General features: G+C 64.7%; 49 protein-coding genes (2 of these 49 cut by a window edge). 30 read left to right on the forward strand and 19 right to left on the reverse strand.

The window, feature by feature from the left end; all coding sequences use genetic code 11:
• The 5 genes from C8J98_RS02505 to C8J98_RS02525 all read left to right on the forward strand — a co-directional run.
• Window positions 1–148, forward strand: partial view of an ABC transporter permease subunit gene (locus tag C8J98_RS02505; protein WP_107910573.1) — the end only. Its footprint begins 608 nt before the window's first position; the window shows 148 of its 756 coding nt (coding positions 609–756); its start codon lies beyond the left edge, outside the window; its stop codon occupies window positions 146–148.
• Window positions 148–1,494, forward strand: a complete 1,347-nt coding sequence (locus tag C8J98_RS02510; protein ID WP_107910574.1) for a GldG family protein — start codon at window positions 148–150, stop codon at window positions 1,492–1,494. The genes C8J98_RS02505 and C8J98_RS02510 overlap by 1 nt, the downstream gene beginning before the upstream one ends.
• A 4-nt stretch (window positions 1,495–1,498) precedes the next feature.
• The gene (locus C8J98_RS02515; RefSeq protein ID WP_107911127.1) at window positions 1,499–1,987 is read left to right on the forward strand and encodes a hypothetical protein; all 489 of its coding nucleotides are present in this window, start codon (window positions 1,499–1,501) and stop codon (window positions 1,985–1,987) included.
• Window positions 1,988–2,038: 51 nt separating this feature from the next.
• Window positions 2,039–2,851 (forward strand): bifunctional DNA-formamidopyrimidine glycosylase/DNA-(apurinic or apyrimidinic site) lyase, encoded by an 813-nt coding sequence (mutM, locus tag C8J98_RS02520; RefSeq protein WP_107910575.1) that lies wholly within the window; start codon window positions 2,039–2,041, stop codon window positions 2,849–2,851.
• A gap of 95 nt (window positions 2,852–2,946) precedes the next feature.
• A complete protein-coding gene (locus tag C8J98_RS02525; protein ID WP_107910577.1) occupies window positions 2,947–3,864 on the forward strand; it encodes a hypothetical protein in 918 nt (305 codons plus the stop codon).
• 9 nt (window positions 3,865–3,873) lie between these two features.
• Here C8J98_RS02525 and C8J98_RS02530 read toward each other — a convergent pair whose 3' ends face one another.
• Window positions 3,874–4,647 carry a hypothetical protein gene (locus C8J98_RS02530; protein WP_107910579.1) on the reverse strand — a complete coding sequence of 258 codons (774 nt, stop codon included), beginning with the start codon at window positions 4,645–4,647 and terminating at the stop codon, window positions 3,874–3,876.
• Window positions 4,644–5,297, reverse strand: coding sequence for a thymidine kinase (locus C8J98_RS02535; RefSeq protein WP_107910581.1), 654 nt, complete (start codon window positions 5,295–5,297; stop codon window positions 4,644–4,646). The genes C8J98_RS02530 and C8J98_RS02535 overlap by 4 nt, the downstream gene beginning before the upstream one ends.
• Before the next feature lie 166 nt (window positions 5,298–5,463).
• Here C8J98_RS02535 and C8J98_RS02540 point away from each other — a divergent pair, with 166 nt between their 5' ends.
• The gene (locus C8J98_RS02540) at window positions 5,464–7,458 is read left to right on the forward strand and encodes a UvrD-helicase domain-containing protein (RefSeq protein WP_107910583.1); all 1,995 of its coding nucleotides are present in this window, start codon (window positions 5,464–5,466) and stop codon (window positions 7,456–7,458) included.
• Window positions 7,459–7,519: 61 nt separating this feature from the next.
• On the opposite strand, the gene C8J98_RS02545 is transcribed toward C8J98_RS02540, so the two are convergent.
• Window positions 7,520–8,539: an AI-2E family transporter gene (locus C8J98_RS02545; RefSeq protein ID WP_107910585.1), complete on the reverse strand. Its 1,020-nt coding sequence runs from the start codon at window positions 8,537–8,539 to the stop codon at window positions 7,520–7,522.
• Between the two features lie 50 nt (window positions 8,540–8,589).
• The gene (locus C8J98_RS02550; protein ID WP_107910586.1) at window positions 8,590–9,609 is read right to left on the reverse strand and encodes an AI-2E family transporter; all 1,020 of its coding nucleotides are present in this window, start codon (window positions 9,607–9,609) and stop codon (window positions 8,590–8,592) included.
• Between the two features lie 146 nt (window positions 9,610–9,755).
• Here C8J98_RS02550 and C8J98_RS02555 point away from each other — a divergent pair, with 146 nt between their 5' ends.
• The 11 genes from C8J98_RS02555 to C8J98_RS02605 all read left to right on the forward strand — a co-directional run bounded on the left by C8J98_RS02555 (window position 9,756) and on the right by C8J98_RS02605 (window position 31,970).
• Window positions 9,756–10,658, forward strand: coding sequence for an HAD family acid phosphatase (locus tag C8J98_RS02555; RefSeq protein ID WP_107910588.1), 903 nt, complete (start codon window positions 9,756–9,758; stop codon window positions 10,656–10,658).
• 212 nt (window positions 10,659–10,870) lie between these two features.
• The gene (locus C8J98_RS02560) at window positions 10,871–11,854 is read left to right on the forward strand and encodes a hypothetical protein (RefSeq protein WP_107910589.1); all 984 of its coding nucleotides are present in this window, start codon (window positions 10,871–10,873) and stop codon (window positions 11,852–11,854) included.
• Between the two features lie 17 nt (window positions 11,855–11,871).
• Window positions 11,872–14,481, forward strand: a complete 2,610-nt coding sequence (plsB, locus tag C8J98_RS02565) for a glycerol-3-phosphate 1-O-acyltransferase PlsB (protein WP_233260076.1) — start codon at window positions 11,872–11,874, stop codon at window positions 14,479–14,481.
• Window positions 14,482–14,592: 111 nt separating this feature from the next.
• Window positions 14,593–17,778, forward strand: a complete 3,186-nt coding sequence (locus C8J98_RS02570; RefSeq protein WP_107910593.1) for a DUF6543 domain-containing protein — start codon at window positions 14,593–14,595, stop codon at window positions 17,776–17,778.
• A gap of 153 nt (window positions 17,779–17,931) precedes the next feature.
• Window positions 17,932–21,219: a DUF6543 domain-containing protein gene (locus tag C8J98_RS02575; protein WP_107910595.1), complete on the forward strand. Its 3,288-nt coding sequence runs from the start codon at window positions 17,932–17,934 to the stop codon at window positions 21,217–21,219.
• Window positions 21,220–21,248: 29 nt separating this feature from the next.
• A complete protein-coding gene (locus tag C8J98_RS02580) occupies window positions 21,249–24,896 on the forward strand; it encodes a DUF6543 domain-containing protein (RefSeq protein WP_107910597.1) in 3,648 nt (1,215 codons plus the stop codon).
• A 23-nt stretch (window positions 24,897–24,919) separates the two neighbouring features.
• Window positions 24,920–26,794: a DUF6543 domain-containing protein gene (locus C8J98_RS02585; RefSeq protein ID WP_107910599.1), complete on the forward strand. Its 1,875-nt coding sequence runs from the start codon at window positions 24,920–24,922 to the stop codon at window positions 26,792–26,794.
• Complete coding sequence (locus C8J98_RS02590; protein WP_107910601.1) at window positions 26,791–28,269, forward strand: hypothetical protein; 1,479 nt, start codon at window positions 26,791–26,793, stop codon at window positions 28,267–28,269. Before C8J98_RS02585 ends, C8J98_RS02590 begins: the two co-directional genes overlap by 4 nt.
• Window positions 28,270–28,317: 48 nt before the next feature.
• Window positions 28,318–29,067 (forward strand): bifunctional demethylmenaquinone methyltransferase/2-methoxy-6-polyprenyl-1,4-benzoquinol methylase UbiE, encoded by a 750-nt coding sequence (gene ubiE / locus C8J98_RS02595; RefSeq protein ID WP_199229781.1) that lies wholly within the window; start codon window positions 28,318–28,320, stop codon window positions 29,065–29,067.
• A gap of 47 nt (window positions 29,068–29,114) precedes the next feature.
• Window positions 29,115–30,965, forward strand: coding sequence for a M1 family metallopeptidase (locus tag C8J98_RS02600; RefSeq protein ID WP_107910605.1), 1,851 nt, complete (start codon window positions 29,115–29,117; stop codon window positions 30,963–30,965).
• 6 nt (window positions 30,966–30,971) lie between these two features.
• Window positions 30,972–31,970 (forward strand): alpha/beta fold hydrolase, encoded by a 999-nt coding sequence (locus tag C8J98_RS02605; RefSeq protein ID WP_107910607.1) that lies wholly within the window; start codon window positions 30,972–30,974, stop codon window positions 31,968–31,970.
• 37 nt (window positions 31,971–32,007) lie between these two features.
• On the opposite strand, the gene C8J98_RS02610 is transcribed toward C8J98_RS02605, so the two are convergent.
• From C8J98_RS02610 to ttcA, 4 genes are all read right to left on the reverse strand, one after another.
• Complete coding sequence (locus C8J98_RS02610; RefSeq protein ID WP_107910609.1) at window positions 32,008–32,775, reverse strand: YgjP-like metallopeptidase domain-containing protein; 768 nt, start codon at window positions 32,773–32,775, stop codon at window positions 32,008–32,010.
• A 73-nt stretch (window positions 32,776–32,848) separates the two neighbouring features.
• Window positions 32,849–33,757 carry a recombination-associated protein RdgC gene (locus C8J98_RS02615; RefSeq protein WP_107910610.1) on the reverse strand — a complete coding sequence of 303 codons (909 nt, stop codon included), beginning with the start codon at window positions 33,755–33,757 and terminating at the stop codon, window positions 32,849–32,851.
• Window positions 33,758–33,832: 75 nt separating this feature from the next.
• On the reverse strand, window positions 33,833–35,020 hold the full coding sequence (locus C8J98_RS02620) for an amino acid aminotransferase (protein ID WP_107910612.1): 1,188 nt from the start codon (window positions 35,018–35,020) through the stop codon (window positions 33,833–33,835).
• 32 nt (window positions 35,021–35,052) lie between these two features.
• The gene (gene ttcA / locus C8J98_RS02625; RefSeq protein WP_107910614.1) at window positions 35,053–35,925 is read right to left on the reverse strand and encodes a tRNA 2-thiocytidine(32) synthetase TtcA; all 873 of its coding nucleotides are present in this window, start codon (window positions 35,923–35,925) and stop codon (window positions 35,053–35,055) included.
• Between the two features lie 101 nt (window positions 35,926–36,026).
• Between ttcA and C8J98_RS02630 the strand changes: the two genes are divergently transcribed.
• The gene (locus C8J98_RS02630; RefSeq protein ID WP_107910616.1) at window positions 36,027–36,233 is read left to right on the forward strand and encodes a DUF465 domain-containing protein; all 207 of its coding nucleotides are present in this window, start codon (window positions 36,027–36,029) and stop codon (window positions 36,231–36,233) included.
• Between the two features lie 10 nt (window positions 36,234–36,243).
• Complete coding sequence (locus C8J98_RS02635; RefSeq protein WP_107910617.1) at window positions 36,244–36,840, forward strand: GNAT family protein; 597 nt, start codon at window positions 36,244–36,246, stop codon at window positions 36,838–36,840.
• A gap of 11 nt (window positions 36,841–36,851) precedes the next feature.
• On the opposite strand, the gene C8J98_RS02640 is transcribed toward C8J98_RS02635, so the two are convergent.
• From C8J98_RS02640 to C8J98_RS02665, 6 genes are all read right to left on the reverse strand, one after another.
• Window positions 36,852–37,871 (reverse strand): HlyD family secretion protein, encoded by a 1,020-nt coding sequence (locus C8J98_RS02640; RefSeq protein WP_107910619.1) that lies wholly within the window; start codon window positions 37,869–37,871, stop codon window positions 36,852–36,854.
• Window positions 37,872–37,882: 11 nt separating this feature from the next.
• Window positions 37,883–38,080, reverse strand: coding sequence for a DUF1656 domain-containing protein (locus tag C8J98_RS02645; RefSeq protein ID WP_046966508.1), 198 nt, complete (start codon window positions 38,078–38,080; stop codon window positions 37,883–37,885).
• Window positions 38,070–40,196 (reverse strand): FUSC family protein, encoded by a 2,127-nt coding sequence (locus C8J98_RS02650; RefSeq protein ID WP_107910621.1) that lies wholly within the window; start codon window positions 40,194–40,196, stop codon window positions 38,070–38,072. Before C8J98_RS02650 ends, C8J98_RS02645 begins: the two co-directional genes overlap by 11 nt.
• 12 nt (window positions 40,197–40,208) lie before the next feature.
• On the reverse strand, window positions 40,209–40,700 hold the full coding sequence (locus C8J98_RS02655) for a MarR family transcriptional regulator (RefSeq protein ID WP_107910623.1): 492 nt from the start codon (window positions 40,698–40,700) through the stop codon (window positions 40,209–40,211).
• A 126-nt stretch (window positions 40,701–40,826) separates the two neighbouring features.
• On the reverse strand, window positions 40,827–41,720 hold the full coding sequence (locus C8J98_RS02660; RefSeq protein ID WP_107910625.1) for an SDR family oxidoreductase: 894 nt from the start codon (window positions 41,718–41,720) through the stop codon (window positions 40,827–40,829).
• A gap of 40 nt (window positions 41,721–41,760) precedes the next feature.
• Entirely contained in the window at window positions 41,761–42,501 is a 741-nt protein-coding gene (locus tag C8J98_RS02665; RefSeq protein WP_107910627.1) for an SDR family oxidoreductase, read from the reverse strand.
• 112 nt (window positions 42,502–42,613) lie between these two features.
• Here C8J98_RS02665 and C8J98_RS02670 point away from each other — a divergent pair, with 112 nt between their 5' ends.
• Window positions 42,614–43,525 (forward strand): LysR family transcriptional regulator, encoded by a 912-nt coding sequence (locus C8J98_RS02670; protein ID WP_107910629.1) that lies wholly within the window; start codon window positions 42,614–42,616, stop codon window positions 43,523–43,525.
• Between the two features lie 21 nt (window positions 43,526–43,546).
• On the opposite strand, the gene C8J98_RS02675 is transcribed toward C8J98_RS02670, so the two are convergent.
• Window positions 43,547–43,960, reverse strand: a complete 414-nt coding sequence (locus tag C8J98_RS02675; protein WP_107910631.1) for a DUF4156 domain-containing protein — start codon at window positions 43,958–43,960, stop codon at window positions 43,547–43,549.
• Between the two features lie 85 nt (window positions 43,961–44,045).
• Window positions 44,046–46,931, reverse strand: coding sequence for a pitrilysin family protein (locus tag C8J98_RS02680; protein WP_233260103.1), 2,886 nt, complete (start codon window positions 46,929–46,931; stop codon window positions 44,046–44,048).
• A gap of 420 nt (window positions 46,932–47,351) precedes the next feature.
• On the opposite strand from C8J98_RS02680, the gene C8J98_RS02685 reads away from it, so the two are divergent.
• From C8J98_RS02685 to C8J98_RS02705, 5 genes are read left to right on the forward strand one after another with little or no spacing between them, the layout of a single operon-like run.
• A complete protein-coding gene (locus tag C8J98_RS02685) occupies window positions 47,352–47,546 on the forward strand; it encodes a hypothetical protein (protein WP_107910635.1) in 195 nt (64 codons plus the stop codon).
• Window positions 47,547–47,553: 7 nt separating this feature from the next.
• Window positions 47,554–48,018 (forward strand): tRNA (cytidine(34)-2'-O)-methyltransferase, encoded by a 465-nt coding sequence (locus C8J98_RS02690; RefSeq protein WP_107910636.1) that lies wholly within the window; start codon window positions 47,554–47,556, stop codon window positions 48,016–48,018.
• Window positions 48,019–48,066: 48 nt separating this feature from the next.
• Window positions 48,067–48,735 carry an SCP2 sterol-binding domain-containing protein gene (locus C8J98_RS02695; RefSeq protein ID WP_107910637.1) on the forward strand — a complete coding sequence of 223 codons (669 nt, stop codon included), beginning with the start codon at window positions 48,067–48,069 and terminating at the stop codon, window positions 48,733–48,735.
• Entirely contained in the window at window positions 48,732–50,381 is a 1,650-nt protein-coding gene (gene ubiB / locus C8J98_RS02700; RefSeq protein ID WP_107910638.1) for a ubiquinone biosynthesis regulatory protein kinase UbiB, read from the forward strand. Before C8J98_RS02695 ends, ubiB begins: the two co-directional genes overlap by 4 nt.
• 4 nt (window positions 50,382–50,385) lie before the next feature.
• Window positions 50,386–51,117, forward strand: coding sequence for a pseudouridine synthase (locus C8J98_RS02705; protein WP_107911129.1), 732 nt, complete (start codon window positions 50,386–50,388; stop codon window positions 51,115–51,117).
• Between the two features lie 147 nt (window positions 51,118–51,264).
• On the opposite strand, the gene C8J98_RS02715 is transcribed toward C8J98_RS02705, so the two are convergent.
• Window positions 51,265–51,711 carry a hypothetical protein gene (locus tag C8J98_RS02715; RefSeq protein WP_146171493.1) on the reverse strand — a complete coding sequence of 149 codons (447 nt, stop codon included), beginning with the start codon at window positions 51,709–51,711 and terminating at the stop codon, window positions 51,265–51,267.
• Window positions 51,712–51,938: 227 nt separating this feature from the next.
• Here C8J98_RS02715 and arfB point away from each other — a divergent pair, with 227 nt between their 5' ends.
• Window positions 51,939–52,361, forward strand: a complete 423-nt coding sequence (gene arfB / locus C8J98_RS02720) for an alternative ribosome rescue aminoacyl-tRNA hydrolase ArfB (protein ID WP_107910641.1) — start codon at window positions 51,939–51,941, stop codon at window positions 52,359–52,361.
• A gap of 56 nt (window positions 52,362–52,417) precedes the next feature.
• Window positions 52,418–52,945, forward strand: a complete 528-nt coding sequence (locus C8J98_RS02725; protein WP_107910642.1) for a 1-acyl-sn-glycerol-3-phosphate acyltransferase — start codon at window positions 52,418–52,420, stop codon at window positions 52,943–52,945.
• Between the two features lie 23 nt (window positions 52,946–52,968).
• On the opposite strand, the gene C8J98_RS02730 is transcribed toward C8J98_RS02725, so the two are convergent.
• Window positions 52,969–53,361, reverse strand: coding sequence for a hypothetical protein (locus C8J98_RS02730; RefSeq protein ID WP_107910648.1), 393 nt, complete (start codon window positions 53,359–53,361; stop codon window positions 52,969–52,971).
• Window positions 53,362–53,598: 237 nt separating this feature from the next.
• Here C8J98_RS02730 and C8J98_RS02735 point away from each other — a divergent pair, with 237 nt between their 5' ends.
• Entirely contained in the window at window positions 53,599–54,063 is a 465-nt protein-coding gene (locus tag C8J98_RS02735; RefSeq protein ID WP_146171494.1) for a hypothetical protein, read from the forward strand.
• Between the two features lie 3 nt (window positions 54,064–54,066).
• On the opposite strand, the gene C8J98_RS02740 is transcribed toward C8J98_RS02735, so the two are convergent.
• Window positions 54,067–55,041, reverse strand: a complete 975-nt coding sequence (locus C8J98_RS02740; protein WP_199229801.1) for a LysR family transcriptional regulator — start codon at window positions 55,039–55,041, stop codon at window positions 54,067–54,069.
• 194 nt (window positions 55,042–55,235) lie between these two features.
• On the opposite strand from C8J98_RS02740, the gene aceB reads away from it, so the two are divergent.
• Together aceB and aceA are read left to right on the forward strand one after the other, a co-directional pair.
• Entirely contained in the window at window positions 55,236–56,834 is a 1,599-nt protein-coding gene (gene aceB / locus C8J98_RS02745) for a malate synthase A (RefSeq protein ID WP_107910653.1), read from the forward strand.
• Window positions 56,835–56,856: 22 nt separating this feature from the next.
• Window positions 56,857–57,671, forward strand: the 5' portion of a protein-coding gene (gene aceA / locus C8J98_RS02750) for an isocitrate lyase (RefSeq protein ID WP_107910655.1). It continues 475 nt past the right edge of the window; the window shows 815 of its 1,290 coding nt (coding positions 1–815); it begins with the start codon at window positions 56,857–56,859; the stop codon falls past the right edge of the window.

Here is a 57,671-nt window from a genome sequence, read left to right on the forward strand (position 1 = left end):
TCTTGAATGGCTGACCATGGCCACGCATCTGCAGAACCTCCTGCGCGGGCTCGTCGTCTCCAGTGACCTGATCTGGTTCGCACTGGCTATCGCACTGTCCCTGATCCTCGCCACCCGCCGCCTCGGCGGCGACAGGGAGCGCCAGTAATGCGCCGTTTCGACCGCTGGTTCATCCTGCTGGCCCTGGTCGTGGCGACTGGCTGTATCGGCTTTCTCAGCTCGCGCCACGTATGGACATCCGACTGGACGCAGGGCGCGCGTGCGAGCCTCGCGCCGGAAAGTGTCGCCGTGCTGGCAACGCTGAAAGGGCCTGTCGAGGTCGTCGGTTACCTTTCACCAACCGGCCCTTTGCGCGAACAGGTGGCCGCCGTGATGGAGCGCTACACGCGCGGGAAGAAGGACCTGACGCTGTCCTTTGTCGACCCGGACCTGGATCCCGCCGCGTCGCGCCAGCTCGGCATCGCCGGCGATGGTGCCTTGCTGGTGCGCTACGCCGGCCGCGAACAACGCGTCGAAAGCCCGATCAACGAACGCAATCTGTCCAACGCCCTCGAGCGTCTCGCACGCGGCGGCGAGCGCGTTGTCGCCTTCGTCACCGGCGATGGCGAACGCCAGGCCGACGGTCAGGCCAACGCTGATCTCGGCATCTTCATGAATCAGGTCGAGCGTCGGGGCATCCGTGCCGTGCCGCTGAACTTCAGTCAGACCCAGGGCGTTCCCGAACACACCGATCTCGTCGTGCTCGCCAGCCCGACTGCCTCGTTACCCGCCGGCAGTATCGCCGCGCTGGTCGACTACGTCCGCTCCGGCGGCAACCTGCTGTGGATGACCGAACCGGGCAACGTGGATCTGGGAACCGGCGCGCTTGCCGATGTGCTTGGCGTACGCGTCCTTCCCGGCGTGCTGGTCGACGGACAGGGCAGCACGCTCAGCGTGAAGGATCCCCGCAATGTCGTGGTCGGCGACTACCCCTTCCATGCCATCACCCGCGGCTTCCGCGACACCAGCCTGTTCCCGCAGACAGCGGCGCTGGCCCAGGTGTCCGACCATGACTGGGCGGTCGTACCCTTCCTGCGCTCCGGCGAACACAGCTGGACGACCTTCGATGGCATCGACAACGACAAGCCGTCGACCATTGCCTTCCATCCGGAAACCGGCGAACTCAAGGGGCCGCTGGATTTCGGCTTTGCGCTGAACCGGCTGTCACCCAGCCCGGCGAAGAGCGAGCAGCGCGCCGTCGTCATCGGCGATGGCGATTTCATTTCCAACACGTATGTCGGCAATGGCGGCAATCGCGCCCTCGGTGAGCGTATCGTGGACTGGTTGCTCGGCGACGACGTCCTGGTAAACCTGCCGACGCGCGGCGCGCCGGACCGGGTGATTTCCCTCTCGCAGGACGGACTCAACGCGATCACGTTCGGCTTCCTGATTGCCCTGCCTGCCTTGCTGCTCGGTCTCGGCGCGGGTATCGCATGGCGCCGGCGGAGGCGCTGACGTGATGCTCCGCATTGTCGGCATCGCGGTTGTCGCGCTACTGCTCGGCGCCGTTGGCTGGCAGTGGCATGCCGACGGTGCCGATGCGCGCGAGCACACGCTCACCGCGCTCGACCCCGAGACAGTCACGCACATGGCTGTGTCACTCAAGGGCCTGCCCGATCAGCGGTTCGAGAAGCGGAATGGACGCTGGGTGAATGTCGACTCCGCGACTACCGACGAAGGCCGCGCCGAGGAACTCGCCTCGCTGGCAGCGACCCCCGTGGCCGACTGGAAGCCCGCCGACGATTTCGATCCGGCCAAGGTGGGTCTTGCGCCCCCGATCGCGGTGCTCACGATCGACGGCACGCGCATCGACTTCGGCGAAATGACCGCCCTGGGTAAGCAGCGCTACGCCCGTGTGGGGCAGCGCATCGCCTTCGTTCCGGCGCAAGCCCTGCCCCGCGCACCGCGCACCCAGGCATTGCCGACCACCATGAAGCCTGTGCAGTGAGCACAAGCGCTGGTGCTTGCCCGACGCCCTGAAACACCCCATCTTGCGTACATGCCCGAGCTTCCCGAAGTCGAAACCACCCGCCGCGGTATCGCCCCTCATCTCGAGGGACACCGTGTCACCGGCGTGGTCCTGCGTCGCCCGGATCTGCGCTGGCCGATCCCTCCGGAAATAGCCACCCTGCTTCCCGGGCAAGTCATCGACGCCGTGGACAGGCGCGCGAAATACCTGCTGCTGCGCACGGAGGTGGGCACCGCCCTGCTTCATCTGGGCATGTCCGGCATGCTGCGCGTGCTACCGGCGGAAACGCCCATCGGCAAGCACGATCATGTCGACATCGCCATGGACACGGGACGCGTCCTGCGTTTTACCGACCCACGTCGCTTTGGCGCCCTGCTCTGGCAGATGCCCGGCCAGACGCATGAGCTGCTCGACGGCATCGGGCCAGAGCCGCTCACCGACGAATTCGACGGCGACCTGCTGTGGACGTTGTCACGCGGCCGAACCGCATCGGTGAAGACCTTCCTGATGGACAACGCGGTCGTCGTCGGCGTCGGAAACATCTATGCGAGTGAGGCACTGTTCGCCGCTGGCATCGACCCTCGTCGCGCCGCAGGCAAGGTATCGCGCGAGCGCTATGCGAAGCTCGCCACCGAGGTGAAGCGCATCCTTGCCTACGCGATCACGCGCGGAGGCACCACGCTGCGCGATTTCCTGGCACCGGACGGCGCGCCGGGCTACTTCTTCCAGGAGTTGTTCGCCTACGGACGCACGGGCGAAGCGTGCAAGGCGTGTGGCACGCCGATCAAGGTGGTCACCTTGGGCCAGCGTGCGTCGTTCTACTGCCCGTCTTGCCAGCGCTGATCTAGCCCTACGTCGAATCGGGTTCTGCGCTGACAGCGGACACGGTGCGCTGCCTCCTATCGTGTGTGCCATCCATCGCATGCACGGAACGCCGCGTGATCACGACCCAACGCGCCACGCTTTGCCTCCTCCTCGCCGTTGCAACGCCGTCGGTGGCCCGCACACCCGAGGACATGGACCGCCCATTCGACCAATACAGCTGGGTGACGACCCACAACGCATTCACCAGCAACGGCAACGTACCCAACCAGAGCCAGACAATCGCAACTCAACTGGCGGAAGGCGTCCGTGGCTTGATGCTGGACCTGCATTACGACTACGGCCGCGTGCGGCTGTGCCATAAGGTCTGCACGAGCCCGAGCTCGGTTGCCTTCGCCGACCTGCTCAACGATACGCTCCTGCCGTATCTGGACGACAACCCCGATGCGATCGTCACGCTCCAGCTCGAGGATGAGACGTCGGCAGCACAGCTGACCGAGGAACTCGCGAGGGCCCCTGGCCTGGCCGGGAGAACATTCCAGCCGGACACATGGGACACCCCCGCGTGGCCCACCTATCGGCAACTACGCGACAGGGGTCAGCGGGTACTGATCTTCAGCCTCAACACGAACAACACCGGCGATTTTCGTGTGGGCGACGGCGCCGTCAGCGTCATGTCGAGCCGAAACTACACCGTCGAAAACTACTGGAGCCTCGGGCCTCCCGTGCTGCTACACGACTACGGCTGCGTAAGCCGATGGGCCGATGAAGGGCGGTGGCTGAATCGACGCACCATCGAAGGCAAGCCGGGCTGGCGCCCGCTTTTCACGATGAATCAATTCCACGACCTGCCGGTACGTTGGCATGCCGATAACGACAACGATTTCGAAAGCCTGTCGCGGCGGTACCTGGAGAACTGCCGCCCTGTCGCCCGGCGCAAGCCCAACTTTGTCGCCGTCGACTTCCACGAGGTCGGCGAAACGGCGAAGTTCGTCGAGTGGCTCACGCTGAGCGCACCCGACGAGTTCCGATAGCGCAAACGGTCAGTCGGGCCAGCGCATCGCGGCATGAGAGTTGTTGAACATCGGATCATTCTCGTCGCCGGACAGCTCTACCGTCAGGCCACCGGCCACGCCATCCACTTCGATCGTCTGGTGCTGCTCGAAGTGCGCGCCGAGGGCACCAAGGTCGACAAATCGCTCCGACAACGCGCCCGCACGGTCGATCTCGCGATCGGGCACGTTGGTCAGGCTGATGTCCGGCCGACCGAACTTGCGCATGCCACGCGTACGGATCCACGAACGCCCCTTGGTCTCCTCGGGGCTGCACAGGATCAGTACGTGATGACGGGTAGGTGCACCGCCCTGTACGAGATAATGCTCGCGCCAGGAAGCGGCATCGAACAGCGAGAGGATCTGCGGATCGATCACGGCCTTGCCGCCGATGTCGGTCAGCGCAGCCACGACACCCAGCGTGTCGCGCAGGTAGTCGAGGTGGTCGCTATCGGGGAAGCGGCCACGAATGGCGATCACGTGCGGCGCCGCCTTGGCGTCGGCATAGGCTTCGGGACTGTCTTCTTTCAGCAACTCACCGAGGGCACCGGAGAGTGGGTAGCCCTCCCAGCGCGCCAGCACCGCATTCTGGAAGCGCTGCAGCTCCACACCTTCGGGGAGGCCCGGGCTACCGTAGCGTGCGGCGGGTATGACCAGGTCTTCGGGGAACGCGCCGAACACGAAGAAAAGCAGCACCGCCTCCTCCTCGCTGGGCTGCCAGTGCGGACGCGGCCATGCGGCGGCGGTGTTCGTCGTCTCGGTCACGTGCTTTTTCCTTGATCTGGGTCGCTTTCGCCGAGCGGCAGCACGGATTGCTGCAGCTCGATACGGCCGTCGCCGCCGGTGATGCTCTTGAACTCGGCGCGACTCACGGAGACATAGCGGTCGTTTCCGCCGATCTCAACCTGTGGGCCCTGGGTCACGGCCCGGCCGTGTTCATCCACGCGTACCACCATGGTGGCCTTCTTGCCGGAATGGCAGATGGTCTTGATCTCGTCGAGGTTGTCCGCCCAGGCGAGGAGGTACTTGCTGCCTTCGAAGAGCTCGCCACGAAAATCCGTGCGCAGACCATAGGCGAGCACCGGGATACCCAGCTTGTCGACGACGTCGGAGAGCTGCCAGACCTGGCCTTTGCTGAGGAACTGCGCTTCGTCCACCAGCACGCAGTGCAGCGGGCCGCGGCTTTCGATGTCACGCTCGGCGATAGTCAGCAGGTTCTCGTCGCCGGCAAAGCGCATGGCCCGCGCCTGCAGGCCGATACGCGAGGCGACGATGCCCTCGCCATAGCGGTTGTCCAGCGCCGGCGTGAGGATGAGCGTGCGCATGCCCCGCTCGTGGTAGTTGTGCGCGCTCTGCAGCAGCGTGGTGGTCTTTCCGGCATTCATCGCCGAGTAGTAGAAGTAGAGCTTGGCCATGCGGATCGTTCCGGTGCGTGACCGCACATGGTAGCGCCAAGCCCCTGGCCGCTGTGGGCCGAGGCCCGGTCTCGTCGCCGGTGAGCCTGTTCCGGGACCCCCGCCGGCGGGTCCCCACCTGCTACCATCCGCTACCTCGTCCGCTGCCCTGTCCGGCCGATCCCACATGCTCAATCCGCAGCAACATGCGGCTGTCGAATACTGCGACGGCCCCCTCCTCGTGCTGGCCGGCGCCGGCTCCGGCAAGACCCGTGTCATCACGGAGAAGATCTCGCACCTGATCTCGCGCCGCCATCTGGCCGCCGAGAAGATCGCGGCAATCACCTTCACTAACAAAGCGGCGAAGGAGATGCGCGAACGCGTGAGCAAGCTGATTTCCGACGAATCGGCAAAAGCCCTCACCGTCTGCACGTTTCACGCATTGGGCCTGAAGTTCCTGCAGATCGAACACGAACGTGCGCGGCTGCGCCGCGGGTTCTCCGTGCTCGACGCCGACGACAGCGCAAACATGATCAAGGAGCTTTCGCCCAAAGGCGTGAAGCCCGAAGTCATCCAGGGCATCCGCAACCTCGTGGGCAAGGCCAAGAACGGCGGCCTCACCCCCGAGGAAGCCATGGCAGCGGCACGCAGCCCGCGCGAGATCGAAGCCGCGACGATCTACGACCTGTACCAACAACGTCTGGCCGCCTTCAATGCGGTGGATTTCGATGATCTCATCCGCCTGCCGTTGCGTATCCTGGAAACCGACGACGACGCACGCGCCGTCTGGCAGGAGCGCCTTCGCTACCTGCTGGTCGACGAGTACCAGGACACCAACGACGCGCAGTACCGCTTGCTCAAGGCGATTGCGGGGCCGAAGGCGCGCTTCACATGCGTGGGTGACGACGATCAAAGCATCTACGCGTGGCGCGGCGCCAACCCGGAGAACATCGACCAGCTCGGACGCGACTTCACCAACCTGCGCGTGATCAAACTCGAGCAGAACTACCGTTGTGCCAAGCGCATCCTGCGTGCCGCCAACCAGTTGATCGCGAACAATCCCCACGTTCACGACAAGAAGCTGTGGAGCGACCACGTCGAGGGACCTCCGATCCGCGTACTGGAATGCAAGGACAACGACCACGAGGCCGAGCGTATCGCCGCGATCGCCTCCAGCCTGCACGAGAAATACAAGGACAAGGGCGCTCGCTGGGACGACTTCTGCATTCTTTACCGCGGCAACTTCCAGGCACGCGTGCTGGAGAAGGCGCTGCGCCTGGCCAAGGTGCCGTACCACCTGAGCGGCGCCCTGTCCTTCCTCGATCGCGCGGAAGTGAAGGACATCCTCTGCTACCTGCGCCTGCTGACCAACCCGACCGACGATGCCGCCTTCCTGCGCGTGGTGAACGTGCCCAAGCGCGAGATCGGCTCGACGTCGCTCGAGAAACTCGGCCAGATGGCGCAAACGCGCAATGCCTCGCTGCTCGAGGCGACGCGAAGCGATACCGTGCTCAAGACGATCTCGTCGCGTCCCGCTTCCGCGCTGGCGAACTTTTCACGACTGATGGACGAGTTGCGCAGCGACGCCAACCACCTCAGCGCAGCCGACCTGGTCCAGACGATCATCGAGAAGACCGGCTACGGCGCGCAGATCGCTGCCTCGACGCCCGATGAAGTGCTGCGCGAGCGTCGCCTGGGCAACCTGCGCGAACTCGCCGACTGGTTCCGTGCCATGAGCAAGGACGGCGGACGCACGGGCGACATCGCCGCCCAGCTTGCCCTGCTCAGTCACGCCGATCGCGACGACCCGGGCAACGCGCTGCGGATGATGACCCTGCATTCAGCGAAAGGCCTGGAGTTCCGCTTCGTCTTCATCGTCGGCTGCGAGGACGGCACGCTGCCGCACGAAGGCGCGATCGACGAAGGCCGCCTCGATGAAGAACGACGGCTGATGTACGTGGGTATCACGCGCGCCAAGGAGATGCTGACGCTGTCGTTCTCAGCCAGGTCGCGCAAGTACGGCGAGGTCCTCTCGAACGATCCGAGCCGATTCCTCGAAGAATTGCCGCAGGACGATCTGCACTGGGACGGTAAGGATCCCGAGGCCGACGCTGAAGTGAAGATGGAAACCGCGGCCACCCACATGGCGCGCATCCGCGCCATGCTCGCCAGCGGCGCCTGATTCCGCCTGACCCCTCAATCCCGCTCGGTAGGAGCCGATTCATCGGCGATAGCTCCACCCTTCAAATTAACTTCTCAGCCTCGAGCTCGCTCTTCAGGTACGCGTAGTAGATCGGTGCGGCCACCAGCCCCGCCAGACCGAATGCCGCCTCAAACACCAGCATCGCGATGAGCAGCTCCCAGGTGCGCGCACGGATCTGTCCGCCGACGATCTTCGCGTTGAGGAAGTACTCCAGCTTGTGCACCACGATCAGGAAGCCGAGCGCCGCCACGCCGACCCATAGCGACACCGACAGGCCGGCGATGGTGATCAGCACGTTGGAAATCAGGTTGCCCACTACGGGCAGGAGACCGACGATGAAAGTGAGGATCACCAGGGTCTTGGCCAGCGGCACGTGAATTCCGAACATCGGCAGGCCCACCAGCAGGAACAGGGCCGCCAGCGTGGTGTTGATCGCCGAAATCTTCAGCTGGGCAAAGATGATGTTGTGGAAAGCATCGGCCAGGCGCATCGCCCGGGTCGAAAGCTCGAAAGACAACGGACGTGCCGGGCGCCCTCCCGAGCCGTGGGAAATGGCAACGATGGCGCCGAGCACCAGGCCGATCAGGATGTGCGCGAACACGCGCGCCGCCGTGGTACCCACCAGCTTGAGATCGCCCGCGTGCTCGTGGGCCCAGCCCATGCCCTGCTCGCGGAAATCGACGAAGCTGTCCGGGAGCCGCGAGGTCAGCCACGCCGGCAACTGCTCGTGGGCTTTGTCGAACAACGGCAACAGTTTGCTATCCCATAACTCCTGGGGATCGCCGATGTCGCGCCGATAGAAGCCGAGCGCGGCGACCACGATCAGGATGAGGGCGCCAACCACGACGATCGCGACGAAACCGACCGCAATCAGTCGTGCGCGCTCACCGGGAATGACGCGTCGAATGAGTGGCGTGAGCGCCTCGACCACCTCATAGACCAACAGGCCGGCCAGCAGGGCCGATACCAGGTGGAGCATGACGACGCCCCACAGCGCAAGCGCCGCTAAGACGTAGGTGGCGATGCGAATGTTGCGCGAATCGCCTGGCGTGCTGACCATGGGTGACACTCCTTGAAGTTGGCGGGATTCCATCAGGCCGGCGATGAACGCTAGATCAAGTGCCCGGCTTCCAGTTCAGCCTTGAGGTATGCGTAGAAGATCGGCGCCGCGATCACGCCAGGCAGTCCGAACGCCGCCTCGCAGAGCAACATGGCTACCAGGAGCTCCCAGGCACGGGCCCGGATCTGGCTGCCGACGATGCGCGCGTTTAGGAAATACTCGAACTTGTGGATGACGATCAGGAAGACCAGCGCGCCTATACCGACGTAAAGGGAGACCGACAGACCAACGATGGTGATCGCCGTATTCGACAGCAGGTTGCCGATGACGGGCAGCAGGCCAACGAGGAAGGTGATCACGATCAGCGTTTTCGTCAGCGGCAGGTGCACGCCGAACAAAGGCAGGATGCAGAGCAGGTACACCGCGGTCAGGAAGGTGTTGACCAGCGATATCTTGATCTGGGCGAACACGATGTTGTGAAACGCATCGGCCAGGCGTGCACTGCGCAAGCTCAGCTCCGCTGCGAATGGGCCAGCCTGGTGCGAGGGGCGTGTGCGACTCAGCGCTACGATCGCACCGAGCACGAGGCCGATGAGGATGTGCACGAGGACACGGGCGGCCTCCTTGCCGGCAAGCTGCAGGGTGCCCGCGTTAGAGCGTGCCCAGTCGAGCGCCGTGATGCGCAGCGCGTCGACACTTTCCGGCAACCGGGCGACGACGGCCTGCGGCATCTGCTCGCGAGCCCGCTCGACCAGGGGCATCAGCTTGTTCTGCCAGAGATCCTCGGGATTGCCGATCTCGTTGCGGAAGAAGCTGATGCCGCCGAGGATGAGCAAGCTCAGCAGGCCAACGACGACGATGGCGACCAGGGCCACGGCGAGCACGCGCGCGCGGTCGCCCGACAATCGGCGTCCCATCAGGGGTGCCACGGACACCACGACCTCGTACACGAGCAATCCGGCGAGCAGGGCCGGCAGCAACCGCAGGTAGAGCACGAGGAAAAGGCCGAGACCCATCGCGATGTAGCTGGCGATGCGGATGACATGAGTGCGCGGGCTGGCGACGTCCATGAAAGACCTCGTCGGGAATGAGGGCGCAGTCTGTCAGGACGCAGGGGCTATGCGCCAGAGGCGTGCTTCCCGTCGTCACGCTGTCGTAAACTCCCCGGACAATCGCCGGCCCACGGGCGACGATGCCTGTTTCGCAAGGGGTTCCCATGATGAAGTTCGTTCCGGTCGCGCTCGCCGCGGCCCTGGTGCTCACGGGTTGTGCCGCCACGCCCCACACGCAGACCGCCACGGCAGTAGCTGCGCCCGTAGCGGCTCCCGCCGCCACCGGCCCTGCCGCCGATGACAACCTCAATGCAGTGGCCTGGTCGCAGAACGCCAGCGAACACGACTTCATCTACCTGCAGACCTTCCGCGATGCGCAGGAGAAACTTCTCAAAGCGAAGCAGGATCCGAACTGGGACGCGCTGCCGAAGGACGACCGCGCAGCCCACGCTTCGCTCAAAGGCCTGAAGCCCGCCGTGGTGCTCGATATCGACGAAACGGCGCTTGATAACTCGCCCTATCAGGCACGCCTGATCCGCGCCGGAGGCGAGTTCAACGAAGCCGACTGGGCAGCCTGGTGCAAGGAAGCGATCGCGCGTCCGCTGCCGGGTGCGCTCGCATTCACGAAGTTCGCCGCCGAGCACGGCATCGCCGTCATCTATATTTCCAACCGCGCCAAGGACCTGGACGAAGCCACGCTGGCCAACCTGCGTTCGGCGGGCTTCCCGGTGGCAGGGAAGGAATCCTTCCTGGGCCTGGGTACCTTCGTCGAAGGTTGCGAGCAGGTGGGCAGCGAGAAGGGTTGCCGTCGCCAGCTGGTCGCGAAGAACTATCGCGTGCTGATGCAGTTCGGCGATCAGATCGGCGATTTCGCCAATGTCCTGGGTAACAACGTGCAGGGCCGGGCCAGGGCCATGGCTCCCTATACGGCGTGGATCGGCGAGCGCTGGTTCGTCCTGCCGAACCCGACCTACGGTAGCTGGGAACCGGCGCTCTTCGACAACGACTTCAGCCTGCCGCGTGGCGAGCGCCGACAGAAGAAGATCGAGTCGCTTCGCACCCAATAAAATCATCAACTTACAGTGATAAAGTTAAGGCATTGCTTTAGCAATGTTATTTAACTATTATTCTCTCGCCGAAACCCGTGGCGCCAAAAGCAATGCGGGCAAGGCCATTTCCCTTACCGGCCTCGGGCTGGATAACCCCGTGAAGCGATGAGCCTCCGGGGTTTTTTCTTGTACGCTCCCCGTCCCCGCCTCCCGAAGACGTCGAAGCCCCCATGCGCCGCCTATCGCACCTGGCCTGGATCCTCCTGCTGGCAGTCGGCCTGCTTTCCGCCTGCAACCACAAGCCGAAGGATGCCCCCGGCACGCCCGGTGGCGGCTCGCCCGAAGATGCCATGCGCGATTCGCTGGATCTGCTTCGCGACGGCAAGTTCGACATGTTCTGGAGGCACGCCCTGCCGCCGGCGGACTTTGCCGCCCTGCGCGCCGATTGGGTGAAGCGAAACGCGCCTACCGAGCCGCTCGATGCCGACGATCGTGCGAAGTTCGAGGCTGGCGTAAAGCGCCTGACCGAACCCGACGCGGAAAAGAAGCTATTCGCCGACCTCCGGCCGACGCTGGTCCGGTTCGACCACGACTACAAGGACCAGATGCCGTTACTCTCCGGCGTCGGTCAGTCGATGGCGCTCACGGCGATCGATCAGGCCAAGGACCTCACCGTCTCGCAGAAGCGCCAGCTGCGCGAGGCGGTCAACGTCGTCGCGCCCTGGACGCAGACCGTGCCATGGGGCGACCAGGCCAAGGCGAAGGAAGCGATCGGCATCCTTGTCGATACTGCGCGCAAAGCCAACCTTTCCACGCCCGATGCGCTGCACGCGATGACCTTCGAGCAGTCCATGGCCACCTGGTCGACCGGGTGGATGGGATTCAAGCGATTGTTTGCCGTTTACGGGCTGTCGATCGACAAGAGCTTCGAGTCGATCAGCATCGACACCATCGAGAACAGTGGTGGGTCGGCGCACGTGAAAATTACCTACATCCTGCTGGACAAGCCGATCCAGACCGAAGCCACCCTGGTGCTTCTCGACGGCCGCTGGTACGACAGCGATCTGCTGCAGAGTGTCCGCGCCGAGCACCTCCAGCTCAATCCGCCGGCGCAGCCTGCGCCGACGGGTAGCGCGCCAGCCCTGCCCGGCACGGCCGCCCCGCCACCGCCGCGAAACGATGGTGCGCCGGTCGCAACCGCCCGGCCCCGCTGAAGCCGTACAATCCCACGATGTCCGAATTTCCGATGAGTGCGGGTCCGCACATCCATGTCGCCCGTTCACCCTGGTGGTTCAAGCTACTGGGTCGGCTTCTCGAACCCTGGGTACGGATCAAGCGCGATCCCGCCGAGCCGACCGCCCTGCTCGTCAGCGGAGCGGCCGTCTGCTACGCCATCGAGCGTGACGGCGCCTCCGACGCGCTGATCCTCGAACGCGCCTGTCGCGAAGCCGGCCTGCCCAGCCCGATGCAGTTGCTGGAGCTGCCCGGCCGCCGCCGTCGCTCGGTGTTCTCCCTGAGCCGCCGCCATGGGTGGTTGTTCGGTCGCACGGATGCGCGTGGGCCCAAGGAGCCGATCGGCCAGCTCATCCGTGCGCTGGAAGACGATCCGCAGCGCGATATCCAGGTCGTGCCCGTTTCCATTTACGTGGGCCGCGCACCGAATCGTGAGAGCGGCTGGTTCAGCGTGCTCTTCGCCGAAAACTGGCTGGTGGTCGGTCGTTTCCGCCGCATGCTCGCCCTTCTGCTCAATGGCCGCGATACCGTCGTGCATTTCTCCGCACCGGTGTCGCTGCGTAGCGTGCTGGCCGATTCAAATGGTCTGTCGCCGGAGCGACTCACGCGCAAGATTGCCCGTGTGCTGCGCACCCACTTCCGCCGCATCCGTGCGGCCGTGATCGGCCCCGACCTGTCGCATCGACGTACCGTGGTCGACGCGGTGCTGAACACCGAGCCGGTGCGCGACGCCATCGCCGCCACGGCCAGCAAGGAAAACATCACGCTGGCCAAGGCCCAACGACGCGCACGCGATTTCGCACTGGAGATCGCGGCGGATTACTCGCACCCGGTGGTCCGCTCGACCTCGTTCCTGCTTTCCAACTTCTGGAACAAGCTCTACGACGGCATCGCCATGCACCATTTCGACAAAGCCCGCGCCGCGGCGCCGGGTCATGAAGTGGTCTACGTGCCCTGCCATCGCAGCCACACCGATTACCTGCTGCTTTCTTACCAGCTGCATTATTCGGGCGTGGTGCCGCCGCACATTGCCGCGGGCGTGAACCTCAACCTGCCTGGCGTCGGCCCCATCCTCCGTCGTGGCGGCGCGTTCTTCCTGCGCCGCAGCTTCAAGGGCAATGCGATGTATTCGGTGGTCTTCAACGAATACCTCGCCCAGCTGGTCGATCGCGGCGTGCCGCTGGAATATTTCATCGAAGGCGGCCGCTCGCGTACCGGGCGCCTGCTCGCCCCGCGCGCCGGTATGCTGGCGATGACACTGCGCGCCTTCCTTCGTGCACCGCGTCGTCCGGTGCTGTTCCAGCCCGTGTACATCGGCTACGAGAAGCTGATGGAAGGCAAGTCGTATGCCGGTGAGCTTTCCGGCAAGCCGAAGGAAAAGGAATCCCTGCTTGGCCTGATCCGTGGCCTGAAGGTGCTGCGTCAACGCTACGGGCACGTCACACTGAATTTCGGCGAGCCCATCCTGCTCACGCCCATGCTCGATTCGGTCGCGCCCGACTGGCGACAGACCACCGCCGAACACGATGCCAAGCCGGAATGGATGAGTCACCTGGTCGACGATCTCGCCGAACGCATCCAGGTCAACATCAACCGCGCCGCCGACGTCAATCCCATCAACCTGATCGCGCTCGCGCTGCTGGCCACGCCCAAACATGCGATGGCCGAGAACGATCTGGTCGCCCAGCTCGAGCTGACCAAATCGCTGTTCCAGGAGCTTCCGTATTCGGACCGGGTCACCATCACGCCGATGAATCCACAGGGCATCATCGCCTATGGCGAACAGATGGGCTGGATCCGCCGCGTCCGCCATCCGCTCGGCGACGTGCTCGTTACCGAAGGCGAGCAGGCCGTGCTGTTGTCGTACTTCCGCAACAACGTGCTGCACCTGAATGCGGCTGCCGCGTGGGTGGCCGCGTGCTTCCTCAACAACCGACGCATGTCACGTTCGTCCGTCCTGCGCCTGGGCAAACTGATCTACCCGTTCATCCAGGGCGAGCTGTTCCTGCCCTGGGACCAGGAAGGATTCGCCCACGAGGTGCAGGAAACGATCGAGTTCTTCGTTCGCCGCGGCATCCTCGAATCCAGCAGCGAAGGTCGGGTGCTCGAGCGTGGACCGGGGCAGGACGATGGCGCCTACCAGCTGCGCGTGATCGCACGGAGCATGCTGCAGGCCTTTGAGCGCTATTACATCGCCATCGCCGCGCTGGTGAAGAATGGACCGCATACGATGAGCTCCGGCGAGCTCGAAACCGCTTGCACGCTCACGGCGCAGCGCCTGGGCCTGCTCAATGAGCTATCGGCACCGGAGTTCTTCGACAAGGCGCTCTTCCGCGGCTTCATCCAGAAGCTGCGTGAAGTGAAGGTGGTCTGGACCGACCCGAACGGCAAGCTCGACTTCAGCGACGCGCTGGAAGATATGGTGCGCGACGCACGTGTGATTCTCGCCCGCGAGGTGCGCCACTCGATCCTCAAGATCACCCCGGGCGGTGAAAACGATCGCGACCTCGACGCACGTCCACCGGACGATCCGGGTGAGACCTCGGCGGAGTCGCTGCACGACCGGCATGTCGCCAATGAAGAGACGCGGCACAAGAATCATCCCTGAGCTGACAACCTTGCTGTCGTAAGGCCGACACCATGTCGTCGTCGGCAGGGACATATCTCCCGCCGCCGACCTTCTACCCTTTGCGCTGGATTCCCACGCAAAGGATGCGGCATGGACACGGCTCCCCCGCAGGCTCCGCCTGCCATCGTCAGCAGTACACGGCAAGAGACTATCGACAGCCTTGGTCGGCTTGTCGCCGTGCAGACCTGGCTGGCCGCGCAGCAGCAGGCGGTGCCCGCCGTGCCCGCGAACCCGGCCGTCGAAGGCCGCGATGCGTGGCTGGGCTGCCTCGACGCGTTCTGGCAACAGCCGGTCGAAGACGCGCCCGGGAAACCATCTGTGCCGCGCATCGACGTGCTGGCTGCGCGCCTGGCGTCAACCATGCGCGACAATGCCATTGTCCTACGCACCGATGGCACGCTCGACGTAGCCGCCGCCGGCCTGGCGGAACGCTTCGCACGTTCGCTGGGTGGACCCCTGCCTCCCGGCATGGAAGCCCGTTCGTTACGCGTCGGCGCGGTCGATTACGCGGGGGCGGTGATCGTGATCGAGCCCACCCATCCCACAATCGTTCTGCGTTTCATGCCCGATCGCGGATGGGACGCCTTCGACAGTCTCGATCGCCTGCATGCCCAGACGGAAACGATGTGGCGCCAGGCGCTCGCTCGACGGCGTGAGCTTTCGGGCGTGCGTGCCGACGATACCGATCGGGTGATGGCGAACGATCGTTTCGTCGATTCGCTTCCCCTGCAAGCCGACGTATTTCGTGCGATGGCGCAACGTATCACCGCTTTGCAGCGAGAGAAGGTCGAGGATGCGTGGCCGTCGGCAGCCGAGGCGGAGCCATCATCGCGGTTCGCCGATGACGCCACGTTTGCACTCGACCTGCATGACAAGCTCGACATCTTCGCGATGCTCGTCGAGCGCGAAGGACGCCTGGCCGTGGCCCTCAATGAGCAGCGGCTCGCCCATGTACCCGCCGACGTGGCCCAAGGCTGGCGGAATGCGATGGAGGGTTATCGGCTGGCCAGACTCGTCGCTGCGGCATCGGCACGACACCACGTGGATGACGCGCCGCTCACACTCGCAGCATGGAGTCAGAGGGAACTTGCTGCTGCGCTCGCCCGCCGCCGCATCCATGTGGATCCAGACGATGTCCAGCTCGAAGCTACCGGCAGCGAGGGCTTCGCCTTGCCGGGGATCGGCGCGAATCGGGAGACAACCTCTGGGCGCTTGAGTCTTGTGGAGTTCGCGTTGCTCAACACGGGCTTCTACGACGGCCGACGGCTTCGCGTCGTCGCCGCCGGGCTTCCCCCCGGCTCGTCCAGCCCGGACGTGCAGGCGCTGCGCGATATGGCTCGCGAACTCAACCTGGCGCCGCGCTTCAATACCTACCTGCGCGAGCAAGTGAGCGACCCTCGCGGTCGCGAGTTCCGCAACACGACCATGCGGCTGCAGCAGGCACGCATGCGCGTCGAAACCGCCGCCGCTCGTATGAAAACCTACCTTCGCGACGAGCCCGCTGTCTTCCTGGACGACCGCGGCGAACGCGGATACCGCATGGTCGAAGCGGTGCTGGACAGCCCGGCGGCCGCGACCAGGCGCGCTGTCGGTGGTCACCGGATCACCGTGCGCCAACTGGTTTACCGGGGCGCGGCTGTCAGTGACGTGCTGATCATCGGCGTCCGGGACGCACGCAGTTCATCGCGAGTGGTGCTGTATACACCCGGCGCGCCCGATGGCCGCCCGTTCCGTGAGTTCAGCGACCGCGCGACCGCAAGCCGGGAATTCCTCTACGCCCCCGCCTTTCAGGAGTACCTGCTGAGGCGGCTGCCCGCCGAATTTGGCGAACCGCTGCCCAACCGTGCCGGTCGCCGCTTCCGCGTCTCCGAGGCCACGCGGCAGGCACACTGGGTGCTGGCAGCCCCCGGTGACGGACGTGGCACGATCACCGAGGTGCCCTTCGAGGAACGCGTGGTCGACGGTGACGTGCGTACCGCACTTTTCGACGCCGAGATCGTGCGCCAGGCGCGCGACGTCGCGTGGCTGGGTCGCAGTACCGCCCGGGCCGACACCGAAGCGGTCGCCGGCATTTTCCACGGTGTGTTGCGCGCCCTCCGTGGGCCGGGCGCGTTGGTCGAGGATACGGCGAGCGCGGTCGGGCAGGCGCTGCGCGCGACCTGGCGCTTCTATGACAGCGTCAAAGCAGGCGATGGTAGCCAGGCCTTCGTGGATTTCACCGAAGCCTATACGGCGTCGTTGAGCTTCGCCGGCTGGTATACCGGCATGTCGAATGCCGCGCGGTACAGGCTATCGCTACGTTCCGGCGGAAACGCCATGCGCAGCGTGGATGCGGGCATCCCACTCAGGGATGCACGGCAGCGTCTGGATCCGCGTTACGCCGTGCGCGATATCGACCTGGGCGGCATCAGGCCGGATACCTCCGGCATTCACCGGCTGAACGGACATCGCTACATCCGTCAGCACGAGCATGTCTTCGAACTCCGGCACGATGTGTCCTCGGGCACGTGGCGTCTCGCCCATCCCAATGCGCTGGATGCCGCGATGCCAGGACCTGCCGTGGAGCGGACGGTGGCCGGTGGCTGGCGGCTGCGCACGGACATCGGCTTGCGTGGCGGCTGGGTCGATGACGTCGCGTTTCCGCAGCCACACACACGCAGTGTCACCGGTCATGAGCTCGAGGGGCTCACCGAGTTTCAACGCTGGACTTTCCAGCAATCATTCAACGGGCGCCTCCGCAACGGGGGCGAGGGCAGCCTGATCTACTGGGAAGCGATATCGCGCGCCCATCCACGAGGGGTGACGCTGCGCCAGCGCACCGCCTGGAACGACGCGTTGCGCACGGCGAGAGCGACGCCGCCGGAACCACTACAGACAGGGTTGCGACCGCCGCCCGGCGCTTCCTGGCGCGTGCTGCCAACGAACGAATGGCCTGCTGCACTCTGGCACTATCCGCCTGGGATCGGTGCCGTCGTGGCTGGAGAAGGTCCCATCGCGCTGTCACTCGAGGCCTTGCCTGGATCTGGCCTCACCGGCCTTCGAGCAACCACCCGGGCGCCGGCTGGCGCAGGAGGGCCGACATGGATCCGCTTGCACCTCGAACGCTTCCGAAACCGACTCGGCACGCCGACTTCTCCTGGCCTCAGGATCATCGAAGATCGGCGCGGTCCGGAGCCCACCTATGTGATCCAGCCTGAGGTGGGCTATCCGGTTGGCTTCCTCGGTCTTGAACCGGCAGACTTCACCCCCGGCGGGCGGCCACCCTCCCGTCACTGACGCATAGCCTTCGTAGGCGAAACGGCGGTCGCGATGTCAGCTTAGTGGAGCCTACATCGCGACCGCCGCCCCCGACCATCTCGGACGATCCCGACAGCCAGGGCTTGGCGGGACTGTCTACAGTGTGCGCCCACGCTCACTGAAGACATGCCAATGGATATGGCACCCCCGGAAGCGCTTCCGGCGATCGCGCGCGCTCATGGCGACGAAGCCGCAACACGCATATCGCGCATCGCCGACGCCCAACGCTGGCTGATCGACCAGCAGAGCCGTCTCCCGACCATTCCTTTTCATGGCGATCCTTCGACCAGGGCTATCTTCCTGGAGCATCTCGCCGCCTTCTGGCGAGCTCCCGTCGCCGCCTATCCGGATCAACGCCCCGTCGCCCGCGTACAAGCCTTCGCGCTGCGTTGGGCCGCGGTTATGTCGGACGAGGCGGCACTCGGTGTCGCCGACGGAAGCCTGGACGAGAAAGCCAGGGAAGCGATCCTCGCCTTCACCCGGACGCAAGGACACCTGACACCGCCGCACGTCCACGTGCATGAGCTCACGGCAGGCACGTTCCGTTACGCGGGCAGCCTTGTCGTCACCAACGACCACGACGCCCCGTCTGCCCTGCTGTTCACACCCGATCGTGGCTGGGAGCGATTCAACGGACTGGAGCCTCTCCATACGGAAATCGAAGAGCGCCTGCGCGAAACACTGGCTGCAACGGGACGTCTTCCTGGCCTTGCCGATGACGATGCCCCCACTCTGACCGGCGACGTGTCCGTAACGTCGCGCGAGATCGGGGGCGACGCCCTCAACGTGCTGGCGGAGAACATCGTCGATGTCCAACGACGCAGGGTGATGGATGCATGGACGCTGCGCGATGATGGCGAGGGCCGGCAACTCCGCCTGGCTGATCGCCTCCACGATGCGCTATCGGCCGAACACTATCTCGATGTAGAGGCCATGCTCCAGCGTAGGCAAGCCCGCCTGGTCACATCGGTTCAGGAGCTGCGGCTCGCGCAACTTCCCGACTTCCTGCGCAATCAATGGCGAAAGGCGCTCGTCGATTACCGAACGGCCCTGGCGGATGCAGGGCGCATTCTCGCCAACGAGGGCCTCGACAAGGTCGCATCCATCGATCAGTTCGCGCGCTTTACGCTGGGCGCAGTCCTGCGAGGCCGGGGAATAGCCGACGACCCCGCGGACATCACGATCGAGTTGTTCGGCACGACATCCAGTATCACCTACGGCTATAGCGGCACCGACGTCGAGCGGCGATCGCTGGTCGACCTTGCCCGCGAGAACTTCGGCTTCCTGGAAATGCGCGGCATGCAAGCAAGGACGAGTTCAGGGGGTTTCCTCCTGGCACTCGGACGCGACGACATCGTCGACATGATTCGCGGCCTCGACCTCAGGAACAGCTACCAGAACTATCTCGTGCGCCAGCTGAAGACCTCCGCACAGGGCCAGCGTGCCCGCGCCGCGTCAGCTCAACTGCAGGAAGCGAGGATGCGATTCGAACTGATCGACGCGCGTTCGACCGCCTACATCCAAGGCGACACAAAGGATTTCATCGACGATCACGCCGAACGTGGTTATCGCTGGGTCGAGGCGATCCTGGATGCACCCGCGGCTGCGGGGCGGCGTCGCGTCGAGCATCACGACATCGTTGCAAGCCATGTCGTCTATGAAGGCGCACGTCTCAAGGATGTCCTCGCCATAGGCGTGCGCGCGCAAGGAAGTGTCTACCGGACGATCCTGTATACGCCCGATGCACCCGACGGACGCAGCTTTCGCGAGTTCACCGACCGCCAGGCCGCAGCCGCCAGCTTCCTGCACAACCCGGCGTTTGAGCCGTATCTGCTCGAACGGCTACCTGCAGCGTGGTCAACCATAGACCGCGATGGCGCCACACGCCGCTTTCGCGTCTCGACGGGTACGCGGCGTGCCGTCTGGGCACTTTCCGGTCAGAGCGGCGAGCGTCCCTTCACACTGACCGAAGGCCGCTTCAAGGAAGACGAAATCGCCGGAAACATCTTCGATGCATCGTACGACGTAGCGCTCGGCCAGCTTGGCCGCGACGCCGCGGAATTCGCCCGTTCCACGGGAGAGGCAGATTACGACCATGCGAAGTCGATCGGTGTGTTGTCGGCTCGCTTCGCGGAAGGCTTCCTGCCCGTGCGCCTTGGCGCGGCAGCCGGCAGCATCAGGGCGCTCCATGCGATCTGGAACGGAATCGAGAACGTGAGCCGCGACGAACGCCTACAGGCTTTCGAGAACTTCATCGATGCCTTTTCATCCATCGGCGATCTGGCGGCAAGTCAGGTCCTGGTGCGCTCGCTTGGCCGGACGGTGCTCACGAAGGTACCCGGAAGGCCGCGGCAGTTGGTGGCGTCACGGGTACGGCTGCCCGATCTCGATGCCACGTTCGACCCACGTTACGTCGATCGCGGCGTACGCCTGCAGGATGCGCGCTCCGTGAGCAACGGCGTCTACGAGTTCGGTGCGAACCGATATATCGAGCATGGCGGGAACGCCTACCGGGTGCACTTCGATCGCGACAACGCGACCTGGCGCCTGCGAAAGCCCAACCATTCATCGGCCGATTATTCGCCACCCGTGTCTCGCGATGGCACCGGACAGTGGCAGCACAACAAACACGTGGGACTGCGCGGTGGAGCATCGGACAAGCCCGATCTCTATGATCGGGAGCCGGCCGAACTGCTGGTCGACTATCGCGGACTGAATCCCGAGACGGCGGGCCTCAGCAGCAACGACATCGATATCCTGGTCGAGGCATTGGCGCGCCAGGGCCTCCGTTCCGGCGTGGTGAAGCGGCTCGTCTACGATCGCACGCATGACCGGCCTACGAGCGCCGTTCTCTCACGCCACTGGGATAGCGCACTCGAGGAGGCTCGCCGGCCGCCGCCAAACATACGTACGCCCTCGCCACCAGCGCCAACCAGCTTCGAACTCAAGAAACTCGAACGCAGCCAGTGGCCCACCACGGTCTGGCATTACACCACCCCGTTCCGCCACGCGATGTTCAAGGGAACGACGCTCACATTGAATCAGTCGCTTCCGGCCGCGACGGGGCCTTCCGGGCTCCACGTGATGACGCTCGACCCTAACCGCCCGTCACGGCAGATCGTAGAGATCATGCGGGGAAGGGGCCGGTCAAACAGCTTCACCGACGAACGCGTGCGGAACATCGCCGGGGCGTATGTCGAAATCGACCTCGGGAAGCTGCGTGACCGGCAGCGAGCGGACGGCACTTACGAGTTCAACGTCTACACCGTCACTCGCCGTTCCGGACTGGAATTCGTCATCAAGCCGACCCTGCCCGCGCCGGACCCGGGCATCGCGCCGCTATCCCCCCGCCGCCAGCGAGATCTCGCCGGCATATCTCTGCAGGCCGGCGAATTTCGCACCGGCCTGCGCTCTTTCTAATCACCTACCACTATCGCAAGGAGAACGACATGGACGTCCAACCGACCACATCGCCGGAAGTCGTGCAGAGCGAAAGCCAGGCGGCCGTCGACGCACTGCGGCGCCTCGCTGCCACGTCCGCTGCCATCGACCGCCTGTACGAAGGGCAGCCGTCCCTGGCCGAGGCCAATGCGCAAGGCGCACAAGCCCTGCTCGACGCACTGCCGACTTTCTGGTCATCGGCACAGGCAACCGGTGGTGAAGTACGTAGCATCGCACTAGCCCGTCACCTCGCCGACGTGATGAAAGAGGAGGCCACACTACGAGGCCTCGATGGAACGCTTGGGCAAGCCGCCGCAGCGCTTGCGACACGCGTCGCCGCCACGAACACTGGTGTCCTTCCCGCGGGCGTGCACGCACGCGAGCTTCTGCTGGGTGAATCTCCCCACGCTGGTTCGCTGGTCGTCGTGGACGACAGGATGCCCGACCTCGCTCTGCTGTTCACCGCGCATGGGGGCTGGGAAGCTTTCGACTCGCTGGAGCGCTTGCTCAACACCACCCGACGTCGCTTGCTGGAGTCGGTAGATCCCGAGGATGCATTCGGCCTCGAAGCTGACGCGCTCGCTGAAGCGAAGCTGCGGGGCACCGTCGGTACAAGGGAGCTCACTGGCGGCATCTTCGACGCCCTGGCCACCCGCATGATCGATGTGCAGCTCGCCCGTATCGCGCTCGCCGCGGACGATCATGGCCTCGACAGCGACGAACCTGACGCCGCGACACGTCTCGGCGACCGGATCCGCTACGAACTTTCGCCGGCGGCGATGCTCGACATCCACGCCATAGAGAGACTGCGTGAAGCGATGCTGCTCGAAGCTGCCATGGCGCAACGCCTGGCGGGCGTTCCCGACGACGTCCGCACCGCGTGGTACGAAGCACGTGATTCCTACAACGATACGCTCGCAGCGGCAGCCATGTTCCGCATGGCCGCCGGCGCACAGGCACCATTGACCTTGCGCGCCTTCGCGTCACGCGAGCTGGCGGCGAAGCTGGCGACCCTGGGCATTGACGACTCGCCGGAAGCGATCACGGTCGAGATCGCACGGATCAAGGTCCTGCCAGGTCCGCTCGCGGCATTCGACCCGCTGCCCGGCTCGACGACGCCACGGCAGATGTCGCTGGTGGAACTCGCATGCCAGAACATCGGTCGGTTCTCCCTGGACACCCTGCACGCGAAGGACGCGAAGGGCACATCGCTTCGCGACCGCCTTGGCCATGGCGCAGTTCGCGACATGGTCCGCGATCTCGACATCGCGAACCGCCATCAGGCGCACGTTGAACAGCGTCTTCGCCAGGGGCCGGTGGGCGCTCTTGCGCGAAAATTGGCCATGACGGTACAAGTCGCTCAAATGCGCCTGGAGGCGGCCGAGGCGCGGCTTTCGTACTATCTGCCGGGCGAGCCACGCTCTTTCATCGACGACCGGGACGAGCGGGGATTTCGCTGGGTCAGCGCCGCGCTGGATACGCCGACCAGCCAGCGGCAGGTGGACAAACACGACATCGTCGCCTCCCAGATCATCTACAGGCAGGCTGCGCTGGACGGTATCCTCGTCTTCGCTTCGCGCACACCGGCAAGTGCGTCGCGCGTCGTCATGTATACGCCGGACGCACCGGACGGCATCTCGTTCCGCGAGTTCGAGGACCGACAGGACGCCGCGAAGCGCTTCCTCTATCACCCGGCGTTCCGCGAGTACCTGCTCGACCGACTTCCCGCCGAGTTCGCCACCGTGTCATCCAATGGGGCGACACGCCGGTTCGCCGGCGATCGCCTTGCCCATTGGGTGCTCGGTGCCAGTGGAGATGCTTCGTACACCCAGACCGTCGAGCCATTCGACGAGCGCGAGGTGCGTGGGGATTTTCTCGCGGCGACGTATGACGCGACCGTCGAAAAGTACCGGCGCGATGCACGATTCCTTGCGCGGACCACCGCTGGTGCGGATAACGATGCGTTGCTTGGCTACCTGCAAACCCGTCTGAATCCGCCGGCGCACCTGGCGGAAGTGGCGGTCATGGATGTGCCGGCCAGCCTCGCGCGCATGATCCAGGCGTCCTGGCGTTTTTACGACCACGTGAAGGCTGGCGATACCGGACAAGCATTCGTCGCCTTTACGGATGGCTACGTGAACGCGCTCAACCTCGTGGTGCCACCGTACATCGGCGGACGCCACATCGCTGGCGCCATCGTACGCTCCCGCACGGCGACACGCGGCGTCGCAAGTTCCGGAGTGCGTCTCACGACGCCGCAGGTCCGCTTTGACGATCGCTACGCGGCACGCGGTCTGCGCAAGCCCGGCAAGCCCGATCAGGAAGGTATCTTCCGTGTGCGCGGCCAGTCTTACGTCGAACAGGAGGGCACGCTGTTCCTCGTCCGCCACGATGCCGACTACGGCCGCTGGCGCCTCGCGCCGTCCCGGGGAGCCCTCGACGCGAACTTCACCGGTCCGCTGATCGAGCGGGTCGATGACCGGTGGGTCTACGCGCTCGATGTCGGCCTGCGCGGAGGCATGCGGAGGTTGCGCGAGCGGTTGCGCCGAGTCGCCATTCGCGACGACGCAGCGCCCGCAGGTGGTCTTGTCCCTGATGGCGCGGCCGTCGCCGGGCCGGCACCGAACCCTGCTGCGCCCGCCGCACCTGCGCCCATTGCCATGCCTGCGGTGATGGAGCCCTTCCGGGCCGAGATCACCGCTGCGCTGATCGACAATCCGAGCGCCAACGCATTGGTCAGGGACGACGGGGCGTATATGAAACTGGTGGTCAAACCTCGCAGCGCGATGATCCTCGACCCACTCCTTCATCCGGATATCGCCGAACTCAGCGCTCACCAGCGACGGGTGTTCCTGCACGAACTGGACACCCGCTTCGTCCTTGCCACCGAGCGTGCGGAAGTGCTGCGCGTTCGTGGATATGCGCAGAGCGACGGTCGTCGACTGCCGTCGCCGCCACCCTCACCCGGAGTAGCGCAGGGCATCGACATCCAGTCTCCCTCGATTTCATCGTCCACCGGCGATCCGCTACCTCCCGCGCCGACACTCTCGCCCAGCCAGCAGGGACGTTGGGATGATGCGTTGGCGGTGGCCAGGAGCACGCCTCGCGTACCACCGCGACGATCGGGCGCTTCCACCAGCGCGACCGTCACCGAGGGCGTGCCCGCCAGCGAGCTCGTCCCTCCCGACGAATGGCCCGACCGCATGTGGTATTTCAGCGACCGGCTCTTCGAACGGGAGGTCTGGCCGTTGTTGAATCGCGAAGGAATCACGCTGGGGCACGACGCCGCCTGGGTCGACACCGCACGCGGCACGCGTACCTATCCGGTCTCCGTCCTTCCGCCGGAAATGCCGGCCGCGAGACTGTCCGAGGCACTCGGCACGTCGCCGATACAGCAGGCCGGCCAACGCGATCCACTGGCTTACGCCATGCAGATCGACACGGTGCACCTTCGCGACCCGTGGCGGTGGGTCGGTCCTCACCATGCCGTGCCCGGCCCGGGGGCAAGCCTCGAGCTGCGCCGCCGCCTCCTGCCCAACGGCGAGTACCAGTACCTGCTGCAGAGCAGCCAACCAATCCGCATCTACTCCGAACACATCATCGACCTGGGGCGACGCGGTCGGCGTCCGGCGCCATACAGCGCGCTTCGCCACTGAACCATCACGATAAGGAAATCTCCATGGATATGACTCCCCCACAGGTACCACCGCCGCATCTCCAAAGCGTCTATCAGCACGCCTCGGAAGCGTTCGACCGGGTTATCGGTCTGCAGGGCTGGCTCGCTACGGAGCAAGCCAGCCTTCCCGCACTTCCTGACAGCATCGAGCCAGGCACGCTTGCTCCTTACCTTCTCGCCATCGATGCGTATTGGAGTCATCCGCCCGCAGATGGCTCTTTGGCCATATCGCGACGTGTGACGATCGCCAGCCGCATCGCGGCCGGCGCGCGCGATCTCGCCGTGCTTGCTCACCAGGACGGCATACTCGACCCGTCCGAGTTCGCGTTGGTCACCTCGCTGACGTCGGGTACGGGCGCCGATCTTCCTTCCCACCTTAAGGTTCGAGAACTACTGTTCGGCCAGGAAACCTACGCCGGTGTCCTGCTCGTCCAGGACGAACGCGTGCCTGACCACACCCTTGTGTTCTCAAGCGACCATGGCTGGGAATCGTTCCCGCGGTTGGTCGACGCCCATGCCGAGATGGAGCGGCGCGCGCGCAGCGCACTTGTCCTGTCCCCGGATCTTCCCGGCATGGCGCGCCAGCATGTGGCGTCGATCGGTCCCGAGGCGTTCGTCGATTCCCGTGACATCGTCGGCCGCCCCTTCAGCAGACTGGTCGATCGACTGATCGACGTACAGCGTGACAAGCTTCGTCAGGCGTGGTTCGAGTTCTCACTGGACGACGAGGGTAACGCCAGGTCGCGGACGCTGAGGGATACAGCGTTCGACGCCTTGCGCCTGGATGGCATGTTCGATTCAGAGCACGTGCTTGCCATACGCCATGCCGCCCTTATGGAGGCGATCAACGAACAACGGCTCGAGCGCGTTCCTGTCGACGTCGCCGCTGAATGGCGGAACACCGGGAATGTCTATCGTTCCGTATCGGATGCCGTGACCGTCGACGAAGCCACGGCTGGCCTGAGCGCACCGCTGGGCTTGCCAGCGTACGCGTCTGCCGTCATTGCCGAACGCCTGCGCGCACTCGGTATCGCTCATGATCCGGCGGATATCCGGATCAGCATCGATCGTGGCGCCGACCCCGCCGCTCGGCTGGCGTCGCTGCAAGCGCTGTTCGAGGGGCCGACGCCCGAGCACATCAAGCTGGTCGACCTCGCCTACCAGAACATCGCCGCGTTCGATCCGGCAAGGCTCAGCGCACACACGAGCGACGGCACCACCATCGACACGCTGGACGATACAGCCATCCGTCGTCTCGTCCGCGACCTCGATCTTTCGTCGCGGTATCAGGACTACGCAGCCTCGGCATTCCGCACGGGCAATGATGCGGCGATACGCCGTGACCATGCCGCCCGCCTGCAGTCGACACACATGCGTTTCCTCGCTGCAGAGGCACGACTGTCCTACTACCTGGACGATGCGCCGCGCTCGTTTCTCCCCGATCGCTCTGAACGCGGTTACCGCTGGGTGAAGGCCGCACTGGACACGCCAATAGCGGTCGACCGCGCACGCATTGAGGGACATGAGACATCGTTGTGCGCCAGATCACTTACCTCGGCACACCGCTACGCGACATCCTCGCCTTTGGCGTACGACATCCGGCCAGCGTGGCGAGCGTCGTTCTCTACACGCCGGATGCACCCGATGGCCTCACCTTCCGCGAGTTCGCCGACCGGGCCGAAGCCGGCCGACAATTCTTCTATCATCCCGCCTTCCGGGAATACCTTCTCGACAGGCTTCCCGCGGAGTACGCCCACGCACTTCCCAACGGCAGCTCACGCGAGTTCGCCGGTGACAACCTTGCCAACTGGGTATTGGGATCGAGTTCCAACGCCGCTTACACGCGAACCCAGGCGGCCTTCGACGAGCGCGAGGTGAGCGGCGACTTTCTCAGCGCAGCCTATGAGGTGGACGTACAGCTCGGCTTGCGCAACGTACAGGCATTCACGCGCAGTGCGGAGCGGGCGAACTGGACATGGCTGGTGGAGCGTCTGGGCACGACGACAACGCACCGGATCGTCGAGGATGCGGTCAAGGGAATCGTCACGGCACCAGCACGCGCGGCACAGGCGGCGTGGCGTTTCTATGACAACGTCAAGGCGGGGGACCATGCCCAGGCCTTCGTCGACTTCGCGGATTTCTACAACACCTCGCTTTCCGCTGCGCTTCCCGCCTACTCGCTGGGCTCGTCCTCCGTAGGCCATGCCATCACGGGGGCGCGCTTTCGCACCGCTGCCGGACGCCTCGTCGAAGCGAGGCCGGCGGCGCAGCCGGCCGTGATCTTCGAACCTCGCTTTGTCGCAAAGAACATTCGCAAGACGGGCCAGGCCGATCGCGAAGGCGTCTTCACGATCCAGGGCAAGACCTACATCGAACACCGTGGTCAGCTCTACCGGGTCGTTCGCGACCACGACTACGCCACCTGGCGGCTCAGCCGTCCGGAGACAAGCACGACGTTCGGCGGCCCCGCCATCCAGCGTACGTCCGCCGGGACCTGGGCGTATCGCAGGGTCGGACTTCGTGGCGGCAGCGGCCGCGGCCAGGCCGGAATGGCGGAACGGCAGCCAGACCTGTATGACGAACTCCAGGCCGAGGTCGAACTGTCCTTTCCCGACCCCGTAGAACTCGAGCTCGTCGCCAGACGGATAAGGTTCGAGCACACCGCCTACGAAGGCCCCTTGTTGACGCCACCACCTGCCATCTCCCCTGCGCAGCGCCTTCGCTGGAATGACGCCCTCATTCGCGGACGCCTACGCCAGGCCCAGCGCCTCGGAGGCACCGCAAGCGCTGCGCCTGTGGATCTCACCCTCCGGTATGGACGATATCGTTCGATACCGAGGACTGAAGCCCCGGCCGAGCTCTGGTACTACGACAACCGACCCTTCCAGACGAGTGGTCTGGTACGCACCCGCGGTACCAGTGGCTACCTGCTGAGTTCCACGAGCCGCGGATACAGCCTCGACCTGGCTGAGATCACGTCCGGCCTCATCGAACGTGAGATGTATGGCATTCGTCTCACCAGTGTGCCGCCCACGGCGCCGATCGCGCAGATCAACGAAGCGATGGGAGTGCATCACATCACGCGAAGCGGCGGCTTCGCCGTCCGCATCGATCCCTCCAGCCTGTATCAGCCGTTGTCGCCCTACGTGCTCCGGCAATACGGGAGCGCTGGAGTGGCCTCCAGCACCACCGCGGGCCAGTACGCCGGAGGTGTCCCCAACGCGACGCTGCTTGCGCCCAACGGCGGACCGACGAATGTGTTTATTGCACACCCGGTCGGCGGCGGCCCTCTCCGACTGGGCAGGGGCCAGTTCGAGGTGACGAACCGGCTACCGCCGCCGGGTTCCCGCTAAGCCGCCCGTCGGCTGCCGCGGGGAATGAACCGGGGTATCATGCGACGCATGGATTCCCAGAAAACCACCCATTTCGGCTTCCGCGACGTTCCCCTGGCCGACAAGCAAAAGCTTGTCGGCCAGGTGTTCACCTCCGTCGCGCGTAACTACGACCTCATGAACGACCTCATGTCGTTCGGCGTCCACCGTCTGTGGAAACGGCACTTCGTGGCAGTGAGCGGCGTACGCCGTGGCGACCGGGTGCTCGATCTCGCCGGTGGCACGGGCGATATCGCCGCCCTGCTCAAGCCGGTGGTAGGCGACGAGGGTGAAGTGGTGGTGGGCGACATCAACGCCGCCATGCTCGGTGTTGGCCGCGACCGCCTGACCGATCGTGGCCTCGTGTCCGGCCTGCGCTGGGCGCAGATGAATGCGGAAATGCTGCCGTTTCCAGACAACAGTTTCGACGCCGTTACGATTGCCTTCGGCCTGCGCAATGTCACCGACAAGGACAAGGCACTGGCGGACATGCTCCGCATTCTCAAGCCCGGTGGTCGTGCCCTGGTGCTGGAGTTCTCGAAGGTGCAGAGCCCGTTGCTTTCGAAGCTTTACGACGTGCATTCGTTCAAGATCCTGCCACGCCTGGGCAAGCTTTTCGCCGGTGACGCCGACAGCTACCAGTACCTCGCCGAGTCCATTCGCAAGCATCCCGACCAGGAAACCCTGAAGGGCATGATGCTCAAGGCCGGTTTCGGCCATGTCGAAGTCCGCAACCTGACCAGCGGGATCGTCGCGATCCATCGGGCCTACAAGCTCTGACAGCGGTGGCATACTTGGGGCTCTCCTTCCATCGGATGATCCCCTCGATGCGTCTGCTCCCCGTACTTGCCCTCACCATGGCGTTCCCCGTCGTGGCCTTCGCCGCCGACCCTCATTCCTATGCCCAACCTGGCGCGGTCAAGGTCACCCACCTCGATCTCGACCTGAAGCTGGACTTCGGCAAGCGCGAGCTGGCCGGCAACGCCACGCTGAAGCTCGACTGGAAGGACGCCAGGGCAAAGGACCTCGTGCTCGACACGCGCGACCTGAAGATCGCCAGCGTCGAGGCCGTGGACGGCTCGGGCAAGGCTTCACCGCTCAAGTTCGCCCTCGCCCCGCGCGACAAGGAACTCGGCTCGAAGCTGACCATCGAAGCACCGGCCCATCCGGGTAGCGTGCGCATTGCCTATACCACGGTGCCCGAGGCTTCTGGCCTGCAGTGGCTCACGCCGGACCAGACCGCCGACAGGAAGCAGCCCTTCATGTTCTCGCAGTCGGAATCGATCCACGCGCGTTCGTGGGTGCCGCTACAGGACTCGCCTGCCGTCCGCTTCACCTACGACGCACATGTCAGCGCGCCGAAGGATGTACGCGTGGTGATGAGCGCTATCAACGATACGAAGCATCCGCTCAACGGTGATTTCGCCTTCGATCAGCCGCATCCGATTCCGTCGTATCTGCTGGCGATCGCCGCGGGCGATATCGCCGTGAAGGAAACCGGTCCGCGCAGTGCCGTCTATGCCGAGCCCAGTGTGGTCGGCAAGGCTGCGCACGAGTTCGAGGACACCGAAAAGCTGATCGCCACCACCGAGCAACTTTACGGCCCCTATGCATGGGGTCGCTACGACATCCTCGTGCTGCCGCCGTCGTTCCCGTTCGGCGGCATGGAAAACCCGAACATGACCTTCGCTACGCCGACGGTGCTGGTGGGCGACAAGAGCCTGGTCTCGCTGGTGTCGCATGAGCTGGCGCACTCCTGGTCGGGCAACCTGGTGACCAGCGCCGCATGGCGTGACATCTGGTTGAACGAAGGTTTCACCACCTACGTGCAGGGCCGCATCACCGAAGCCGTCTACGGCAAGACGCTCGCCGATGAGGAAGCGTTGCTCTCCGCACGCGAACTGCAGAAGACGATCGGCAACATACCGGTCAACTCGCAGAAGCTCACGCCCGACGCGCGTGGCGTCGGCGCGGACGATTCGCTTTCCTCGGTCGCCTACGACAAGGGCTCATGGTTCCTGCGCACGCTTGAGCAGCGCTTCGGCCGTGAAACCTTCGATACCTACCTGAAGGGTTATTTCGCCCACTTCGCGTTCCAGAGCATCGATACGGACACCATGTTCGCCTACCTCAAGGCCAACCTGCTCGATAAGTACCCGGGCAAGATGAGCGAGGCCGAGGCGCGTGCATGGATCTGGCAGTCGGGTATCCCGAAGGACGCACCTCTGCCGACCTCCGCACGCTTCGATGGCATCGACAAGCAGCGTACCGACTTCCTCGCCGGCAAGCTGTCGGCCGACAAGCTCGATGCGAAGACCTGGAACACCCAGGAGTGGATGTACTTCCTCGACCGCCTGCCGGATGTGACTCCGCTGCCGAAGATCAAGGAAATCGATGCCGCCTGGCATCTCACCGGCACGCCCAACGCCGAGATCGGCATGCGCTGGTATGCGCACGCCATCGCCGCTGGCGACAAGGATGTATGGACTGCCGCTTCCGAGCACATTACCCGCATCGGCCGCCTGTACCTGACCACGCCGGTGTACCGCGCATTCGCCCGCACACCGGAAGGCCTGGCATTTGCGAAAGAAACCTACGCCAAGGCGAAGAATGGCTATCACCCGATGACCCAGCAGGCCGTCGAAGCCATTCTCGCTGGCAAGTCGAAGAAGAAGTAAGCGCCCATGGCCAAGATACCGACACTCGCTTCCGCCGACAGCCGCCCGCTCTGGCAGCGCCTGCTGCTCCGCCGCCTGAAGTTCCTCGTCGTGGTCGCCCTTGTGCTGGGCATCGGCGCCGGCGGCGTCTACCTGATCGCCCCGTCGCTGCTGCTCAAGGCCGACGCGGCGCGCCTGGCCATGTCGGCGCACATGGAGAAGAAGACCGTAGTCGCGGGCGATACGACATGGTCGTATTACGAAGGCGGCGACGGCCCGACCATCGTTCTGTTGCACGGTTTCGCTGCGAACAAGGAAACCTGGCTGACGATGGCCAAGGGCCTGACCGATCACTTCCACGTGATAGCTCCCGACCTGCCGGGCTGGGGAGAATCCTCGCGCAATGAAGGCGGCGATTACGGCATCCCGGCACAGGCGACGCGTCTTGAAGCCTTCGCCACGGCTGTCGGGGCTCAGCACTTCCTGCTTGTCGGCCAGTCGATGGGTGGCGCGGTGGCCGGTGTCTACGCCGATCAGCATCCGGAGCGCGTTGCCAGCCTCGTCTTGATGAGCTCGCTGGGCCTCACCTTCAAGGAAAACGACTTCGTTCGTGAGGTGAAGGCAGGCAAGGATCCGTTCCTCTTCAAGGACCGCGCCGATCTCGAAGCCCTGCTCGGCCGCATCTTCCTGGTAAAGCCGAACATTCCCGGTCGTCTCGAAGACGCACTGCTCGCACGCAACGAGAAGGACCACGACTTCATCGCGCACACCTTCGAGCAGCTGAAGGAACCCGCGCAGGCTTACTCGCTGGATCCGGTGATCGGCAAGCTGCAGATGCCGGTGCTCGGCATCTGGTGCCGTGAAGACAAGATCATCGATGTCTCCGCACTGGATACGCTGCGCAACGGGCTGAAGAGCTCACCCTCGATCGGTGCCACGATCATGAATGGCTGCAACCACATGCCGATGCTCGAGAAGCCGGAAGAGACGGCGAAGATCATCACCGGCTTCGCGCTCGCGCATTGATCCGTCATCACCGACTGAGGCGGCAATGGAAGCCGCCTCAGTCGGCGACGTCAGCGATTAGCCGGTCCAGCTGCATCTTCAATCCGCTCCCGTGCGTACGCAGCCAGGCACGCTGTTCCTTGTAATCGGGGAACACGGTTTCCACCCAATGCCAGAAGCGTGGCGAGTGGTTGCGCACCTTCAGGTGGCACAGCTCGTGGACGAGTACATAGCGAAGAGCCGCGGGTGGCGCGAGGGCCAGCGCGAGATCGAGGTTGATCCTGTCGCGCGTGTCGAGGCTGCCCCACAGGCTTTTCAGCGGGCGTACCTTGAGCGCGGTAGGAGCGGCGTTGATGAGCGGAATGTAGGCGGGCAACCAGCGCGACACGTCCCGGCGAATCTGCGCCTCGAAGTAAGTCGCCAGCAAGCCACGCGCCACCAGCAATGCACGGGTATGCGGTTTCGGAATCACCAGGGTGAGACCCCCGGCGTGCTGGTCGACGCGTGGGTAGGCTCCTTCGGCCCAGTCCAGCGCCACCTCTTCCCCACGAAACGGGAACGTGGCCGGCACGCCGACTTTCAGGCCGGGCAGCGGCGTCGCATCGAGGTGAAACTCGCCGAGCTTCTGTTCGAGCCAGTCGGCATGATGGCGAAGGAACGCCGCCATCTGCGCCGTATGCGTGCCGTTGGGATAGGTAAGGCGAGCGCCCTTGGGGGTGACCGTGAGGCGCAGCCTGCGTGCGCGCGGATGCGCGGATTTAAGCACACGAATGGTGCCGCCCGTCGGGGTCGACAATTCCAGCCATTCGCCTTCTTCAGATGCCATGTCGCGAGTCTCTGGTCGATCCCGACGAACTTGCCACCAAGCCATATCGAATCCTGCGACACCGCCCCCGGGGTTACTCCGGACGCGGCAGCTTGAACCACTCTTCCAGTTTGCCCAGAAGACGCTCGTACTCGAGAGCCATGAGGGCGAAATTCGCGTCCATTTCCGCGGCGGCCGACTCGGGGCTATCCGCCTGTCCGTCGAGCACCACGTCCGTGAACTTGATTTTACGCAGGATCAGGTCTTCCCCGAGCACGAACGAGATGCGGTCGTCGAAGACCAATCCCAACTGGAACACCTGTTTTCCGGTGCGCAGGTGCTCCCGAATCTCATCGGTGTCGAGATCCTGGCGGCGGCAGCGGGCGATGGCGCCCGAGGCGGTCGCCGGGTCGCGCAGCTCGCACTCGTCGCCCAGTACCAGGCCGGCCGGAAGCTCGCCCGTCGCCACCCAATGAGTCATGAGGATGCGCGGTGACTCTTCCGGCGCCAGCGGCACCGCCGGGAAGCTGCCCAGGGCCTCGCGAACCTGGCTTAGGGTGTTCTCAGCCGATTTGCGACTGGAGGTATCCAGCACCAACCAGCCGTTCTTCTTGTCGACGTAACCGGACATGCGCGAGGTACGCACGAAGGCACGCGGCAGCAACTCGTTCATGACGTCGTCTTTCATGCGCTTGCGCTCGCGACCGCTGACCTTGCGGCCCTCCTCGTCGACGATTTTCTGCACACGGTTGGCGATCTCGTCGTTCACCACGGCCGACGGCAGGAGCTTATCCTCGCTGCCCACGGTGACCATGGTGTTGCGGCCCACCATATGGACCAGCGCTTCCTCTTTACGCCCGAGCGGTGAGATGAAGCCGCGCGTCGACATTTCCATCGGACCGACCGGGCGCAGCCGATGCTCGGGCAACGCCTCTTCGAGGCGGTCCAGATCGGTGGCAACGGGGGCGGAGAAGCGGAACAGCGTCAGGTTTCGAAAGAACATGTATCGGGATATCTCTTGCAAATGGAAGGCCGTGGCGAACGGCAGGCGTTCGCCGGCGAAGATGGCGATGGACGGCTAGATGACCCTGGCGATCGCCTCGGCGACGCGGTCGAGATTGCCGTCGTTGAGCGCGGCCACGCAAATGCGGCCCGTGCCTACGGCGTAGATGCCGAACTCCGTGCGCAGGCGATCCACCTGTGCCGACGACAGCCCGGAATACGAGAACATGCCGCGCTGCGCTTCAATGAACCCGAAGTCGCCGTGGGCCGAGAGACGCTGGGTGAGCCCGCGACGCATCGTACGGATGCGCTCGCGCATTTCACCCAGCTCAGCTTCCCACGTGGCGCGCAGATCGTCATGGTTGAGCACCGCAGCGACCACGGCGGCGCCGTGAGTCGGCGGATTGGAATAGTTGGTGCGGATCACACGCTTCAGCTGGGACTGCACACGGTGCGCTTCGTCATGTGAGTCGGTAACGATCGACAGCGCGCCGACGCGTTCGCCGTACAGCGAGAACGACTTCGAGAACGAGCTGGCGACGAAGAACGGGAGGCCGGCATCGGCAAACAGGCGCACGGCGATCGCATCGGCCTCGATGCCATCGCCGAAGCCCTGGTAGGCGATATCGAGGAACGGTACGAGCCCATGCTCGCGCACGACCTCGATCACGCGCTTCCAGTCGTCGGTGCCGAGGTCGACACCCGTCGGGTTATGGCAGCAGGCATGCAGGACGACGATCGCGCCCTTGGGCAACTTCGCCAGTCCACCGAGCATGGCGTCGACATCCACACCGTGGGTGGCGGCGTCGTAATACGGGTATTCCACGACCTGGAAACCGGCGCCTTCGAACAGCGCCCGGTGATTTTCCCAGCTCGGGTTGCTAATGGCGACCGGCACCGAGGGATTCAGGCGATGCAGGAAGTCCGCACCGATCTTCAGCGCACCGGTACCACCCAGCGCCTGCGCGGTGACGACGCGGCGCTCGGCCAGCAAGGACGAGCCGGCGCCGAAGAGCAGCTTCTGCACCGCGGCGTCGTAGAGGGCGATGCCGTCGATGGGCAGGTAACCGCGTGGCAGCTGCGCTTCCAGGCGCGCCTTTTCGGCTGCCCGCACGGCGCGCAGCAGGGGTACGTGGCCATTGGCGTCGTAATAAACGCCGACGCCGAGGTTGACTTTGTCCGGCCGCGTATCGGCGCCGAAGGCTTCGTTGAGGCCAAGGATCGGATCGCGCGGAGCGAGTTCGACAGCGGAGAAGAGGGTCATGGTCGGCGGGCCTTGAAGCGGGTCTTGAATGATCAGTCGTTGTCGTCGCCGGCGTCGCCACCGGCGAGCCAGGCATGGGTGTCGGCGCGCGCCGCTCCCTCGCGTGCGCCCAGCGCCGCGAAGTCGAACAGCTTGCGGTCGGTCAGCTGCGACGGGGCGATGTTGCCCATCGCGCGGAAAATGGTTTCGCTCCGCCCCGGATTGGACTTCTCCCAATCCTCCAGCATGCGCTTGACTACCTTGCGCTGCATGTTCTCCTGCGAGCCGCACAGGTTGCAGGGGATGATCGGGAAGGCGCGCGCTTCGGCGTACGCGGAGATGTCGTCTTCGCGGCAGTAGGCCAGTGGGCGGATCACTACGTGACTGCCATCGTCCGAGAGGAGCTTGGGCGGCATCGCCTTCAGGCTGCCCTGGTAGAACATGTTCAGGAAGAACGTGCCGAGGATGTCGTCACGATGATGGCCGAGGGCGATCTTGGTGATGCCGTTGTCCGAGGCCCACTGGTACAGCGCACCGCGGCGCATGCGCGAGCACAGGCTGCACATGGTCTTGCCCTGCGGAATCACACGTGTGACGACGCTGTAGGTGTCCTGCTCGATGATGTGGAACGGAATGTTTCGTTCGGCCAGGTACTCCGGCAGCACGTGCGCGGGGAAATCCGGCTGTTTCTGGTCGAGGTTCACCGCGATCAGCTCGAAGTGGACGGGTGCCTTCGCCTGCAGCGAAAGCAGCATGTCCAGCATCGTGTAGGAGTCCTTGCCGCCGGAGAGGCAGACCATGATCCGATCGCCGTCTTCGATCATGCCGTAGTCGGCGATCGCCTGGCCGACCTGTCGGCGCAGGCGTTTGGCGAGCTTGCCGGCTTCGTAGGTCTGCTTGCGGGTGACGTCGGGAATGGCGGACATGCTTCGGCGGTGTTCGGGAGGGGCGGCCCCCTATTGTAGCCGCTGCGGGGGACCTCGCCGGGGGTTACACTGTGTCCTTCACCTCCCGCCCGGCCAATGCCATGCAGGTCCAGGATCCCGCCGAACTGAACAAACGGTTGTCCGAGCTCAAGGTCGAGCACCGCGACCTCGACACGGCCATCGACCATCTGGCCGCCTCCATCACCCGGGACGAGCTCCAGCTCACCCGCCTGAAGAAGCGCAAGCTGCTGCTGAAAGACGCCATTTCGCGGATTGAAAGCCGCCTGATCCCCGACCTCGACGCCTGAGATCCGCTCCATGACGCCTGTCCGCCTCGAAAACGCCTACGTCACCCTCGAACCGATGACCCTGGCGCACATTCCCGCGCTGGAGCAGGCTGCCGCCGACGGCAACCTGTGGGACCTCTGGTTCACCTCGGTACCCGGGCCAGGGCGCATGACGGACTACGTCGAATCCGCCCTTCGCGGCCAGGAAGAAGGCCGTATGTCGCCCTGGGTGATCCGCGAGACCGGAACCGGCCAGGTCGTGGGCTCCACGCGCTATTACGAGATCGAGGACGACCCCTCCCGCGTGTCCATCGGCTACACCTGGTACGCGCGCCGCTGGCAGCGCAGCCACGTCAACACGGCGTGCAAGCACCTGTTGCTCGACAACGCCTTCCAGAACGTGGGCGTCGTTGCCGTCGCGTTCCACACGGACGCTTATAACCAGGATTCGCAGCGCGCCATCGAGAAACTCGGGGCAAAGCGCGAAGGCGTCCTCCGCGCGAACAAGCGCCGCCCCGACGGCTCGCTCCGCGACACCGTCTGCTACAGCATCCTCGCCACCGAATGGCCGGACGTGGACAAGTGGCTGCAACTGCGGCTGGCTCGGCTGGCGCCGCCGCACGCCTGAGCCATCGCGGTTTACCGGACGGCAACCGCCTCGGGCCGGGACGGATGCACCACCAGTGTCGCTGTCATGCCTGCCGACAGCACCGTGCCCACGGGCAGATGCTCGGTATCGATCTTTACGCGTACCGGCACGCGCTGCGCCAGACGAACCCAGTTGAAGGTTGGATTCACGTCGGCCAGCAGGTCGCTGCCGGTAGGGTTATCCGCGTCGGTGATGCCACGCGCAATGCTTTCGACAGCGCCCTTGAACTGCACGCCGCCACTCATCAGGCGAATGTCCACGGGATCGCCGATGCGCAGGCCGGGCAGCTTGGTCTCCTCGAAATAGCCGTAGATCCAATAGGAATGGCTGTCGATCAGCGCGAGGCGCGGCGTGCCGGCGTTGGCGTAGTCACCGACGCGCACGTCCAGGTTGGTAACGAAGCCATCGACCGGGGCGAGCACCTGCGTACGGTCCAGATTGAGTTGCGCTGAGGCAAGTTCGACTTCCGCCTGGGCCACCGCCGCGAGCGACTGCTGCTGCGCTGCGCTGGCCTGTTTGGTGCCAGCCAATGTCTGCTGCCAACCCGCCTTAGCAGCGTTCGCAGCGGCCGCCGCGTTGGCCTTGTCCTCGGCCGAGATCACGTTATTGATCAGCTTCTGCCGACGCTCCGACTGCGCCTGGTACATCTCGTAGTTCGCGCGGCTCTGCTCAGCACCCGCGGAAGCTGCGTTGATGCTCGCACCGGCGGCACGCGCGGCCGCCTCGGCGGCATTGAGGTTCGCCTTGGCCTGGGCCACGGCGTTCTCGTAGCGCGCACGATCGACAACGAAGAGCAGGTCGCCTTTCTTCACCGTCTGGTTGTCGATCACGCGCACGTCGGTGACCAGGCCTGCCACGTCGGGTGCGATACGCACGATCTCCGCGCGCACACGGCCATCCCGCGTCCACGGCGAGTACATGTAGTGCTTCCACATGGTGTGCCCGACAAAGGCCGCGACAAGCACGACGATCGCGGTGACGGCGAAACGGATGAGGGTCGGCAATTTCATGGCGGGATCACTCAGAGCAGGAAAAGCGCGCAAGCGCCAAAGACACAGACGAATACAGCCAGGCGAAACAGCGGCGGGTGCCATACCAGGCGATAAAGGCCGAAACGGCCTGCCACCCAGTCAAGCGCCCAGAGCAGCAGCAGGGCCAGGACGAAGAGGACGAGCAGCCCCGGAACGAGGGCGTCGCCGAGGGCGATCTCACGAGGCATGGATGATCTCCTTGGCAAGCGGGGCGTCAGGCATGTACGCGGCGAGGACGGATTCACCGTCGAGCAGTGCCATGCGAACGAGGTGGAGGTGGTCGAGCAGGTGGCGAGCGTCTTCATGTTCGCCAACGCTGGCGATCGCCGTGGCGACGGCGTCGCGCGCCAACAGGTAGCCGGCCGGAGCCGGCTTCTCGTAGAAGCGCGCAAGCGTGTGCAAAGCATCGGTCAGGTAGGGACGCAGTGTGAGCGGAAGGTCGGCGCGAGCCATGTCGTGGCGTAACTCGATCAGCGCGCGACCGGTTTCATGCACCGCCAGCGCCCAGGCGACCAGGGCGCGGGAATCGGCGCTGCCCGGCTCGGTTTGCGCGACCACCTGGCTGACGAGGTCGTGATTCACGCTTTCGAAGCGATGTCGCAGGCCTGGCAGCGGTGCCTCGGCGGCCAGGGCCACCTGACCGCGCAGCCGCACGAGTTGGCGCCGGCGAAGCCACGCGCTGCCGATCGCCGGAGGAATCACGACGAACGAAACCGCCGCTGCCCCGAGCCCCACGACCTGGGCGATGGCATCGTTGATGAAGTGCGCGGGGTCGTAAACCTGCACGTTCTTCAACGCGAGGATGTATGCCAGTCCCATGGCCCAGCCCAGTCCGTACGACGCCAGACGCGGGCTCATCATCATGACCAGCCCGACCGCGAGGAAGGGCGCGATACCGATGACCAGCAAGGGGTATCCGTCCACCTGGGTAAGCACGAAGAATTCGCAGACGAAGCCGGCGGCCATGCCCGAGAGGTAGCCGAGCATCACCATCCAGGTCACGCGTGTCGGATTGGGAATCGTCGCAAATAGCCCGGCGAAAACGGTAGCGAGCAGCATGGCGCTGGAACCCAGCGGCCATGCGCTGTAGATCCAGAATGTGCCCAGGCCCAGCATCGTCAGGGTGGCGCGCAAGGTGGCGATCCCGGCACCCAGAAAGTCGTTTCCGCGATCGAAGCGCACCCGCTCACCCGAGGCGGCGATGACACGTGGCGTCTGCAGCGACGCCGCGGCATCGACATAAGCGTGCAGTTCATCGGCAAACCGCGCCAGCAGCGACGCACCGGTGTCGAAGTCGCGCACATCCTGCGCATCCGTCAACGAGTCGCGCAACGATGGTGTCTGCTTGCGCATCATCTCGCGCGCAGCGACGAGCCGTGGCAGCAATACCCGCGCGACGGCGCCAGCCTCGATCGGCGCGTCGAGCGCCGTACCGACGGGCGCATACAGGCGAACCAGCGTGTCGGCCGCGAGGTCGCGGTGCGCGCGCTTCAGGCGGTTGATCAGGTGGTGCAGCGACTGGAAGCTGGTCGAAGCCGCCATGAAGCGCTGGTTGAACAGGCGCAGGTGGCCACTGCGTGCGCGCGCCTCGGCGTCTTCGAAGATGACCGAGCTGCGCAGGTCCTCGAACGTGACTGCCGCACGGACGAAGCGAAGATGTGCATTTTCCATGGTCTCGCGCGCCACGTTGCCGCGCGTACTGTCGCGGACGAAGGCAACGAAGTGGGAGAACTGCTCGCGGGCGGCGCGACGCAGCACGTCGCGCATCCGGCTCGGGAAGATCACGTCGTTGACGACGCCACTGACGGCGAGACCCAGCAGAACTTCGCTGATGCGCGCCCATGAAGAGTCGAACACGCCTGGCGGGTTGTCGATCACCGGCACCGCCACGATGGCCGCGGTGTAGCCGCCCAGCACGAAGGCGTATGACTTGAAGTTACGGTACAGCGTCGCGCCGCCGGCGCAGAGGCCGATCCACAGCGACAGCGCAAGCAGGAAGAGGTCCCGCTGTTGCGGGAACGAGGCCACGATGGTGATCGCTGCGGCGGCGCCGGCGAGCGTGCCGATGGCGCGATAAAAGCTCTTCGCCAGCACCATGCCGGACTGGCGGTTGGCCACGATGATCGTCGTCAGCATCGCCGTGGACGGTGCCGGCAAGGCGAAGCGCATGGCGATCCAGCCGGTGAGGAAGAAGGCGACCAGCGTCTTCACGACGAACAACCACACGGAAGCCTCCTCGCGCAGGGTCTCGACGACGGCCTGACGGTTGAAGGGTGATGCCATGGAGAGATCGGACGCGGACATGACGAGTGCTGCTTATTCCCCGTACCCGGCGAGCATCTTTTTCAGCAGGACTTCCAGCTGGGCCTGCTCGGTGGTATCGAGCTTTCGCGTCTGCCGGAAAAGCAGGGTGACGATGGCCGGCAGGAAGCTTTCGATCAGCGCGATGCCTTCCGGCGTCAGGGTCAACGTGACCTTGCGACGGTCATCTTCGCTGGAGGCGCGCGCGATATAGCCCTTCTCGCAGAGTTGCGTGGTCAGCCGGGTCACGTTGGCGGACTTCTCCCCTGCGGCATCGGCGAGCTGCGACGGATTCAGGGAGTTATCCGGCGAGCCGTACATCATCATGAGGATGTTGTATTCGGGGTGGTTGAGCCCGTAGGGCTTCATCACCGCGTTGGCCTCGTCGTGAATCTCCTTGTAGAGATGCTTGATCAGCCGGACGAGCGCGGCGGGGTCACGCGGGAAGCCGGGATACTTTGAAAGCGTGACCTGGAGCCGCGCTTCGGTGGGGGCGAAATCGCTCATGGAGGGCCGTCCTGTCGACTGATTACCTCATAAGTATATAGTTCATTTATGTATAATCAATACCTGTTCGATCTGAAGAGAGTTACGAACAGGCCTCGCCACCTTTCCGGCGCGGCCCGTTCAGCCTCAGGCCTTGGGAGATAACAGATCGTCGATCCCCACCCGCCAGAACAATTCCCGCCGGACCCGATCGGCCACGCCGTTGACGATCTCGGCGCCGTCCTGCGACGGATCCACGTGGACACGGAAGGGTCGCTTGCCGAAGGGCAGGTTCACCACCTCGACGATCTTCGTAGCCACTTCGCCTGCGTCCGCATCAGCGGGCTCGAGGGCGGCCAGGCCACGGAGGATCCGATCCGGCATGCCGGCGTACGGACCGTCCATGTACTCGGCGGCGCGGGCCTCGTCAGCAGGCTTTCCGGAGTGCGCAAAGTGGTTCGTGCCCTTAGTGAAGGCGCCGGGGACCATGATCGACGTCTCGATGCCCCAGCGCGCCAGTTCGCCGGCATAACTCACCGCGAGTGAATCCATCGCTGCCTTCGCCGCGAAGTAAGGGGCGAGGAACGGCGGCGTGCCACCGCGGACACTGCTGCTCGACACCCACAGCAGCAAGCCCTTCCGCTGCGCACGCATGACCGGCAACGCGGCGCGATTGACCCGCTGCGTGCCGAGCACGTTCACGTCGTAAAGCTGCGCGTACTGTTCCGCAGTGAAGGACTCGGCCGGCCCGAATACCATGTGACCTGCGTTGTGGACGAGCACATCCAGGCGGCCGTCCTGCCCAACGATCGTCTTCACCGCCGCTTCGGCCGATGCGTCCGAGGTGACATCGAGTTCGACCACGCGAAGGTCAATGTTGCGCTCCTTCCCTTCCTTGAGCACGGCCTCGGCATTAGCCGCGTTGCGGCCGGCGATATCGCGCATGCTCGCATAGACGATGTGACCGGCCGCCGCCAGGGCGCGCGCGGTCAAGAGGCCAAAGCCACTGGACGCGCCGGTAATCAGGATGACCTGCTTCATGATGATTTCTCCAAAAGGGATGCAAAGAGAAGGCTGCTGATCAGACGATGCCGCCGTTGGCGCGCAGCACCTGGCCGTTGATCCAGGCACCATCGCTACCGGCGAGGAAAGCCACGGCCGCAGCGATGTCGTCCGGCGTGCCGAGACGCTCGAGCGGCGCCAGCTTCGCAAGGCGATCGACGAGCTCGGGCGACTTGCCATCGAGGAAGAGGTCGGTCGCGGTCGGACCCGGGGCGATCGCGTTCACCGTGACCTGGCGGCCGCGCAGCTCGCGGGCGAGCACCATGGTCGTGGCTTCGATGGCCGCCTTCGTCGCGGCATAGGCGGCATAGCCCGGCTGCAGGAGACCGACTACGCTGGAGGAGAAGTTGATGATGCGACCGCCCTCGCGGATGCGGGTCGCGGCTTCGCGCATGGTGTTGTAGCTGCCTTTCACATTGATCGCGAAGAGGCGATCGAAGTCCTCGTCCTTGAGGTCGGCCACGTTGGCCAGGGCCATCACGCCAGCATTGTTCACCAGGACGTCGACGCCACCGTAGACCTCCTGCACGGTATCGAACAGGCGGCGCACGTCGGCGGATTTCGAGACGTCGGCCTGGGCACTGATGGCCTTGCCACCGGCGGCTTCGATGTCGCGGACCACGGCCTCAGCGGCGGGGGCGCTTCCTGCGTAGTTGACGACGACGGTAAAGCCGTCGTGGGCGAGGCGCTTGGCCACTGCGGCGCCGATACCGCGCGAGGCGCCCGTCACGATGGCGACTTTCTGGGTGTTCTGGCTCATCTGGGTTCTCCGGTTCCGGCGACATTGCCGGGCGAGAACAGCATGAACGTTGCCGCCCTTCGGATAATCCAGCAGGATATGACTTCACTATTCCATCGAACGGAACAATGCCATGGACCGCTTCGACACCATGCGTCTCTTCGTCCGCATCGTGGAGCGCCGAAGCTTCACCCTGGCCGCCTCCGACCTGGACCTGCCCCGGTCGACGGTGACCCAGGCCATCAAGCGCCTGGAAACCCGACTCGGTGTCCGCTTGCTCCAGCGCACCACGCGCCAGGTAAGCCCGACGCTCGACGGCGAGGCGTACCACCGGCGCTGCGTGGCGATCCTGGCCGAGGTGGAGGACGCCGAAGGTGCCTTTCTCGATGCGCGGCCGACCGGGCTGCTGCGCGTGGATATGCACGGCACGCTCGCCCGCACCTTCGTGCTGCCTGACCTTCCCGATTTTCTCGCGCGCTATCCGGGCCTCCGCGTCCACCTGGGCGAAGGCGACCGTTGGGTAGACCTCGTGCGCGAAGGCGTCGACTGCGTGCTCCGCGTCGGCGACCTGACGGACAGCAGCATGGTGGGGCGCCGTATCGCGATGCTGGAAGAAGTGACCTGTGCCAGTCCGGCGTATCTCGAACGCCACGGCATTCCGCAAACCCCGGACGACCTCGACGGCCATATTGCGATCGGCTTCCTCTCCACTGCCACCGGAAGCACGCTGCCGCTGGAATTCATCCAGAACGGGGAGACTCGTTTCGTCAATCTGCCGTCCGTCGTCACGGTGACCGGCTCGGATACCAACATCGACCTTGCCCGCCTGGGGCTTGGCCTGATCCAGGTGCCGCGCTATCACCTGGCTGGCGATCTGGCAGCGGGTCGGTTGGTGCCGGTCTTACCCGACTACCCGCCCACGCCTTCGCCCGTCTCGCTGTTGTATCCGCACAATCGCCAGTTGTCCCCACGTGTTCGCGTGTTCATCGACTGGGTGACGGCGACGTTCGCCGCGCGGGCGCGCGACGGCGTCACTTCGCTCTGAGCGAAGCGACGTCGGAGAGGATCAGTTGTTCTTCAATGGCACGGTTTCGAAGCCCGCCTGCGGCGTGCTGCTTCCCTGTGGAGCCGGCACTGGCGTATCGCTGCGCGCCGGACCGACATTGCGGCTACCGCACGTGTAAGCACCCCAGGGCTGCGAGCCTTCGCTCGGATCGGCCAGCGGCTTCACCGTGTCCGCACCCATCTTGGCCGCCTCGTTGCGTGCGAGCACTTCCAGTTCGTCACGAACCTTCAGGTCGTTGCGATCCACCGGGCCGACGCGGTTCATGACAGACACCGTGACCTTGCCCTGCTCTTTGCAGCTGGAGACATCGCCGTTCCAGGCGGTGCGCACGTTTCGCGCACCGTCGTCGAGCTTGATGCCCCACGTACAGGCGGAGAGGGCGAGGGGAACGAGGAGGACGAGAGCCTTGCGCATTTGGAACTCCGGGGGTTCGATCGCTGCTTATGCTAGCCGGACTGACGTGAGGGCGCGATCTTCTTCGACCGCGCCCTCATGCAAGTTACTTCTGCTCCGCCGGCGCGCTGCCAACCTTGGTCGCTTTCGTGGCCTTGGTCGCTTTCGTTGCTTTACCGTGCTGCACGTCCTTCGCCGGGTTGCCGTCGGCGTCGACGACGTGCACCTCGCCCAGGTTCAGCGCACGCACGGGTGCCTCGATCTTGCTGAGATCGCCGACGATGACCCAGGTCAGCGCGTCAGGATGGATCACGGTCGTCAGCGCGTCTTCCGCAGCCTTGCGGTCGACGCCTTCGATGCGGCCCTTGAGCGTCTGCACGTAGTCGTCCGGCCGGTCGTAGATGACGATACCCGTCATGGCACCGAGCACGGCCGAGGTAGTTTCGAAACTACCCGGCAATGCGCGGACCTTCTGCGCCCGGATCTTCGCGATCTCGTCGTCGGTCAGTGGCTTCGGGCCGATGACGGCACGTGCTTCCTTGAGGATTTCCGCAGCAGAGTCGGCCGTCTTGTCGGTCTGTACGGGGGCGTAGAACAACATCGGTCGCTGGCCCTGGGCATCGGACAGCATGCTGCCCGCGCCGTAGGCCCAACGCTTCTCTTCACGCAGGTTCATGTTCAGCCGAGAGGTGAACGTGCCGCCGAACGCGCCGTTGGCGATGCCGAGATCGAGCGCGTTCTTCGCCTTGGTCGACGGCGCAAGCAGGCCGGCCAGAATCAGCGATTGCGGCGCATCGGTGCGATTGATCAGGAAGACGCGCGGTTTGGGCTGCTCGGCCACCTGACCGATATTCTTCTTCGGCAGGGCGCTCGCCGGCGCCGTCCAGTCACCGAACACGGCATCCAGCTGCGGCAGGATCTGCGCCAGCGTCGTATCGCCGGCGACCAGGATGCGAACGTTGTCCGGACGCAGGAAGTCCCGCTGGAAGTCAGCGAGATCCTCGGCGGTGAGCGAAGCGATCGCCTTCTCGGTACCGCTACCGGTGAACGGAATGCCGTAAGCGTGATTCTTGCCGTAGAGCAGTGGTGGCAAGGTGCGCAATGCAAGACCGGTAGGCTCGGTCTTCTCCTGCGCGATGCCCGCCACCCACTGGCCACGCACACGCTCGATATCGTCCGACTTGAAGGCGGGGTTGCGAACAATGTCGGCGAACAGGGCGAGCGACGGGGTGAGCTCGGAGTTCAGCGCGTTGAGGCCGATCGAGCAGTTGTCGAGCGAACAGCCCGAACCGATGATCGCGCCCAGACGTTCCTTGCGACGGGCCACTTCGACCGAATCCAGCGTCTTCGTGCTTTCGTCGAGCAGCGCCGAGGTGAAGCTGGCGGTGCCGAGCTTGCGGCCCTGGTCCGCCGCATAGCCGGCATTGAACAACAGGCTGATCTGGGTGACAGGTACGGTGTGGCGCTCGGCGAGCACCACTTCGATACCGTTCTTCAGCTTGCCGCGCTGCAGTTTCGGGAAGGAGAGATCGGGGAAGCTGTCGACCGACGGCACACCCTTGCTGCGATCCACGTCCGACTTGCCGACGGTGTACGTCTTCGCAACCGGCATCACCGCTGCAGGACGCCCCGTGGCGACCTTGAGGCCGACTACCGCTTTGTCTTCGGCCGTCGGGTCGAAGCCCGGCGCCGCGGGCAGCACGGTGAGCGTGTAGTCGCCCTTGGCAAGCCAGGTTTTCGACGCAGCGAGGACCGAGGAGATGCTCGCGTTCTGCGCGCGCTCGAGGTCCTTCTTATAGGCCTCCGGGTCGTTACGATAGACCTGGCCCTCGGCGAGAATCACCGCCTTGCCGCCGGAACCACCCACCTTCTCCAGGCCTCGCACGAAGCCGGCGCGGTTGCTGACCTTGGCACGTGCCAGTTCGTCTTCCGTTGGGCCGGTAGCCATGTAGTCTTTCCACACGGCCGCAACGGCTGCTTCGACCTTGGCCGGATCGACGCCATTCTTGACGTCGATGGTGAGCTGCACCTGGCTGGCCAGTGCGAACGGTGCGATGCCCAGGCTCACGTCGTCTGCGAGCTTGTCCTGGTAAACCAGGCGCTGGTAGAGGCGCGACGTCTTGCCACCGCCGAGCACCGTGGTGGCGAGGTCGAGCTGGACGGAGTCGTCACTGCCCAGTTGCGGCACCACCCACGTACGCACGATGCGCGTCTGCGCGACCTGATCGTGCTGCGTGCCGCGCGTGGAAGTCGCGACGGGGGTGATCCAGGGCTGCTGGCGAGGCACCGGCGGGCCGGAGGGGATGTCGCCGAAGTACTTCCCGGCCTTGGCCTTTGCCTGGGCCACCGTGATGTCACCGGCGAGCACCAGTGTGGTGTTGGCCGCGCCGTAGTAGCTGTTGAACCACTGCTTCACGTCGGCGAGCGAGGCTGCGTCCAGATCGACCATCGAGCCGATGGTGTCGTGGTGATACGGATGATTGGCCGGGTAGGTATTGACCAGGACATTCTCGTCCACGCGGCCATAGGGACGGTTTTCGTCCTGGCGCTTTTCATTCTGGACGACGCCACGCTGGGTATCGAGCTCCTTCTGCCCGATCGCGCCGAGCAGGTGACCCATGCGGTCGGATTCCATCCACAGGGCCATGTCCAGCGCGGTCGTCGGCACCGTTTCGAAATAGTTGGTGCGATCGAACCAGGTGGTGCCGTTCATGTCGGTGGCACCGGCCAGTTCGAACGGCTGGAAATAGGTGCCCTTGCGGTTCTCCGAGCCCGAGAACATCAGGTGCTCGAACAGATGCGCGAAGCCTGTCTTGCCGGCCGGCTCGTCGGCCGAACCCACGTGGTACCAGATGCTGACGGCGACGACGGGCGCCTTGTGATCCTCATGGACCACGACGGTCAGGCCATTGGGCAGCTGGAACCGCGTGAAGGGGATGTCCGGAATGGCGTCGGGCGACGTGGTGGCCGCTCCAGCGACTCCAACGGACATCAGCCCGGCTGCAAGCAGGGCGAATCGAAGCTTCATGGCGATCTCCTAAAGGCCTCGACGGCCCGATTCCACCGAGGCTAGCCCGCGCGGTCCATCGGACGCAATCGGAGGTCCGGCATGGTCCGGACGGTGTCCGCTCACGCGTGGTCAGTGTCCGCGGACAACGCTGCGTCACGCGACGACCTGACAAACCTCATACGAATCAGCTGATTGCGCACCCTTAAAAGCTGGCACGGCGTTTGCGTTACTAGTCCTGCCAAGCCGGGTGGCCTTCCTACCCGGCATCGATCCGGAGAACGCCATGAAGTACGAAATGCTGATGCTGCGCAGCCTGCTCGTGACCTCGATGCTGATCTGCGGCCTGACCCTCGGCCAGATGTTCTAACTACCAGCCACTCAAGAAAATACGGAACCCACGCCATGAAACACGAACTCCTGATGCTCCGCAGCCTTCTCGTCGCTTCGCTCGTCGTCTGCGGCCTGATTCTCGGCAATATGCTCGCCTACACCGGCAACCCGATTCAGCTGGCCACGGTCGGCACGGCAGCCAGCGCGGTCACGAATGGCTGCGGGCTGCCGACGGATGGCATCGTCTGCCCCCGCATCGCCTCATAATGGGGGTATGCCCCACGTCATCCTCTTCCGACCCGAAATACCGCCCAACACGGGCAATGTCATACGCCTCTGTGCCAATACAGGCGCGGCCCTGCACCTGGTGCGACCGCTCGGATTCGAGCTGGACGACACCCGTCTCCGCCGCGCCGGCCTGGACTACCACGAGTTCGCAAGCGTCGCCGTCCACGACGACCTGAGCGCCTGCCTCGCCGCGATCGGCCATCCACGGGTATTCGCTTTCTCAACCCGGGGCCAGCGCCTGCATACCGACATCGCGTTTGCCGAAGGCGACGCACTCCTCTTCGGATGCGAAACAGCGGGCTTGCCCGACGATGTGCTCGATGCCATCCCTGAAGAACATCGTGTCCGTTTGCCGATGCGACCCGGTAACCGCAGCCTCAACCTGTCCAACGCCGTGGCCGTCGCCGTGTTCGAGGTCTGGCGACAATCGGGCTTCGACGGCGCGTCCTGAACACGCCGGACACCGCTCCCGCCCTGCCCGGCGGGCTACAATCGCAACATGACTTCCGATCGTCCCTCGGCTGACGCCGGCCCCAATCGATTCCTGCCCCGCCCCCTCCGTGTCCTCGCCGGACGCGCCATGGAGTCAGCGCTCAACCGTGCCGTCGACCTGGACCCGGATACCCGGGCCCGTCTGGACGTACTCGACGGCCGCAGCGTGCAGGTGCATCTGAGCGGCCCCGACCTCGCCCTGCGCATCTCGGTCGAGAAGGGACGCCTTCGCGTCGGTCCCCCGGAAGAAGGCGGAAGCCTGCGCGTCACGGCGTCGCCGGCCAGCCTGGTGGCCATGGCGATTCGCCGCGACGACGACGGCGTGGCCCCGGGCAAGGTGGATATCGCCGGTGACGCCGAACTGGCCCGCCGGCTCGAGAAGCTCACGCGCCAATACGCGCCGGATGTCGAAGAGGCATTCGCGAAAACCTTCGGCGACACCATCGGGGTGCCGTTGGCGAAAGCGCTGCGCGATGGTCTGGCGCACGCTCGCGAGACCGTTTCACACCTCACCGAGGACGGCGCGGACTGGCTTCGTGACGAGGGGCGCGTCGCCGTGGCCCCCGGCGAGGCGGACGCCTTCCTGGACGGCGTGGACGATGTGCGCGAGCGAACCGAACGCGCGGAGGCCCGCCTGGCCCGCCTCGAGCGCGCGCTGAAGGGGCGTCACGCATGACGCCGCTGCGTCTGTTGCCGCGCCTGATGCGCGTTGCCGCCATCCTGCTCAAGTACGACCTCGACGACCTCGTCGATGGGGCGCACTTGTTCCGGCCACTGAAACTGATCCGGCCGCTGTTTCCCAGCGCGCCCACCGACATTCGCGCACTACCGCGCGGGGCGCGCCTGCGCCTGGCCCTGACCGACCTCGGTCCGATCTTCGTCAAGGCCGGCCAGGTGCTGTCGACGCGGCGCGACCTCGTGCCTGCCGACATCGCCGACGAACTCGCGCTCCTTCAGGACCAGGTGCCGCCCTTCCCCGGCGCCGAGGCGCGCGCAATCGTCGAGCGCGAACTGAAAGCGTCGGTAACGACGCTGTATTCCAGCTTCGACGAAACCGCCCTCGCCTCCGCATCCATCGCCCAGGTGCACGCCGCGACCCTGCACGACGGCCGCGCCGTCGTGGTCAAGGTGCTTCGCCCCGGCATCGACAAGCGCATCGCCCGCGACGTCGACCTCCTGCACACGCTCGGCGAACTCGCCAATCGCTGGCATCCGAACGCCGACAAGATCCGTCCGCTCGAAGTGGTCGCCGAAGTCGAGAAGATGCTCTCGAATGAGCTCGACCTGCAGCGCGAAGGCGCGAGTGCCAGTCTGCTCCGTCGCAACTTCGCCAGCGGTGTGGACCTCTACGTGCCCGAAGTGCATTGGGAGCTGAGCACCGAGGGCGTCCTCACGCTCGAGCGCGTCTATGGCGTCAGCGCCGACGATATCGCGGCGATCGACGCAGCCGGCCTCGATCGCAAGCACCTTGCCGAGAAGGGTGTGCGACTGTTCTACGAGCAGGTATTCCGCGACAATTTCTTCCACGCCGACGCACATCCCGGCAACATCTGGGTCGACCTCGCCCGGGTGGACGAGCCGCGCTTCATCGCACTGGACTTCGGCATCATGGGCTCCCTGCCCGAAGCCGACCAGTACTGGTTGGCCGAGAACTTCATCGCGCTGTTCGAGCGCGACTACGCGCGCATTGCGCAGCTGCATGTCGCCGCGGGCTGGATGCCGTCGACCGTCCGCCTGGACGAACTCGAAGCGGCCGTACGCACCGTCTGCGAGCCCTACTTCACCCGCCCTCTCGCGCAGATCTCCATCGCCGAGCTGGTAGTGAAGCTGTTCCAGACCGCGCGGAAGTTCGAGCTCACGCTGCAGCCGCAACTGATCCTGCTGCAGAAGACCCTGCTTAATATTGAAGGCGTCGGCCGCATGCTCGACCCCGAGATCGACATCTGGGCTGTTGCGCATCCGGTGCTTCGCCGCATCCTGCGCGAGCGCTACAGCCTGCGCGCCACACTGCGCGACGTGCGTCGCCGCCTGCCGCAATGGATTCACACGGCACCGCAGGCTCCGGAGCTTCTGCGGGATGCGCTGCGCCAGGTAGCCAGCGGACAGCGCCACCAGGTCGCGGACCCGCTCGCGCTTGCGGCCGCCCGTGATGACGCGCGGCGTATGCGCAGGCTCGTCGCATGCAGCCTGCTGGGCGCGTCGCTGCTGCTCTGCGCCGCCCTGGTCGGCACGCTGGCCGCGCGTGGCGTGTGGCCGGCGATCGTGGCCGCCGTGGCGGGCGTACTCGCCTTTGCCGCCGGCTGGCCGCGTCGCGTCGGCTGATCCCATGCTCGAGATTCTCTACCAGGACGACGACATCGTCGCCGTCAACAAGCCGGCCAACCTCGCGGTGCACCGGTCGAAGTTCGTCGGCCCGGACGACGCCTTCCTTATCGACCTCCTCCGCGAGCAGGTCGAGGGAAAGCTGCACCTCGCGCACCGTCTGGACCGCGCCACCTCAGGCGTACTCCTCGTTGCGCGCTCGCCGGAAGCTGCCGGGCAGCTCGGCGAACAGTTCATGGGGCGCAGCGTGCGCAAGCGTTACCTGGCCGTGGTTCGCGGCTGGCCCGACCCCGAAACCGGCACGATCGACTATCCGCTGCCGGGCTCCCGCGACACCGGGCCTCGTCGCGATGCGACAACGGACTACAAGCAACTCGGCACTACAGAGGTCGATATCGCCCTTGGTCGCTATGACAAGCAGCGCTACGCCTTTGCTGTCGCGGAGCCGCGCACCGGACGCTTTCGGCAGATTCGCAAGCACTTTGCGCACATTCATCATCCGATCGTTGGTGACAGCCAGCACGGGCGCGGCGATCACAATCGGCTGTTCAAGCAGTACTTCTCGTCGCATCGTCTGCTGCTGCACGCGGCGCGACTGGAATTTGAGCATCCCGCCGACGGACGCCTCATGGCGGTCGAGGCGGGCCTGGATGAGACGTGGCTGAAGCTACTTGAGCGCTTCAACTGGTCGAGTGCGTACGCCGAGCAGGTCGAAGCGTGGAAGGCGTCGAGCTAGAACAACAGGTATGCATAGCATCCAGGATCTTCTCCAGGACATCCTTCGCGGCCTGCCAAGCTGCCTGAGACTCGTACCAGTCAGCGATTGCTTCAAGATCCTGCAGGGCCTCTTCCGACAGATGAAGGTCAACGCGCGTTCCCGGCATCAGGGCGACCGCTTCTTACGAGCCTCCAAGCCTTGTATCAGTTCCGCGACACGGGATTTGGCCTCATCAATGGAGTAAAGCCTCGATTCGCCCGAGGCGACTCTCGCCGCCGATTTTTCCACTTTTGCCTTTAGCCAACTCGCGTACTCCGCAGTCTCCTTCAGCACTACGGCGCGGTCGGGGCGAGGGGCGCGCAGCGTTCCCGCTTCGTACGCATCGGCGATGACGCTTAACCGGGTCACGCCCAGGCGCGCCATTTGGGCGATGGCGCTATCGGTCGTTGAGAAAACGCGCAGTGTGCCGTCGGCCGAACACAACACGCGTGCGTCTCCGTCCACATCAACACGCACCGTCCAACCCGATTTGCGGCCGACGATCGTCGCGGTCGACACAGCCCCGGCTTCAGCCAACAGGCGAAGCTGCGCCAATTTGATTGTGTCGTCCATGTACGGGCCTTCGGCCGCGTGGAGGGGCGACCAAGGATCAAGATTAACGTTAAACATACTTTATTCCAATGCAAAGACTTCAGGAGCCGGCCTTTGATAGTGGCCTGCCGTTGCGGGGCTCAAACCTGGGCGCAGCCCATTACCCGATGTAGGCGGCGCCCCGTCATTCGCGTGGCTCGCGCGCTGCACAACGCGACAAGGAGGAGCGCTGCTAGAATCCGCCGGCCATGCTTATCGTCACTGCCAACATCGCAATCCCCGACAGCGAACTGATCGAGCGCTTCATGCGTGCCGACGGTCCGGGGGGACAACACGTTAATCGAACAGAGAGCGCCGTCGAGCTCCGTTTCGACGTTGCTTCGTCTCCCTCGCTGCCGGACGAGGTACGCGAGCGCCTTCTCGCGCGACGTGACCGCCGAATGACGGACGCAGGCATCATGGTTATCCAGGCGCGGCGTTTTCGTGATCAGGCCCGTAACCGCGACGACGCGCGCGACCGTCTGGTAGACGTGATCCGCGAGGCTACCGTGGTTGCGAAGAAGCGTGTGGCGACAAAGCCCACGCGTGCCTCGAAGGAACGCCGCCTCGTAGGCAAGACGCAGCGGGGCCAGACCAAGCGCGGGCGCTCGCGTGACTGGAGCAGCGATTGAGCCCTTATCCCGAGCATCTGCCGCCAAACGTTCCTTCGCTACCCGATTCCTGGTGGATGAGGCTGAGCCGTTGGGCCATTCGGCGCAGTGGCTGGCGATTCGTCGGCGAGCTTCCGGATCTCCCGAAAATCGTGGTCATCGGTGCGCCGCACTCGTCGTATTGGGACGGGGTGTGGGGGTTGCTGATGAAGTCGGCGATGGGCCTCGACCTCGGTGTAATGATCAAGCGCGAGGTCCTCAACGGGCCGTTCGGCCCGATCGTGCGTCGCCTCGGCATGATCGCCATCGATCGCAAGGCGGCGACTGACGTCGTTGGCCAGATGGTCGAACGCTTCGCCACGCACGAAAAGATGTGGCTGGGCATCGCACCGGAAGGCACACGCAAACCGGTGAAGCAGTGGAAGTCGGGGTTCCTGCGCATTGCACGTGCCGCCGGTGTGCCAATCTTGCCGATCTTCATCGACTATCCGACGAAGACATTCACCGTAGGCCCGCTGGTTCACGCCACCGGGAGCACGGAAGCAGACCTGGCTTCGATACGTGCAATGTTCGCCGGCTATCAGGGCAAGCATCGCGGGGCGTGATGGGTACACGCCCCGCACTGGTCTTAGCCCAGGCCGCGTCGGTGCCGAACTGAATAGTTGATGCGGTGATACTGGGTGTTCTGCACAACAATTCGGTAGCTTCCCGGCCCCAGGTTCGGAATGATGGCGGAAACACCGGAACCGACGGTGTACCAGATGCCGCCCTGCGCACGCTGGATGGAGAGGGTGGCGCCTCCACTGACGGATGCAGAGAATGTACCGACGCAGGTGGTGTCCCAGCGAAAGTCGACCTCCCGCGCGCCTGGTGAGAGAACCCCGTGCGACGTTAACTCAGGCAGGGTCCCGATACACCGCTTACCGACAGTGAGTGGTGTCGCGTTCGCTGGGATGGTCAGCACAGCAAGAGCGAGTGCGAGCGCCGACAGATAAGAAAGCCTGGTCTTGATGATTGCCATTTTGTCTCCTCGCTTAGTGCCATAAGGCAGAGGAACGCTATCGCGAAGGAGAACGCTTTTTTCCGCTGACGACGTGGATTGTGACGAGACCTGACGCAAATGTCGGCGTGCGTCGCGCACCTCGCGTTATCGCTCGAATCACCTTGGTGACGGCGCACTTGAATATCAGTTACCGCTGGCAGCATCGGCCAGGCTGCCGTTGGATGCTTCGGGCTCCTTGTCATTCTGGAGCCCGTCATGGAAGTCACTTTTGCGTCGAGAGCGCCCGCGAGAGACAGCGCCGGCTGGCAGCTTCAAAAGAAGCGGCCTAATGAATTTGGCTACGTGAACGAGCCGATCGAAGCCCGAGGACGCAAATCGTGGGAACGCAACATCCCCGACGTGGTGAGGAAACATCTCGAAGGCGTCGACCTGACATCCATTCGCCCCAGCGAACTCGAGAAGCTGGCTAACGCTCTACATCGCGAAGGCTATGTCTCGCACCTCGCGGCCACACAACTCGGCCTCATCACACTGGACGTTAAGGACCATCCGCAGAACATGATCGCTCAGATGGAGGATCATCTACGCATCGGCGTGGCCGCGAACAACCCGATGTACGCACTGGGAATAGCGATGGACGAAGCGGCCGTCGACGCGCTCCACGGCATGCAAGCCATTGCTCTGATGCTCCGCGCACAATCTGTCGACACCTACGCCTGATGACTACCGCTCCGAGTGTCCCGACTCGTCGTAGTCGCGATGCGTCAGCAGGCCGGGACGGATCAAGTCGATGAATGCACGAGCCTCTGGACTCAGGAACTTGCCCTTGCGCATCACCACGCCGTAGCTGCGTTGCGGGAAGTACTGCCGCAGGTTTCGCACAACGAGTCGCTCGCGGTCCGCCTCCGTAATGCAGATTCCCGTGACGATCGAGATGCCGAGCCCCATCGCGACATACTGCTTGATCACGTCCCAGCCGCCGACTTCAATCGCAACGGTGTAGGGAACGTGCCGCTGCTGGAAAACCATGTCGACCAGGCGATAGGTAGTGAGACGCTTCGGCGGCAGTATCAGGCCGTAGGGTGAGAGGTCTTCGAGGCGGATGTCAGTCTTCGACGCCAGTGGATGGTCAGGCGGCATGATCAACATAGGATCGTAGTGATAGACCGGCGCCCAGGCGATGTCGTGTGGCACGTCGATCATCGAACCCACGGCGATATCGACTTCGTCGCTACGTAACAGCGCCAGCCCGTCACGATTGGTGACATTGGAAAGGGCCAGATGCACGTGCGGGAAACGCTCGCGATAAGTCTTCACCAGCTCCGGCAGCAGGTACTGAATGGTCGACGAGCCGGCAGCGACGGTCAGCCTGCCCGCCTGGGCGCCTTTGGTCCTGGTCTGAAACTCACGATCCAGATTCTCGAAGCCCTCGACCAGCGGACGGGCCAGCTCGTACAGCGCCTCGCCGGCGTCCGTCAGGGTGATGCGGCGCCGGGTGCGCTCCAACAAATGGGTTCCAAGCTCTCGCTCCAATGCCTTGAGCTGCAGACTCACTGAGGGCTGAGACAGAAAGAGGGCCTCCGCGGCGCGGCTGAGCGTACCGAGCCGGGTCGTGTAGACAAAGGCCCGCAGCTGCTTGAGGCGGTTCCCTTTGTAATAGAACCGGCCACCTTCTTCGTCGGCAGGGCGATCGGCCATGCGTGGCTTCGCTCGCTTCACGACAGCCTTTTTCGTCGAATTCAGCTTGCGGACCATCGAATTTAGCCCATGAAATTAATTAGTTGTATCTAACATTAGCATTGTTAATGTAAATCTTTAAAACATTTGTTTTGTCAAAAACGTGGCCCCGGGCCTAGGGTGAACACCAGACCCGCATCCCGAGGCACGATCCCATGGCAGTTCCCAAGAGCGTGATCGACCCCCTGGCCGGCGTCCGCTTCGGCGACGGCAGCAATACCTATGCGGATGTCCTGACCCCGGGCGCCGTCGCCTTTGTGGCGGATCTCCACCGCCGATTCGACAGCCACCGCCTGGCCTTGCTTGCCGAACGCACCGCCCGCCAGTTGCGCCATGACGCAGGGGAGTTGCCCGACTTCAGGGCGGACACCGTGGCAATCCGCGACGCCGACTGGTCGGTGGCGGCCATTCCCGAGGCCCTGATGGATCGCCGGGTGGAAATCACCGGGCCCGTCGAGCGGAAGATGATCATCAACGCGCTGAACTCGGGCGCGAAGGTTTTCATGGCCGATTTCGAGGACTCGAGCGCGCCGACCTGGGCCAACCAGATCGAAGGCCAGCGCAACCTGCGCGACGCGGTGGACGGCACCATCGAATTCACCAGCGCCGAGGGCAAGGTTTACCGCGTGGGCAAACAGCCCGCCGTGCTGGTGGTTCGCCCCCGCGGCTGGCATCTGCCGGAACGCCATGCCGAGGTTGACGGCGATGTGGTCGCCGGCGCACTGGTGGACTTCGGCCTCTATGCCTTCCACAACGCCAAGGCGCTACACGGGCGTGATCGCGGCCCCTATTTTTACCTGCCCAAGCTGCAGAGCATGGAAGAAGCGGCGCTCTGGGAGTCGGTGATGGCGCACGCGGAGAACGTGCTGGGCCTGCCTCACGGAACGATGAAGGCCACGGTACTGATCGAGACGCTGCCTGCGGTTTTCCAGATGGACGAGATCATGCACGCGTTGCGCAACCGCATCGTCGGCCTGAACTGCGGTCGCTGGGATTACATCTTTTCCTACCTGAAAACCTTCCGTGCGCACGGCGACCGCCTGTTGCCGGAGCGCGGCCAGGTCGGCATGACGGCGCCCTTCCTCAAGGCGTATTCGGAGCTGCTCATCCGCACTTGCCATCGTCGTGGTGCTTTCGCGATGGGCGGCATGGCCGCGCAGATTCCCATTCGGGGCGACGAAGCGGCGAACAACGAGGCCATGGCCAAGGTGCGCGCCGACAAGCTTCGTGAAGTGACCGCGGGCCATGACGGCACCTGGGTGGCACACCCGGCGCTGGTACCGATCGCCCAGGCCATCTTCGACGAACACATGCGCACGTCGAACCAGTTGCATGTTCAGCGCGACGACGTCGTCGCCTCGCGTGACGCGCTCATTGCGCCGGCGATCGGCACGATCACGCGTCCGGGCTTCGACAACAACGTAGAAGTCTGCCTGCGCTACACGGCGGCCTGGCTGGAAGGGCTTGGCTGCGTGCCGATCCACAACCTGATGGAAGACGCTGCCACTGCTGAGATCGCACGCGCGCAGCTCTGGCAATGGCTGCACCACGAGCCGCTGGAATTCAGCGACCACGCACCGATCGACTTCGCGCTGTTCGACCACGCACTGGCCACGCACTGCCATCGCCTGCGCGAGAGCTCGCATCCAGGGGCCGCGCGTGCCGACCAGGCAGCCGCACTGATTTCCGCGCTGACGCATGCCGACGAACTTCGCGACTTCCTCACCCTGCCCGCCTACGAACACCTGTCCTGATCATTCTCCAAGGAGCCACACCATGAAGACGCATACCGCCGAACAGATCGTGCTGGACTGGAAGAACAACGACCGCTGGAACGGCGTCGAGCGTCCCTACACCGCCGAGGACGTGGTTCGTCTTCGCGGCACGGTGCAGGTCGAATACACGCTCGCTCGCCGCGGCGCCGACCGCCTGTGGCGCTCGATCCACGACAAGCCGTACGTGAATGCCCTCGGTGCGCTGACCGGTAACCAGGCCATGCAGCAGGTGAAGGCTGGCCTGCAGGCGATTTACCTGTCGGGCTGGCAGGTCGCAGCCGACGCGAACACCGCAGGCACGATGTATCCCGACCAGTCGCTGTATCCGGTCGACTCGGTGCCCAATGTCGTCCGCAAGATCAACAAGACCCTGCTCCGCGCGGACCAGATCCACCACGCCGAGGGCAAAGACCACATCGACTGGCTGGTGCCGATCGTGGCCGACGCCGAAGCGGGCTTCGGTGGCGTGCTCAACGCGTACGAGCTGATGACCCATATGATCGAGTCCGGCGCCGCCGGCGTGCACTTCGAAGACCAGCTGGCCAGTGCGAAGAAGTGCGGCCACATGGGTGGCAAGGTGCTCGTCCCGACGCAGGAAGCCGTGCAGAAGCTGATCGCCGCCCGCCTTGCCGCGGACGTCGCCGGTGTGCCGACCCTGATCGTCGCCCGCACGGATGCCATGGGCGCGGGGCTCGTCACGACGGACATCGACGAAAACGACAAGCCCTTCCTTACCGGCAAGCGCACGGTGGAGGGCTTCTATGAATCGAAGCAAGGCATCGAACAGGCAATCAGCCGCGGCTTGTCCTACGCGCC

The sequence above is a fragment of the Luteibacter sp. OK325 genome, from assembly GCF_003050935.1.
Classification (GTDB): Bacteria; Pseudomonadota; Gammaproteobacteria; order Xanthomonadales; family Rhodanobacteraceae; genus Luteibacter.

What these genes read in the sequence shown, in the direction of transcription:
- C8J98_RS02510 (WP_107910574.1), top strand. Translation starts at nt 148, where the DNA reads ATGCGCCGTTTCGACCGCTGGTTCATCCTGCTGGCCCTGGTCGTGGCG.
- C8J98_RS02515 (WP_107911127.1), top strand. Translation starts at nt 1,499, where the DNA reads ATGCTCCGCATTGTCGGCATCGCGGTTGTCGCGCTACTGCTCGGCGCC.
- mutM (WP_107910575.1), top strand. Translation starts at nt 2,039, where the DNA reads ATGCCCGAGCTTCCCGAAGTCGAAACCACCCGCCGCGGTATCGCCCCT.
- C8J98_RS02535 (WP_107910581.1), bottom strand. Translation starts at nt 5,297, where the DNA reads ATGGCCAAGCTCTACTTCTACTACTCGGCGATGAATGCCGGAAAGACC.
- C8J98_RS02540 (WP_107910583.1), top strand. Translation starts at nt 5,464, where the DNA reads ATGCTCAATCCGCAGCAACATGCGGCTGTCGAATACTGCGACGGCCCC.
- C8J98_RS02545 (WP_107910585.1), bottom strand. Translation starts at nt 8,539, where the DNA reads ATGGTCAGCACGCCAGGCGATTCGCGCAACATTCGCATCGCCACCTAC.
- C8J98_RS02550 (WP_107910586.1), bottom strand. Translation starts at nt 9,609, where the DNA reads ATGGACGTCGCCAGCCCGCGCACTCATGTCATCCGCATCGCCAGCTAC.
- C8J98_RS02555 (WP_107910588.1), top strand. Translation starts at nt 9,756, where the DNA reads ATGATGAAGTTCGTTCCGGTCGCGCTCGCCGCGGCCCTGGTGCTCACG.
- C8J98_RS02560 (WP_107910589.1), top strand. Translation starts at nt 10,871, where the DNA reads ATGCGCCGCCTATCGCACCTGGCCTGGATCCTCCTGCTGGCAGTCGGC.
- plsB (WP_233260076.1), top strand. Translation starts at nt 11,872, where the DNA reads ATGTCCGAATTTCCGATGAGTGCGGGTCCGCACATCCATGTCGCCCGT.
- C8J98_RS02570 (WP_107910593.1), top strand. Translation starts at nt 14,593, where the DNA reads ATGGACACGGCTCCCCCGCAGGCTCCGCCTGCCATCGTCAGCAGTACA.
- C8J98_RS02575 (WP_107910595.1), top strand. Translation starts at nt 17,932, where the DNA reads ATGGATATGGCACCCCCGGAAGCGCTTCCGGCGATCGCGCGCGCTCAT.
- C8J98_RS02580 (WP_107910597.1), top strand. Translation starts at nt 21,249, where the DNA reads ATGGACGTCCAACCGACCACATCGCCGGAAGTCGTGCAGAGCGAAAGC.
- C8J98_RS02585 (WP_107910599.1), top strand. Translation starts at nt 24,920, where the DNA reads ATGGATATGACTCCCCCACAGGTACCACCGCCGCATCTCCAAAGCGTC.
- ubiE (WP_199229781.1), top strand. Translation starts at nt 28,318, where the DNA reads ATGGATTCCCAGAAAACCACCCATTTCGGCTTCCGCGACGTTCCCCTG.
- C8J98_RS02600 (WP_107910605.1), top strand. Translation starts at nt 29,115, where the DNA reads ATGCGTCTGCTCCCCGTACTTGCCCTCACCATGGCGTTCCCCGTCGTG.
- C8J98_RS02605 (WP_107910607.1), top strand. Translation starts at nt 30,972, where the DNA reads ATGGCCAAGATACCGACACTCGCTTCCGCCGACAGCCGCCCGCTCTGG.
- C8J98_RS02610 (WP_107910609.1), bottom strand. Translation starts at nt 32,775, where the DNA reads ATGGCATCTGAAGAAGGCGAATGGCTGGAATTGTCGACCCCGACGGGC.
- C8J98_RS02615 (WP_107910610.1), bottom strand. Translation starts at nt 33,757, where the DNA reads ATGTTCTTTCGAAACCTGACGCTGTTCCGCTTCTCCGCCCCCGTTGCC.
- C8J98_RS02620 (WP_107910612.1), bottom strand. Translation starts at nt 35,020, where the DNA reads ATGACCCTCTTCTCCGCTGTCGAACTCGCTCCGCGCGATCCGATCCTT.
- ttcA (WP_107910614.1), bottom strand. Translation starts at nt 35,925, where the DNA reads ATGTCCGCCATTCCCGACGTCACCCGCAAGCAGACCTACGAAGCCGGC.
- C8J98_RS02630 (WP_107910616.1), top strand. Translation starts at nt 36,027, where the DNA reads ATGCAGGTCCAGGATCCCGCCGAACTGAACAAACGGTTGTCCGAGCTC.
- C8J98_RS02635 (WP_107910617.1), top strand. Translation starts at nt 36,244, where the DNA reads ATGACGCCTGTCCGCCTCGAAAACGCCTACGTCACCCTCGAACCGATG.
- C8J98_RS02640 (WP_107910619.1), bottom strand. Translation starts at nt 37,871, where the DNA reads ATGAAATTGCCGACCCTCATCCGTTTCGCCGTCACCGCGATCGTCGTG.
- C8J98_RS02645 (WP_046966508.1), bottom strand. Translation starts at nt 38,080, where the DNA reads ATGCCTCGTGAGATCGCCCTCGGCGACGCCCTCGTTCCGGGGCTGCTC.
- C8J98_RS02650 (WP_107910621.1), bottom strand. Translation starts at nt 40,196, where the DNA reads ATGTCCGCGTCCGATCTCTCCATGGCATCACCCTTCAACCGTCAGGCC.
- C8J98_RS02655 (WP_107910623.1), bottom strand. Translation starts at nt 40,700, where the DNA reads ATGAGCGATTTCGCCCCCACCGAAGCGCGGCTCCAGGTCACGCTTTCA.
- C8J98_RS02660 (WP_107910625.1), bottom strand. Translation starts at nt 41,720, where the DNA reads ATGAAGCAGGTCATCCTGATTACCGGCGCGTCCAGTGGCTTTGGCCTC.
- C8J98_RS02665 (WP_107910627.1), bottom strand. Translation starts at nt 42,501, where the DNA reads ATGAGCCAGAACACCCAGAAAGTCGCCATCGTGACGGGCGCCTCGCGC.
- C8J98_RS02670 (WP_107910629.1), top strand. Translation starts at nt 42,614, where the DNA reads ATGGACCGCTTCGACACCATGCGTCTCTTCGTCCGCATCGTGGAGCGC.
- C8J98_RS02675 (WP_107910631.1), bottom strand. Translation starts at nt 43,960, where the DNA reads ATGCGCAAGGCTCTCGTCCTCCTCGTTCCCCTCGCCCTCTCCGCCTGT.
- C8J98_RS02680 (WP_233260103.1), bottom strand. Translation starts at nt 46,931, where the DNA reads ATGTCCGTTGGAGTCGCTGGAGCGGCCACCACGTCGCCCGACGCCATT.
- C8J98_RS02685 (WP_107910635.1), top strand. Translation starts at nt 47,352, where the DNA reads ATGAAACACGAACTCCTGATGCTCCGCAGCCTTCTCGTCGCTTCGCTC.
- C8J98_RS02690 (WP_107910636.1), top strand. Translation starts at nt 47,554, where the DNA reads ATGCCCCACGTCATCCTCTTCCGACCCGAAATACCGCCCAACACGGGC.
- C8J98_RS02695 (WP_107910637.1), top strand. Translation starts at nt 48,067, where the DNA reads ATGACTTCCGATCGTCCCTCGGCTGACGCCGGCCCCAATCGATTCCTG.
- ubiB (WP_107910638.1), top strand. Translation starts at nt 48,732, where the DNA reads ATGACGCCGCTGCGTCTGTTGCCGCGCCTGATGCGCGTTGCCGCCATC.
- C8J98_RS02705 (WP_107911129.1), top strand. Translation starts at nt 50,386, where the DNA reads ATGCTCGAGATTCTCTACCAGGACGACGACATCGTCGCCGTCAACAAG.
- C8J98_RS02715 (WP_146171493.1), bottom strand. Translation starts at nt 51,711, where the DNA reads ATGGACGACACAATCAAATTGGCGCAGCTTCGCCTGTTGGCTGAAGCC.
- arfB (WP_107910641.1), top strand. Translation starts at nt 51,939, where the DNA reads ATGCTTATCGTCACTGCCAACATCGCAATCCCCGACAGCGAACTGATC.
- C8J98_RS02725 (WP_107910642.1), top strand. Translation starts at nt 52,418, where the DNA reads ATGAGGCTGAGCCGTTGGGCCATTCGGCGCAGTGGCTGGCGATTCGTC.
- C8J98_RS02730 (WP_107910648.1), bottom strand. Translation starts at nt 53,361, where the DNA reads ATGGCAATCATCAAGACCAGGCTTTCTTATCTGTCGGCGCTCGCACTC.
- C8J98_RS02735 (WP_146171494.1), top strand. Translation starts at nt 53,599, where the DNA reads ATGGAAGTCACTTTTGCGTCGAGAGCGCCCGCGAGAGACAGCGCCGGC.
- C8J98_RS02740 (WP_199229801.1), bottom strand. Translation starts at nt 55,041, where the DNA reads ATGGCCGATCGCCCTGCCGACGAAGAAGGTGGCCGGTTCTATTACAAA.
- aceB (WP_107910653.1), top strand. Translation starts at nt 55,236, where the DNA reads ATGGCAGTTCCCAAGAGCGTGATCGACCCCCTGGCCGGCGTCCGCTTC.